The sequence below is a fragment of the Nocardia veterana NBRC 100344 genome (assembly GCF_000308855.1).
GTDB classification, from domain to species: Bacteria; Actinomycetota; Actinomycetes; order Mycobacteriales; family Mycobacteriaceae; genus Nocardia; species Nocardia veterana.
Map to the genome: position 1 here is coordinate 1 of NZ_BAGM01000092.1, position 56189 is coordinate 56189.

The 56189-nt window shown below is 69.0% G+C and carries 61 protein-coding genes and 2 pseudogenes (1 of these 63 running past the window's edge); 22 read left to right on the plus strand and 41 right to left on the minus strand.

Features of this window, described 5'->3' with window-relative positions; all coding sequences use genetic code 11:
* Positions 1-25: 25 nt before the first annotated feature.
* Positions 26-322 (minus strand): RsbRD N-terminal domain-containing protein, encoded by a 297-nt coding sequence (locus ON37_RS15770; RefSeq protein ID WP_040720322.1) that lies wholly within the window; start codon positions 320-322, stop codon positions 26-28.
* Between the two features lie 561 nt (positions 323-883).
* Here ON37_RS15770 and ON37_RS15780 point away from each other — a divergent pair.
* From ON37_RS15780 to ON37_RS15790, 3 genes are all read left to right on the plus strand, one after another.
* Positions 884-1864 carry a helix-turn-helix domain-containing protein gene (locus tag ON37_RS15780; RefSeq protein ID WP_245553217.1) on the plus strand — a complete coding sequence of 327 codons (981 nt, stop codon included), beginning with the start codon at positions 884-886 and terminating at the stop codon, positions 1862-1864.
* A gap of 44 nt (positions 1865-1908) precedes the next feature.
* Positions 1909-2733, plus strand: a complete 825-nt coding sequence (locus ON37_RS15785) for an SAM-dependent methyltransferase (protein WP_040720326.1) — start codon at positions 1909-1911, stop codon at positions 2731-2733.
* Between the two features lie 69 nt (positions 2734-2802).
* Positions 2803-3258, plus strand: coding sequence for a hypothetical protein (locus tag ON37_RS15790; RefSeq protein WP_040720328.1), 456 nt, complete (start codon positions 2803-2805; stop codon positions 3256-3258).
* Between the two features lie 55 nt (positions 3259-3313).
* Here the strand turns inward: ON37_RS15790 and ON37_RS15795 are convergent, their stop codons facing one another.
* Positions 3314-3679: a PNPOx family protein gene (locus ON37_RS15795; protein ID WP_040720329.1), complete on the minus strand. Its 366-nt coding sequence runs from the start codon at positions 3677-3679 to the stop codon at positions 3314-3316.
* A gap of 84 nt (positions 3680-3763) precedes the next feature.
* Positions 3764-4840: a phosphatase PAP2 family protein gene (locus ON37_RS15800; protein WP_210742247.1), complete on the minus strand. Its 1077-nt coding sequence runs from the start codon at positions 4838-4840 to the stop codon at positions 3764-3766.
* Between the two features lie 104 nt (positions 4841-4944).
* Here ON37_RS15800 and ON37_RS15805 point away from each other — a divergent pair, with 104 nt between their 5' ends.
* Positions 4945-5634, plus strand: coding sequence for a TetR/AcrR family transcriptional regulator (locus ON37_RS15805; protein ID WP_168441309.1), 690 nt, complete (start codon positions 4945-4947; stop codon positions 5632-5634).
* Between the two features lie 152 nt (positions 5635-5786).
* Positions 5787-7310 (plus strand): MFS transporter, encoded by a 1524-nt coding sequence (locus tag ON37_RS15810; RefSeq protein WP_051031644.1) that lies wholly within the window; start codon positions 5787-5789, stop codon positions 7308-7310.
* A 9-nt stretch (positions 7311-7319) separates the two neighbouring features.
* On the opposite strand, the gene ON37_RS15815 is transcribed toward ON37_RS15810, so the two are convergent.
* The 3 genes from ON37_RS15815 to ON37_RS15825 are packed head-to-tail and all read right to left on the minus strand — an operon-like array spanning position 7320 to position 9237.
* Positions 7320-7592 (minus strand): CDGSH iron-sulfur domain-containing protein, encoded by a 273-nt coding sequence (locus tag ON37_RS15815; protein WP_306306484.1) that lies wholly within the window; start codon positions 7590-7592, stop codon positions 7320-7322.
* On the minus strand, positions 7576-8226 hold the full coding sequence (locus ON37_RS15820) for a methyltransferase (RefSeq protein WP_040720332.1): 651 nt from the start codon (positions 8224-8226) through the stop codon (positions 7576-7578). The genes ON37_RS15815 and ON37_RS15820 overlap by 17 nt, the downstream gene beginning before the upstream one ends.
* Positions 8227-8253: 27 nt before the next feature.
* Positions 8254-9237, minus strand: coding sequence for an iron-containing redox enzyme family protein (locus ON37_RS15825; protein ID WP_040720389.1), 984 nt, complete (start codon positions 9235-9237; stop codon positions 8254-8256).
* A 241-nt stretch (positions 9238-9478) separates the two neighbouring features.
* On the opposite strand from ON37_RS15825, the gene ON37_RS15830 reads away from it, so the two are divergent.
* The 4 genes from ON37_RS15830 (at position 9479) to ON37_RS15850 (ending at position 12080) form a co-directional block, all read left to right on the plus strand.
* Positions 9479-10123: a flavodoxin family protein gene (locus ON37_RS15830; protein WP_245553219.1), complete on the plus strand. Its 645-nt coding sequence runs from the start codon at positions 9479-9481 to the stop codon at positions 10121-10123.
* 465 nt (positions 10124-10588) lie between these two features.
* Positions 10589-10849, plus strand: a complete 261-nt coding sequence (locus ON37_RS15840; protein WP_040720333.1) for a hypothetical protein — start codon at positions 10589-10591, stop codon at positions 10847-10849.
* Positions 10850-10877: 28 nt separating this feature from the next.
* On the plus strand, positions 10878-11435 hold the full coding sequence (locus ON37_RS15845; protein ID WP_040720334.1) for a type 1 glutamine amidotransferase domain-containing protein: 558 nt from the start codon (positions 10878-10880) through the stop codon (positions 11433-11435).
* A gap of 18 nt (positions 11436-11453) precedes the next feature.
* Positions 11454-12080, plus strand: coding sequence for a UdgX family uracil-DNA binding protein (locus ON37_RS15850; protein ID WP_040720336.1), 627 nt, complete (start codon positions 11454-11456; stop codon positions 12078-12080).
* Positions 12081-12167: 87 nt separating this feature from the next.
* Here the strand turns inward: ON37_RS15850 and ON37_RS15855 are convergent, their stop codons facing one another.
* The 7 genes from ON37_RS15855 to ON37_RS15885 form a co-directional block, all read right to left on the minus strand.
* Positions 12168-13313, minus strand: a complete 1146-nt coding sequence (locus ON37_RS15855) for an acyl-CoA dehydrogenase family protein (RefSeq protein ID WP_040720337.1) — start codon at positions 13311-13313, stop codon at positions 12168-12170.
* Between the two features lie 169 nt (positions 13314-13482).
* Positions 13483-14457 carry a lysophospholipid acyltransferase family protein gene (locus ON37_RS15860; protein ID WP_083893030.1) on the minus strand — a complete coding sequence of 325 codons (975 nt, stop codon included), beginning with the start codon at positions 14455-14457 and terminating at the stop codon, positions 13483-13485.
* Between the two features lie 75 nt (positions 14458-14532).
* Positions 14533-16140: a GTPase HflX gene (hflX, locus tag ON37_RS15865; protein ID WP_083893031.1), complete on the minus strand. Its 1608-nt coding sequence runs from the start codon at positions 16138-16140 to the stop codon at positions 14533-14535.
* Positions 16141-16214: 74 nt separating this feature from the next.
* The gene (gene dapF / locus ON37_RS15870) at positions 16215-17138 is read right to left on the minus strand and encodes a diaminopimelate epimerase (protein ID WP_210742249.1); all 924 of its coding nucleotides are present in this window, start codon (positions 17136-17138) and stop codon (positions 16215-16217) included.
* A complete protein-coding gene (locus ON37_RS15875; RefSeq protein WP_083893032.1) occupies positions 17135-17992 on the minus strand; it encodes a TrmH family RNA methyltransferase in 858 nt (285 codons plus the stop codon). The genes dapF and ON37_RS15875 overlap by 4 nt, the downstream gene beginning before the upstream one ends.
* 47 nt (positions 17993-18039) lie before the next feature.
* Entirely contained in the window at positions 18040-18951 is a 912-nt protein-coding gene (gene miaA, locus ON37_RS15880; protein ID WP_085997310.1) for a tRNA (adenosine(37)-N6)-dimethylallyltransferase MiaA, read from the minus strand.
* The gene (locus ON37_RS15885) at positions 18948-19721 is read right to left on the minus strand and encodes a class III extradiol ring-cleavage dioxygenase family protein (RefSeq protein WP_040720338.1); all 774 of its coding nucleotides are present in this window, start codon (positions 19719-19721) and stop codon (positions 18948-18950) included. The genes miaA and ON37_RS15885 overlap by 4 nt, the downstream gene beginning before the upstream one ends.
* Positions 19722-19929: 208 nt before the next feature.
* Between ON37_RS15885 and ON37_RS15890 the strand changes: the two genes are divergently transcribed.
* Together ON37_RS15890 and ON37_RS15895 are read left to right on the plus strand one after the other, a co-directional pair.
* On the plus strand, positions 19930-21402 hold the full coding sequence (locus ON37_RS15890) for a DUF349 domain-containing protein (RefSeq protein WP_040720339.1): 1473 nt from the start codon (positions 19930-19932) through the stop codon (positions 21400-21402).
* A 65-nt stretch (positions 21403-21467) separates the two neighbouring features.
* Positions 21468-21869, plus strand: coding sequence for a nitroreductase/quinone reductase family protein (locus ON37_RS15895; RefSeq protein ID WP_040720397.1), 402 nt, complete (start codon positions 21468-21470; stop codon positions 21867-21869).
* Positions 21870-21876: 7 nt separating this feature from the next.
* Here ON37_RS15895 and ON37_RS15900 read toward each other — a convergent pair whose 3' ends face one another.
* Both ON37_RS15900 and miaB read right to left on the minus strand, forming a co-directional pair.
* Positions 21877-22458, minus strand: a complete 582-nt coding sequence (locus tag ON37_RS15900; RefSeq protein ID WP_040720398.1) for an Rv2732c family membrane protein — start codon at positions 22456-22458, stop codon at positions 21877-21879.
* Between the two features lie 148 nt (positions 22459-22606).
* Positions 22607-24202: a tRNA (N6-isopentenyl adenosine(37)-C2)-methylthiotransferase MiaB gene (gene miaB / locus ON37_RS15905; protein WP_040720341.1), complete on the minus strand. Its 1596-nt coding sequence runs from the start codon at positions 24200-24202 to the stop codon at positions 22607-22609.
* A 306-nt stretch (positions 24203-24508) separates the two neighbouring features.
* Between miaB and ON37_RS15910 the strand changes: the two genes are divergently transcribed.
* The 4 genes from ON37_RS15910 to ON37_RS15925 all read left to right on the plus strand — a co-directional run bounded on the left by ON37_RS15910 (position 24509) and on the right by ON37_RS15925 (position 27760).
* A complete protein-coding gene (locus tag ON37_RS15910; protein ID WP_040720399.1) occupies positions 24509-25237 on the plus strand; it encodes an amino acid ABC transporter ATP-binding protein in 729 nt (242 codons plus the stop codon).
* Between the two features lie 85 nt (positions 25238-25322).
* On the plus strand, positions 25323-26153 hold the full coding sequence (locus ON37_RS15915) for a glutamate ABC transporter substrate-binding protein (RefSeq protein ID WP_040720342.1): 831 nt from the start codon (positions 25323-25325) through the stop codon (positions 26151-26153).
* A gap of 21 nt (positions 26154-26174) precedes the next feature.
* Entirely contained in the window at positions 26175-26861 is a 687-nt protein-coding gene (locus ON37_RS15920; RefSeq protein ID WP_040720343.1) for an amino acid ABC transporter permease, read from the plus strand.
* Positions 26858-27760, plus strand: coding sequence for an amino acid ABC transporter permease (locus tag ON37_RS15925; protein WP_040720344.1), 903 nt, complete (start codon positions 26858-26860; stop codon positions 27758-27760). The genes ON37_RS15920 and ON37_RS15925 overlap by 4 nt, the downstream gene beginning before the upstream one ends.
* A 249-nt stretch (positions 27761-28009) precedes the next feature.
* Here ON37_RS15925 and ON37_RS34690 read toward each other — a convergent pair whose 3' ends face one another.
* From ON37_RS34690 to ON37_RS15945, 4 genes and pseudogenes are all read right to left on the minus strand, one after another.
* A complete protein-coding gene (locus ON37_RS34690; RefSeq protein WP_245553222.1) occupies positions 28010-28558 on the minus strand; it encodes a RecX family transcriptional regulator in 549 nt (182 codons plus the stop codon).
* A gap of 36 nt (positions 28559-28594) precedes the next feature.
* Positions 28595-29176: pseudogene (gene recX / locus ON37_RS15935) on the minus strand (recombination regulator RecX); the annotation flags it as partial.
* A gap of 450 nt (positions 29177-29626) precedes the next feature.
* On the minus strand, positions 29627-30670 hold the full coding sequence (gene recA, locus ON37_RS15940; protein WP_040720345.1) for a recombinase RecA: 1044 nt from the start codon (positions 30668-30670) through the stop codon (positions 29627-29629).
* 125 nt (positions 30671-30795) lie between these two features.
* Positions 30796-31842 carry an Lrp/AsnC family transcriptional regulator gene (locus tag ON37_RS15945; RefSeq protein WP_051031645.1) on the minus strand — a complete coding sequence of 349 codons (1047 nt, stop codon included), beginning with the start codon at positions 31840-31842 and terminating at the stop codon, positions 30796-30798.
* A gap of 142 nt (positions 31843-31984) precedes the next feature.
* On the opposite strand from ON37_RS15945, the pseudogene ON37_RS34485 reads away from it, so the two are divergent.
* Positions 31985-32284, plus strand: a pseudogene (locus ON37_RS34485) (MFS transporter); the annotation flags it as partial.
* A gap of 106 nt (positions 32285-32390) precedes the next feature.
* A complete protein-coding gene (locus ON37_RS15950; RefSeq protein WP_281004685.1) occupies positions 32391-33347 on the plus strand; it encodes an MFS transporter in 957 nt (318 codons plus the stop codon).
* Between the two features lie 62 nt (positions 33348-33409).
* Here the strand turns inward: ON37_RS15950 and ON37_RS15955 are convergent, their stop codons facing one another.
* From ON37_RS15955 to pgsA, 10 genes are all read right to left on the minus strand, one after another.
* Positions 33410-33898, minus strand: a complete 489-nt coding sequence (locus tag ON37_RS15955; RefSeq protein WP_051031646.1) for a nuclear transport factor 2 family protein — start codon at positions 33896-33898, stop codon at positions 33410-33412.
* Between the two features lie 62 nt (positions 33899-33960).
* Positions 33961-34155 carry a DUF3046 domain-containing protein gene (locus tag ON37_RS15960; protein ID WP_040720404.1) on the minus strand — a complete coding sequence of 65 codons (195 nt, stop codon included), beginning with the start codon at positions 34153-34155 and terminating at the stop codon, positions 33961-33963.
* A 71-nt stretch (positions 34156-34226) separates the two neighbouring features.
* Positions 34227-35390, minus strand: a complete 1164-nt coding sequence (locus ON37_RS15965) for a glycosyltransferase (protein WP_040720346.1) — start codon at positions 35388-35390, stop codon at positions 34227-34229.
* Between the two features lie 104 nt (positions 35391-35494).
* Positions 35495-36205 carry a PIG-L deacetylase family protein gene (locus ON37_RS15970; protein WP_040720405.1) on the minus strand — a complete coding sequence of 237 codons (711 nt, stop codon included), beginning with the start codon at positions 36203-36205 and terminating at the stop codon, positions 35495-35497.
* Positions 36206-36275: 70 nt separating this feature from the next.
* Positions 36276-36449, minus strand: coding sequence for a hypothetical protein (locus ON37_RS33490; RefSeq protein WP_030513209.1), 174 nt, complete (start codon positions 36447-36449; stop codon positions 36276-36278).
* A 144-nt stretch (positions 36450-36593) separates the two neighbouring features.
* Complete coding sequence (pspM, locus tag ON37_RS15980) at positions 36594-37712, minus strand: phage shock envelope stress response protein PspM (RefSeq protein WP_245553220.1); 1119 nt, start codon at positions 37710-37712, stop codon at positions 36594-36596.
* Between the two features lie 31 nt (positions 37713-37743).
* Positions 37744-38553 carry a PspA/IM30 family protein gene (locus tag ON37_RS15985; protein ID WP_040720347.1) on the minus strand — a complete coding sequence of 270 codons (810 nt, stop codon included), beginning with the start codon at positions 38551-38553 and terminating at the stop codon, positions 37744-37746.
* 218 nt (positions 38554-38771) lie between these two features.
* Positions 38772-39161, minus strand: a complete 390-nt coding sequence (locus ON37_RS15990) for a helix-turn-helix domain-containing protein (RefSeq protein ID WP_040720348.1) — start codon at positions 39159-39161, stop codon at positions 38772-38774.
* A gap of 145 nt (positions 39162-39306) precedes the next feature.
* Positions 39307-39846 (minus strand): CinA family protein, encoded by a 540-nt coding sequence (locus ON37_RS15995; protein ID WP_051031647.1) that lies wholly within the window; start codon positions 39844-39846, stop codon positions 39307-39309.
* Between the two features lie 5 nt (positions 39847-39851).
* Positions 39852-40514 carry a CDP-diacylglycerol--glycerol-3-phosphate 3-phosphatidyltransferase gene (gene pgsA, locus ON37_RS16000; protein ID WP_040720408.1) on the minus strand — a complete coding sequence of 221 codons (663 nt, stop codon included), beginning with the start codon at positions 40512-40514 and terminating at the stop codon, positions 39852-39854.
* 119 nt (positions 40515-40633) lie between these two features.
* Between pgsA and ON37_RS16005 the strand changes: the two genes are divergently transcribed.
* From ON37_RS16005 to ON37_RS16020, 4 genes are all read left to right on the plus strand, one after another.
* A complete protein-coding gene (locus ON37_RS16005) occupies positions 40634-41176 on the plus strand; it encodes an amino-acid N-acetyltransferase (protein ID WP_051031648.1) in 543 nt (180 codons plus the stop codon).
* An 18-nt stretch (positions 41177-41194) separates the two neighbouring features.
* Positions 41195-41494 (plus strand): YciI family protein, encoded by a 300-nt coding sequence (locus ON37_RS16010; protein WP_040720349.1) that lies wholly within the window; start codon positions 41195-41197, stop codon positions 41492-41494.
* Positions 41495-41556: 62 nt separating this feature from the next.
* Positions 41557-41973 carry a nuclear transport factor 2 family protein gene (locus tag ON37_RS16015; RefSeq protein WP_040720410.1) on the plus strand — a complete coding sequence of 139 codons (417 nt, stop codon included), beginning with the start codon at positions 41557-41559 and terminating at the stop codon, positions 41971-41973.
* 4 nt (positions 41974-41977) lie between these two features.
* A complete protein-coding gene (locus tag ON37_RS16020; protein WP_040720350.1) occupies positions 41978-42406 on the plus strand; it encodes a TIGR03668 family PPOX class F420-dependent oxidoreductase in 429 nt (142 codons plus the stop codon).
* A 26-nt stretch (positions 42407-42432) separates the two neighbouring features.
* Here the strand turns inward: ON37_RS16020 and ON37_RS16025 are convergent, their stop codons facing one another.
* The 4 genes from ON37_RS16025 to dapA form a co-directional block, all read right to left on the minus strand.
* Positions 42433-45027, minus strand: a complete 2595-nt coding sequence (locus tag ON37_RS16025) for an FtsK/SpoIIIE family DNA translocase (protein WP_040720351.1) — start codon at positions 45025-45027, stop codon at positions 42433-42435.
* A gap of 140 nt (positions 45028-45167) precedes the next feature.
* The gene (locus ON37_RS16030) at positions 45168-45791 is read right to left on the minus strand and encodes a TIGR03085 family metal-binding protein (protein ID WP_040720352.1); all 624 of its coding nucleotides are present in this window, start codon (positions 45789-45791) and stop codon (positions 45168-45170) included.
* A 60-nt stretch (positions 45792-45851) separates the two neighbouring features.
* On the minus strand, positions 45852-47903 hold the full coding sequence (locus ON37_RS16035; RefSeq protein WP_373282038.1) for a ribonuclease J: 2052 nt from the start codon (positions 47901-47903) through the stop codon (positions 45852-45854).
* The gene (gene dapA / locus ON37_RS16040) at positions 47876-48784 is read right to left on the minus strand and encodes a 4-hydroxy-tetrahydrodipicolinate synthase (protein ID WP_040720354.1); all 909 of its coding nucleotides are present in this window, start codon (positions 48782-48784) and stop codon (positions 47876-47878) included. Before dapA ends, ON37_RS16035 begins: the two co-directional genes overlap by 28 nt.
* A gap of 147 nt (positions 48785-48931) precedes the next feature.
* Between dapA and ON37_RS16045 the strand changes: the two genes are divergently transcribed.
* Entirely contained in the window at positions 48932-49381 is a 450-nt protein-coding gene (locus tag ON37_RS16045; RefSeq protein WP_040720355.1) for a hypothetical protein, read from the plus strand.
* A 43-nt stretch (positions 49382-49424) separates the two neighbouring features.
* Here ON37_RS16045 and ON37_RS16050 read toward each other — a convergent pair whose 3' ends face one another.
* The 8 genes from ON37_RS16050 to ON37_RS16085 form a co-directional block, all read right to left on the minus strand.
* On the minus strand, positions 49425-50453 hold the full coding sequence (locus ON37_RS16050) for a DUF8320 family protein (RefSeq protein ID WP_085997314.1): 1029 nt from the start codon (positions 50451-50453) through the stop codon (positions 49425-49427).
* Complete coding sequence (locus ON37_RS16055; protein ID WP_210742251.1) at positions 50443-51726, minus strand: ATP-binding protein; 1284 nt, start codon at positions 51724-51726, stop codon at positions 50443-50445. The genes ON37_RS16050 and ON37_RS16055 overlap by 11 nt, the downstream gene beginning before the upstream one ends.
* Positions 51690-52346, minus strand: a complete 657-nt coding sequence (locus ON37_RS16060; RefSeq protein WP_040720358.1) for a response regulator transcription factor — start codon at positions 52344-52346, stop codon at positions 51690-51692. Before ON37_RS16060 ends, ON37_RS16055 begins: the two co-directional genes overlap by 37 nt.
* A gap of 123 nt (positions 52347-52469) precedes the next feature.
* On the minus strand, positions 52470-52922 hold the full coding sequence (locus tag ON37_RS16065; RefSeq protein ID WP_040720411.1) for a flavodoxin family protein: 453 nt from the start codon (positions 52920-52922) through the stop codon (positions 52470-52472).
* Between the two features lie 248 nt (positions 52923-53170).
* Positions 53171-54523 carry a TIGR01777 family oxidoreductase gene (locus ON37_RS16070; protein WP_040720359.1) on the minus strand — a complete coding sequence of 451 codons (1353 nt, stop codon included), beginning with the start codon at positions 54521-54523 and terminating at the stop codon, positions 53171-53173.
* Positions 54524-54597: 74 nt separating this feature from the next.
* Positions 54598-55092: a hypothetical protein gene (locus ON37_RS16075; RefSeq protein WP_051031649.1), complete on the minus strand. Its 495-nt coding sequence runs from the start codon at positions 55090-55092 to the stop codon at positions 54598-54600.
* The gene (dapB, locus tag ON37_RS16080) at positions 55089-55844 is read right to left on the minus strand and encodes a 4-hydroxy-tetrahydrodipicolinate reductase (RefSeq protein ID WP_373282036.1); all 756 of its coding nucleotides are present in this window, start codon (positions 55842-55844) and stop codon (positions 55089-55091) included. Before dapB ends, ON37_RS16075 begins: the two co-directional genes overlap by 4 nt.
* 144 nt (positions 55845-55988) lie before the next feature.
* Positions 55989-56189, minus strand: partial view of an alcohol dehydrogenase catalytic domain-containing protein gene (locus ON37_RS16085; protein ID WP_040720360.1) — the end only. It continues 915 nt past the right edge of the window; 201 of the gene's 1116 nt are visible here — the last part of the coding sequence; the start codon falls outside the window, past its right edge — the gene reads right to left on this strand; it ends in the stop codon at positions 55989-55991.

A 56189-nucleotide genomic window follows, 5' to 3' on the forward strand; every position in this document is an offset into this window, starting at 1 on the left:
GAACCCACCCGGAGAAGGTGGCGGATCAGGCCGGGCGGTGGCGAATGGCGTCGACGTAGGCCCGGGAAACGGTGCAGGTCAGCAGATCGAGCATGTCGACGAGAAAACTGCGGTCGGCCACCGGATCGGTGGTACCGGTTCCGCCCGCCGGATCGATCCGGTTCAAGGTGCGTTTCACCCCGTCGTGGATGGCGTGCTGCACCAGATCGATCGGAATTCCGTCCCGTGCCCAGTCGGCCGCGGCGTACTCGAGCCGCCGGAGGGCGAGCGCGGCGCCGGAGGGTGCGTCGCCCAGCAGGATGAGCGCCAGTTCGAATCCCATTCGCATCACTATGGCGGGATCGGAAGATAATGCGCTCCTGGACTTTTCGGAATCGTATCCATCGCCCTCCGCGGATTCCGCATCCCAGGAGTCGTAGGCCGGCATCGCGCTCCTTCCGTGCGCCCGATCCCCATCGCACACACGAAGGTAACGGTGGTGCGCGGTGATTACGAGAGCTCGGCGTGGGTTGGCCCAAACATCCGAATCACAGGCCCCCGATGCTGTGAGATCTCCCAAATATCGGCGAATTCAGCGCGCGCGACCGGAATCCGGGCGCAGTCGGCCGGCCTCGACCAGAGTCAGATACGCGACGCGTTTACGCGGACACTCCGCACGCCGGCAGCCCCGATGTCGCTGCATGACCGAATGCGCTTCGGCAACCGACATCGGATGGTCGGGGGCCTCGTGCGGCCATCCGACCGGCCAAACGGATCCGTCCACCATCGTGACTCCTGCTGTGCCCGGCTGTCGCCGAAACCGTGATAGCCTGAACGTGATACATGCTAGCGTGATTATCACGCGAATGAAAGCGATTGGGGCGGAAGAGATTTCGTCGGCGATATGACCAGCACCCAGCTACGCCCGGTTTCGGCCACCTCCCGGGCCACGCCTCGCGCCGATACGCTGACAGCCATGGGAGCCCGATTACGTACTGCGCGAAAATTACTGCTGGGCCGCGAAATCGAACATATGATCAGCGTGGCCGGAATCAATCAGGCGGAGGCCGCCCGGATCATCGACACCAGTCAGAGCCGGATCGCGATGCTGATCAACGGCGCCAGCTCGATTACCGTCGGTGATCTCGAACGACTCGCGGTCGCATTGGGTTTCACCGATCCCGGATATCTGGAGAGCCTCGAAGCCCTGCGCCGGGACAACCACAAACGCGGGTTCTGGAACACCGGTCACCGCCGCGCTTATCTCGAGGAATTGCGCCTCCTGGTCGATCTCGAGGCCCACGCCAGCCTGCTGCGGGTCGCCGAGGCCGAGATCGTGCCCGGCCTGATCCAGTGCGAGTCCTATATCCGCGCGCTGCACGAGCCACCGCCGGATGCGGTGGTCTCGGCCGACGACCCGCGGGTGACGCTCGAGGACTCGGTACGCGCGCGCCTGGCGCGGCAGGACATCCTGACCGGACCCGCGGCCCCGCGGTTCCACGCCGTCCTCTCGGAATCCTGTCTGCGCCGCGAATACGGCGGCCGGGCGGTGATGGCCGAGCAGTTGGAATACCTTCTCGCCCTGGCGGATCGGCCCAACATCACCCTGCAGGTGCTGCCGTTCACCGTCGCCCCCCGCGGCGCCGGGATGGAGGATCGATTCACTCTGGTGCGGGTGCCCTCCCCCGGCGCTGCCGGCGATCTGGACATGGCGATCGTGGAGAGCCAGGGCGATATCCGCTACATCGACGACAAACCCGCGGTGGCGGCCCGGGAGATCGTCTGGGACCGATTATCCGCGGCCGCGGCGGATCCCGATCACTCCCGCGAGTTCATCGCCGGAATCGCGCGGTCGTTCCGACACGGGAGCGTCACCGGGACGTGACGCACCGTCCGTAATCTGCAAAGCCTAAGGAGTGCCGGACAGCTATGAGCGACAACGACTTTCCCGCCCGCGACTTCGATGCCAGCCGCCCGTCGGCGGCGCGCATGTATCACTACTACCTGTCCGGACAGGCACTGTTCGACGTCGACAAGATATTCGGCGAGCAGGTGTTCGCGGCATTTCCGCACATCGGCGCCTGGGCGCGGCACAATCGTGGTTTCCTCGGCCGCGCAGTGGGTTTCATGGCCTCGCGCGGCATCCGCCAGTTTCTCGACATCGGCGCCGGCTTACCCGCGACCGGTAGCACGCATGAGGTCGCGCGGGCGGTCGCGCCGCGCGCGCGGGTCGTCTACGTCGACAACAACACCGAGGCCGTGGCCCGCGGCCTGCGACTGTTCCGGGAGACCGACGCACTCGCCACCACCGCGTTCGTCGATGCCGATGTGCGTTGTCCGGACGACATTTTCGACCATCCCGAGACCCGGCGGCTGATCGATCTCGACCAACCACTGGGCCTGCTCATCGTCAGTGTGTGGCCCTTCGTACCCGACAGTGACCGCCCGTATCGGTTGATGACCCAACTACGGGACCGGCTGCCCCGCGGCAGTTACGTGGCAATGAGCCATGCCGCATCGGACGAGGCGTCCGACGAGGTCGCACGCGGCCTGGCCGCGGTCGCGGAGCTCTATAAACGGACCTCCGATCCGGTAACCCTGCGTCGCCGTGACGATTTCGCCGCCTTCTACGACGGCCTCGAACTCCTGGCCCCGGGGATCGTGCACGCACCCGAGTGGCGACCCGTCTCACCGGTGGACATGGAGGATCCGGCTCGGCCGTGTAATTTCGCGGCCGTCGGCTACAAGCCGTAGCCGGCACGGTCGGCGCGGCGATCCGCGCATCGGTGCGCCGGCGGCTTTACTCCGTAGAAAGGGCATCCGATGACGCGGCCACCGACCTTCACCGCAGGCGAATTCCGCAAGGCCTCAGCCAGTTCCCCCCATCAGAACTGCGTGCGGATCGCACGCAAACACGGATGGACCGCCGTCTGGGACGATAAACGCGCCACCACCGCGACCACCGGCAGCACCGCGCTGCCGACCGCGGAACTGCTACTCCTTCGCGACGAGCAGTTCGACCACTACCAGGATGGCGTCCGTGCCGGACGCACGCACCGATTACCGATCACGCAGAGCCGGCGCTCCGACGGACGCTACGTTCTGCGTGCCCAAACCGACACGCCCACAACAGGTGTCGAGCTGATCTTCGATCGCGCCGAACTGGATGCGTTCCATCACGGCATCCGAACCCACGAATTCGATCTTCACCGCTTCACGCCCGCCGACGGCGAGCACAGCGACCCCGCGACCGCCCTGACCGATCGAATACCGGCCTAGCGGTTCGCTTTTCGATTCCGGTGCCCGCCCTCGCGGGCACCGTCACCGCTGCGGCTCAGTTGCGCTCCGGATCCCCGGGCGCCGCGGCGTCCAGCTGTACCCGAACGGTGACGCGCCCGCGCTCATCACGCTGCGCGACGGCGTGCCCGGTGCGGTCGCCGCCCGGCAGATGCAGGGTGATCGGCCCACCGTCCCCGGTGAAGTTGCGCCACCAGCTCTTGCGATCCGGCATCGCCACGCCGATCAGAATCGAATCGCCCGAGCGCCGGTAGTTCACCGGCGTGCTGAAGCTCTTGCCCGAGCGGCGGCCCACATAGGTGATCTCCACGAACCCCTTGCGCATCAGCGGGCCGATGACCGGCGCCTCCGTCAGCGCGAGAACCACCGAATTGAAGCCGCGCACGGCCGATTTCACATCCACCGATGCCTCCTACCAGAGCCGGAAGTGCCGAGGACCTTCACTCTACCGACGAGTGGCGACACCGCACGACGAGCGGGTCGCCGCTCAGACGGGCCGGACGTCGCGGGCCGTCGCAGGCGCTCGCGGCGTGGTCCGGCCGCAGCGTCCCGGCCCGCGATATCCGGCTGCGCCGCGGCCGTGCGCCGGACCGTCGGCGGCGTGGTCCGGTGCTCGCACCGACGTTCCCGTGATCCTGTCGATCGTCGTCTCCGCCCGCGCATCGATGACGGCCAGTCCGGCGCCGATGCCCACGGCCGGTCCGGCGACCGCGCCCGGCGCGAAGGCCGCGACCGCCGCATTCCGCCACGCCGACGGGCCGGAGATATCGCGCAGCATCGAGCGCCACACCCGGAGCCCGTCGGCGGCCGCATCACAGATCCGCAGGTAGGGCGCGGCGGCGGCACCGGCGGCGAGAATCACGGCGGCACCGGCGAGGCAGTCGAGCAGGTAGTGGTTGGCGGTTCCGATGACCACCAGGGTGATCAGGACGGGGTAGGCCACGCCGACGACCCGCGTGATGCGGTTGCGCCCGAACCGGTACAACATCACTCCGCACCACAGCGCCCACCCGACGTGCAGGCTGGGCATCGCGGCGAAATCGTTGGTCAGCGAATCCAGGCCGCGCGGTGTGCTCGCATCGCCCTGCCACCAGCCGGCCGAGGCGTGCAGTGCCATCACGTCGACGAACCCGTAGGACGATTCCAGCAGCCGCGGCGGGGCGGTGGGCAGCAGGACGAATCCGATCAGGCCGGCGACGGTGGCTATCCCGAGTTGGGTCCGGGCCGGCCGATAGTGCTCTCGATGCGACCACCACAGCCAGATCAGCACCGTCGGAGTGACCAGATAGTGCAATGTCGCGTACGCGAAATCCGCGGGCACCGCGATCCAGGCGTGGTCGACGAAGACCCGGTTCAGCCACAATTCCGGATCCAGCCGTAGGCGGTGTTCCAGGCCCAGCACCGCGTGGGCGTCGTGCCGGGCGTGCTCGAGTCCGCTGCCGACGAGCAGGCGCGCCCCGTCGTAGGCGAAGTACACCACGACGACCAGCACCACTTCGCGCCACCAGCCCCGCGCTCGGGCCGGAACCTGCGCGAGCGGGCTCGAGATGGTTGTTGCTGCCACGACCCGACCTCCACGACGAGGGCTGACGTACAACGTACGGTACATCGTACGTGCATATTACAATGACGGCGAGACCGGATTTCATCCCGACCGGAGAAGCTGCCGTGACATCACAGCCCGCCCGACCTTCCCAGTCCGGGGGCGGACGACGCCGAGTACCGCGCCATACGCTCAGCGCCGAAGCCATCGTCGACGCCGCCCTGCGGATGCTCGACGACACCGAGTGCGACGACATCTCCATGCGGGCCCTCGCCGGCGAGCTCGGCGTCGGCACGATGACGCTGTACACCTATTTCCGCAGCAAGGACGAGCTACTCCAGGCCGCCCGCGACCGGGTGCTGGACAGCTTCCACCCACCGGCGGTCGCCGGGGACTGGGCCGACCAGGTGCGCGCCTGCTGTGTGGCGCTGTACCGGCTGCTGGTCGAGCGGCCCGCCGTCCTGCGGGTGCTCGCGGTGAAGCCCGACGGCGACGGTGATTTCGCCGATACGGCCACGGCCGCACTCGAACTGGTGCTGTCCCAGCTGCGCGCGGCGGGCCTGGGCCGGCTGGAAACCGCCCGGGGCTACGTGACGTTGTTGCAGTACACGTTCGGGGCGGCTCTGCGTCAGGTATTCGCCCCCGTCCGCGGCGAGAACATGCCCAGCCGGCTACAGCAGCTGGATCCCGGCGCGCACCCCACCATCGCCGACCTGACCCCCGAACTTCTCGATGTCCATCGCAGCGGTGAGGACCAATATCTGTTCGGTCTGGATCTGATCCTCACCGGGCTGCGCGCGGCGGCGGACCGATAGCCGCGGCGCGACAACGACGATCATCACCTCGTACGGAGACGACCGGGCCATGGCGCGCGCCGGGCGCGCCGAGGCCGGATGCCACCCGCCGCAGTTCCCCGGTTTGTAGGATTGCCGGAAATTCGCACGAGCCGTCGAACTCGGGAGGCCCGATGACCGGTCGAGAGCGGACGGCGGCCCCCGTCCGGGGACGATGGGCGATGCTGGCGGTGCTGTGCGCGAGTCTGCTCCTGGTCGCGATGGACGCCACGGTGCTCAACGTCGCACTGCCCTCCCTGATCGACGATCTGCGACCCGGTGCGGTGGCCCAGCTCTGGATCGTCGACATCTACGGCCTGGTCCTGGGCGGTCTGCTGATCACCTTCGGCGCGATCGGTGATCGGATCGGCCGCAAGCGACTGTTTCTGTCCGGATTCGCCCTCTTCGGCATCGCCTCGGTGGTCGCGGCGACCGCACAACTGACCGGGCAGCTCATCGGCGGGCGGGTGCTGCTGGCGATCGGCGGCGCGATGGTGATGCCCTCGACACTGTCGTTGATCCGCAACATCTTCCACGATCCGCACGAGCGCACCCGAGCCATCGCGATCTGGGCGGCGATCGCCGGGGTGGGCGCGGCCGTCGGGCCGATCGTCGGCGGCGTGCTCGTCGAACATTTCGGCTGGGCCGCGGCGTTCTGGATCAATGTGCCCGTGGTGATTCTCGCGCTCGGCGCGGGACTGTGGCTGCTACCGGAATACCGGGCGCCGTCGAGCACCCGATTCGACTGGACGAGTGTGCCGCTGTCGGTCTTCGGGATCATCGGATTCGTCTGGGGCGTCAAACATCTCGCGCGCGGCGAGGAGGTCGCGGTGAACGTCGGGGTGCTGGTGCTCGGGATGGCGATGCTGGTCTGGTTCGCGCGGCGGCAGTTGCGGCTCGCCGACCCGCTGCTCGACATCCGGCTCTTCCGGCGCCCGGTGTTTCTCGCCGCGGCGCTGGCCACCCTGATGGCGATGATCGCGATCGGCGCCGCGTTGTTCCTGATCTCGTTGTGGCTGCAGTACATTCACGGCTACTCCCCGGCGGAGGCGGGCATACGAACGGCTCCGGCGGCGGTGGCGACGCTGGTCGGATCGCTGACCACACCGGCGCTGCTGCGCCGGATCGGGGTCCGTACCGTCATGGTCGCCAGCCTGCTCGTACTCGCGGCCGGCTTCGCGGTGCTGGCCGTCTCCCCCGAACCGACCGCCTATCCGGTGGTCGCGCTGGTGTTGGTCTGCCTGGGTATCGGAGACGGGATCGCGGTGACCACGGCGGCGGCGGTGCTGGTCTCCTCGGTGCCGCCCGAACGCGCCGGGCAGGGCGGCGCGGTCGAGGAGACGAGCTACGAGCTGGGCAACGGGCTGGGGGTAGCACTGCTCGGCAGCGTCCACGGTGCACTGTTCACCCACGCCATGACCGATCTGCCGATCTCGGGAGCGGCGGCGGCGACCGCCCGGGAATCGGCCGGCGGGGCGGTTGCCGTGGCCGACGACATCGGCGGCGCGGTCGGCGCGCGGGTGCACGAGATCGCCTCGGCCGCCTTCGATTCCGCGCTCACCGTTACGTCGTACGCGGCGGCGATCGTGGTGGCCGCGGTCGCGGTGGTGACCGCGGTACTCGTGCCGCGCGACATCACCGCGTCCGCGCGGCACTGAACCCGGCGCTCAGCTCGCCTTCTTCCGGCGATGGCGCCGGTGCGTGGTGTCGCACAGCGGGTAGATACCCGAGCGGCGGCAGGTGCACACCGCGACCACGAACCGATCGCAGTGCACGGTTCGCCCGTCGTCGGTCACCAGATCGACCGGACCCTCGATCAGCGCCGGGCCGTCCTTGGTCAGGGTCACCCGAGTGCGGCGCGGCCTCGCGGAGGCGGCATCGGTCGCGGAAGCGACGGTGGCATCGGTCGCGGAGGCGACGGTGTCATTCTCGATCGGCACGGATCACCACCAACTCCTCCTGCCGGGTGCCCGGTTCGATGAGCCGCTGGGCCTCCAGCCACTCGGCGCGCCTGTTCAGCACCGGGCCGAATTCACAGGTCTCGCGCACCACCACCGCCGCCTTCAGGCCACCGTCGCGCAGCTGGCGCACCGTCAGCTCCGGATCGCACAGCGACGAATGCACGATGAGCGCCATTCCCTTGGCGCGCAACAGCTCCGGCATCAACCGGCACAGCGGATCCAGCAACGCGCGGCCGTGCGGGCCGGCCTCCCATGCCCGTGCCCGGCCGCGAGGCGTGGTCGTCGCCGGGCCCGGCACGTAGGGCGGATTCGCCAGTACCGCATCGAAGGTACGCCGACGCAGCACCCGCCCGAAGTCGCCGTGCAGCAGCTCCAACGGCACACCCTGCAACCTGCTGTTCAACCACGCCGAGGCGAGTGCCCGCCGGGAGATATCCACGGCCGTGACGGCAGCGGCACCGGCTCGGCCCGCCTCGATCGCGACGGCGCCGGTGCCGGTGCAGACGTCGACCACCTTGGCCCCGTGGGGGATGGCCGCGGCGCTCAGCGCTCGGATCAGTAATCCGGTATCGGCTCGAGGGGCGTACACACCCGGTGCCCGAAACAGTCTCATGATCGGCGAATACCCGTCCTTCGGAGATCAATCCGCGGAAACGGCGGTGATCGCGTCCGGATCGAGCAGCGAACTGCGCCCGGCCGACCAGTTGTCGAGCATCTGCCGGTCCACGGCGCCCTCCAGCAAGGTGGTGGCCTGGATTCCGAAGACCAGCGGCGCAATCAGTTCGGGCTCGCGCTCGACCAGGTCGCCGATGACGTCGCGGCGCATGACCTGCTCGTGCACCGCGTCGGCCTCGACATGTTCGGCGTAGAAGCGGACACAGGCCGGATGGGCGTTCAGCCGGCGCAGAACGTCGACCATCCGCCGGGACGCGGGCGGCGAGCTGATCTCCACACTGGCGAAATGCCCCACCAGCTCGCCCCGGAACTGCCGGTGGAGGCCGAACAGCGACATCATGTTCACCAAGGCCAGCATCGGCGCGGGGACGACGTCGAGATAGTGCAGATACCCGTTGTCGAGCCCGGCCCCCGCCAGGAGGTCCGCGAAGAGCTGAGCGTGCACGTTCTCGCCGCGACCGGCGCCGAACTCGTCGTATTCGACCGCGACGAGCGCGGCCTTGGCCTGACCACGCAACCGTGGGATCACCCACGCGTACGGATCGGCTTCCTTGTGGTGGTAGATCGACCGGTGCACGAAGTATTCGCACACCTGCCACCACTGCCCCTGCTCGGCGAGGAACCGGCCGACCCCGGCGGCCTCGACCGGCTCGGTCACCAGCTCGTCGAGTTCGCCCGCGAGATCGTCGCCGCCGGGCACGTCGCGGCGCAGCGCGGACAGGAAGCGATCCTCCAGATGCGCGCGCAGGCGCAGCAATCCCGGATCCCATTCCCACCGCGGATCGACGGAATCGAAACCGCGGTAATGCAATTCGTAACACAGATGCAGGGCCAGGTGCAGATCCTCGCCGTAGGGATCGGTGTACTCGGTATCGAAGTCCACGTGGCAGGCCGTACCGCTCAGCAGGGCGCACAGGCCGCGCGAGAGTTCGCCACGAGGCTGCGGCAGCGGCGGCGCCCCGGAATCCGGCGGTGCCGAGGGTGTGGACGGCCGGCATCGCGATGCCGTCGCAGGCCGGTGTCCCGAGCTCCGGCGCACTTCGGGGTGCGGAATCTCCATAGCCGGCACATACCCGGCATCCGGCGGCTTCAATCGGCGGCCACACCACGGCCGGGCGCGGTTCGAGCGCTCCGCGACGGGTATGCGCGAAACAGACCATCCCCACAGCACCGGCCGAAAGGAGCAGATCGTGAACGACCCGAGCGGATCCCGAGCTCCCGGGGAGGATCTGACCGCGATCGCCGTCAGCTGCACCCTGAAGAAATCGCCGGACCGATCCAGCAGCGAACTGATCGCCGAGCAGGTACTGCGTGAGCTCTCGAACCACGGTGTCGCGGGCAAATCCGTCCGCGCGGTGGACCTCGATCTCCATCCCGGTGTGACCGGCGACGAGGGCGACGGCGACCAGTGGCCGCAGTTGCGGGAACAGATCGCCGCCGCCGACATCCTGCTGATCGCGACGCCGACCTGGCTGGGGCACATGTCCTCGGTAGCTCAGCGCGTGCTGGAGCGCCTCGACGCCGAACTGTCGGTGACCGACGACGACAACCGTCCCGCCATGGTGGGCAAGGTCGGTATCGCGGCGATCGTGGGCAACGAGGACGGTGCGCACAAGATCTGCGCGGACCTGTTCCAGGCCCTGAACGACATCGGCTTCACCGTTCCCGCCCAGGGCTGCACCTATTGGAACGGCGAGGCGATGAGCGGCGTCGACTACCTGGACCTCGACGAGCCACCGGAGGCCGTCGCGACGACCACCGCGGGCGTGGCCCGCAACGCCGCGCATCTGGCGCGGGCGCTGAAGGCCGCACCGTATCCGCCCTACCCGTCGTAAGTTCGGCGAGCCGCGCCGAACGGGCGACACCGAGGAGTCGAGATGGACACCGCCGATACCGAGCGCCCGATCCGGGCGGGCGAACCCCCGATTCCGGAACCCGTTCCGCCACATCCGGTTCCGGACCCCACCCCGGAGCATCCGATCCCCACCCCGGATCCGGATCCGCGCCCGCCCGTCCCGGAACCGGATCCCGTTCCCGGCCATCCGCCCGAGCCGGGGCGACCGATCCCGGGCCCCTCACCGGACCCGATTCCCGGGCATCCCCCGCCGGACCCCGGCCGTCCGATTCCCCCGGAGCCCGTACCCGATCCGCCCCCTGACCCCGGGCGTCCGATTCCGGGGCCGACACCGGATCCCGGGCCGGATCCGGCGGTGCCGGGCCGCGATCCGCGGCCCCCGGTGCCGCAGGCACAGGGTTGAGCCGGGGTGTTTCACCGGCCGGACGTCGGGCATCCGCCGGACATGACAGCCGATGAGCACAACCGTGGAATCCATCCGCAGGTCACCGCCGAGGATCTGCGGATGCTGCTGGATGCGGGCGGTCCCGGCACCCGTCTGGTGCTGTCGGAGGGCCGGATCCGGCTCGCGACCGATGACGGGGACGGGCTGGAACTGATCCGCCGGCCCGAACTGGCCGATCGCATCGGCGACCATCCCGACCAGCACGAATTGGCGGAACAGGCCGAACTACTCAACACGCTGATCCGCCTGCAAGGCGCCTGAGCGCCCCGTGACACGAGGAGGACACGAGATGAGCCGACCCGACCGCGAGCCCACCGTCCTGGTGGTCACCTCGCAGACCGGCGTGGAGCGCGACGAGCTGCTGGAACCGTTGAAGCAATTGCGCGACTGCGGAATTCGCGTCACCCACGCCGCCCCGTCCACCGACGCGGTGCAGACGTTCGTGCACGACACCGAAGCCGATACGACCGTCGATCCGGACACCGACCTGGCGTCGGTGTCGGTGAGTGATTTCGACGCCCTGGTCGTACCGGGCGGCACCGTGAACGCCGACAAATTGCGCACCGAAAAGGGAGCGGTCGATCTGGCGCGCGGCTTCGCCGACGCCGGCAAGACGATCGCCGCGATCTGCCACGGACCCTGGCTGCTGGTCGAGGCCGATCTGGTGCGCGGCAAGACGATGACCTCGTATCCGTCCCTGCAGACCGATGTGCGCAATGCCGGCGGGCAGTGGGTCGACGAGCAGGTGGCCCGGACGCAGGACGGCTGGACGCTGATCACCTCCCGCAATCCGCGGGACCTGGACGCCTTCTGCGCCGCGATCGAGACCGAACTCGGCGTGAAGTGACGTGGTGAGGGCACGATCATGGTGAAGGCCCCGGGCGCGGCGGAATTCGTTCCGGACACCACCGATCTCGACCGGCTGCGCGCGGCAGCGTGCGGATGTCACGGGTGCGATCTGTACCGGCACGCCAATCAGACCGTGTTCGGGGAAGGACCGCCGCACGCTCCGATGGTGATGATCGGTGAGCAACCCGGCGATCGCGAGGATCTGGCCGGTCACCCGTTCGTCGGCCCGGCCGGGGCGCTGTTGGACCGGGCCCTCGCCGACGCCGGAATCGACCGCGAGGCCGTCTACCTCACGAATGCGGTGAAGCATTTCAAGTACACCGAACGGGGGAAGCGGCGGATTCATCAGAAGCCCGGGCGCACCGAGATCGTCGCGTGCAGCCCCTGGTTGACCGCCGAACTCGACGCCATCCGCCCGCGCTTGGTGGTGTGCCTGGGCGCGGTGGCCGCCCAAGCCGTCTTCGGCCCCGATTTCCGGATCACCCGGGATCGCGGGCGGTTGATCGCCCACGGCGATCATCGCGCGCTGGCGACCATCCACCCCGCCGCGGCCCTGCGCGCCCCCGACCGTGCCGAGGCCTACGACGGGTTGGTCGCCGATCTCACCGAGGCCGCCACCGCGCTGTCGGGAACCGCCTCGTAGACCCGCTGTGCGAGGATCGCCGCCGCAGTACCGGCGGCGATCGCTGCTGTCGGGTGTGTGAGCGCGCGCGGGACCTGTCCCGACGCGTCAGCTGAGCTTCAGCGAGCGGCCGATGATCTCCTTCATGATCTCCGTGGTGCCGCCGTAGATGGTCTGCACCCGCGCATCCATGTACGCCTTGGCGATCGGATATTCGCGCATGTAGCCGTAGCCGCCGTGCAGCTGTAGGCATTTGGTGATCAGGTCGAGCTGTTCCTCGGTGCTCCACCACTTGGCCATCGCGGCATCCTCGGCCGAGAGCGTACCGGCGTTCAGCGCCTCGATGAAGCGGTCGACCAGCACCCGCACCGCGGTGGTCTTGGTGGCCAGCTCGGCCAGGACGAATCGGGTGTTCTGCTGGGCGCCGATCGGCTTGCCGAACGCCTTGCGGTCGCGCACGTACTGGATGGTGGTCTCGAGGCAGCCCTCCATCGCCGCCGCCGCCATCACCGCGATCGACATCCGCTCCTGCGGCAGGTTGTTCATCAGATGGATGAACCCCATCCCCTCGGTACCCAGCAGGTTCTCGGCCGGCACCCGCACATCGGTGAAGCTGAGCTCCGCGGTGTCCTGCGCCTTGAGGCCGATCTTGTCGAGGTTGCGGCCCCGCTCGAAACCGGGCATCCCCCGCTCGACGACGAGCAGCGAGAAGCCCATCGCCCCCTTCTCCGGATCGGTCTGCGCGACGACGATCACGATGTCGGAGTTGATGCCGTTGGTGATGAAGGTCTTGGCGCCGTTGAGAATCCAGTGGTCACCGTCCTTCACCGCGCGGGTCTTGATGCCCTGCAGATCCGATCCGGTTCCGGGTTCGGTCATGGCGATCGCGGTGATGATCTCACCGGAGCAGAATCCGGGCAGCCAGCGCTGCTTCTGCTCGTCGTTGGTCAACTCCAGCAGGTAGGGCGCGATCACGTCGTTGTGCAGCGGGAAGCCCAGGCCCGAGTACTGCCCCTTGGTGGTCTCCTCGGTGATGATCGCGTTGTAGCGGAAGTCCCGCACCCCGCCGCCGCCGAATTCCTCGGGGACGGCCATGCCCAGGAAGCCCTGTTTACCGGCCTCCAGCCACACCTCCCGGTCGACGACCCCGGCTTCCTCCCACCGGGCATGGTTCGGCGCCACATGCTGATCGAGAAACTTGCGGTAGGACTCCCGGAACAGATCGTGTTCGGGCTCGAAAAGGGTGCGCTCCACGCCAACCTCCTAGTGACCACGTCGGCAACTCGCCTGTCACATACGGTACCCGGAACGGGAATCGTGGTTCACTTCAGACCCGAAAAAAGTCGGCTACCTGTGCGAAAAGCGCTGGAGCGGCGGATGGGCCCACCCTGAACGCGGGTAAACCTCCAGAACCCGTGCGGGGCTAGAGCCCAACCGCATCGCGGACCCGGCCCCACAGCGTCCGGCCGCGATCGCGGTCGCGCTCGGCGAGCAGGTGGGTGATCTCCTCCTCCAGCGCCTTGCGCACCACCTGCTGCAGCTCTGCGGCGGCGGCGTCCAGATCTGACGCGTCCTGCCAGGCGGTGGTCTCGATCGGGGCACCGATCGAGTAGTAGAACCGCTCCGGCCGCGGCAGGAAGGTCGGTCCGATCCCGCGCATCAGCGGCGGAGTCAGATTGCCGCGGATACCCAACGCCTCGACCGTCCAGCGTAACGGGCTCATCACCGGGTGGTCGCCGTCGAAAACCACATCGAAGACGTCGTCGGCGCCGATCATCGCGGTCGGCAGAATCGGCGCACCGGCCTCGATCGCCATCCGGGCGAACCCGGTGCGACCCTCCCATTTCAGGTGGTACTTCTCCCCCTTGCGGCGCATCGCCTCGCGTCCGCCGCCCGGGAAGACGATCACGGCCTCACCATTGTCGAGCAAGGTGCGGCAATTGTCGCGGGAGCCGCGAACGCTGCCGATGCGATGCACCAGCTCACGCACCGGCGGCACCCGCATCAGCACGTTCTCGGCCAGGCCGCGGACCACCCGGCCGGTGCGGTGGTAGATCTCGTGCACGAGCAGGGGCGCATCGACACCGCCGAGCAGCGTGTGGTTGCCGACCAGCATCACGGGACCGGATTCGGGAATGTTGTCCAGACCGTGGAAAACCGGGCTGTTCCACAGCCGCACCGGCGTGGCCAACGCGTCGAAGATCCGAAGATCGGTGGCGGGCACCGTCATTCGCAGCGGAGCGCCGTCGCTGAGCGACTTCGGCACGGCGCTGCGGTCGCCCCGCGCGACAGCGCTGTGGTCCGCCGCCGCTGCGTCGTGCAATTCCGGCGCGGCGTCACCCTCCGCCGCGGTCCGATCGGTGGCGAATTCGACCGACGTGGAATCGTTTCCGGACATTGGCACCCTCCCTGCAACCGCTCACGACGACGCGACGCTGTCGAAAACGGCTGTGGCACATGAACTATGCAAGCTTCAGTGCGAAGGCCCCGCTGCATCCGCACTACCGACGGTGCTCGCGTGCGCGTACTGCGACAGAGTCGGTGCGAGAGCTCGGGGAACCCGGGCTCGCACCCGCGTACCACCCTCCTCGTGCGAGGAGCTGATGATGCGGCCATCGGAGTGGATGCGCGCGAGCAGGTCACCCCGAGTGTACGGGAGCAGCACACTCACCTCGACATCGAGCCCGCCCAGGATCTCGGCCAACCGCTCGCGCAACCGGTCGATGCCGCGGCCCGTGCGGGCGGAAACGAAGACCGCACCGGGCAGCTGAGCACGCAGATGCGCCAGCTGCGTCGCGTCCAGCGCGTCGATCTTGTTCACCACCAGCAGCTCCGGCGGCCCCGATCCCTCGCCCTGTTCGCGCAGGACCTCGGTGATCACCTCGCGGACCGCTTTGATCTGCTGCTCCGGCAGCGCGTCGGAACCGTCCACCACGTGCAGGAGCAGGTCGGCGCCGGTGACCTCTTCCAGCGTGGACCGGAAGGCCTCGACCAGCTGGGTCGGAAGATGCCGCACGAATCCGACGGTATCGGTGAACACCACCTCGCGGCCGTCGTCGAGGGCCGCGCGCCGGGTCGTCGGATCCAAGGTGGCGAACAGCGCGTCCTGCACCAGGATCCCGGCGCCGGTCAGCGCGTTCATCAGGCTCGACTTACCGGCATTGGTGTATCCGACGATGGCGATCGCCGGAATACCGCTGGAACTGCGCCGCGACCGCTTGGTATCGCGGGCCGTCTTCATCTCGCGGATCTCACGGCGCAGCTTGGCCATGCGCTCGCGAATCCGCCGGCGGTCGGTTTCGATCTTGGTTTCACCAGGTCCGCGCAGACCCACGCCGCCGTTGCTACCCGCCCGGCCACCGGCCTGCCGGGACATCGACTCGCCCCAGCCGCGCAGGCGCGGCAGCATGTACTCCATCTGGGCCAGCGACACCTGCGCCTTACCCTCGCGGGAGGTCGCGTGCTGGGCGAAGATGTCCAGAATCAGTGCGGTGCGGTCGATGACCTTCACCTTCACGACCTTCTCCAGCGCGGTCAGCTGGGCCGGAGTCAGTTCACCATCGCAGATCACCGTGTCGGCGCCGGTGTCGAGAACCACCGCCCGCAGCTCGTCGGCCTTGCCCGAACCGATGTAGGTCGCCGGATCGGGCTTGTCGCGTCGCTGGATCAGAGCATCGAGCACCTGGGATCCGGCTGTTTCGGCGAGCGCGGCCAACTCGGCCATGCTGGCTTCGGCCTGGGCGGCGCTGCCCTCGGTCCACACCCCGACCAGCACGACCCGTTCCAGTCGCAGCTGTCGGTATTCGACCTCGGTGATATCGGTGAGCTCGGTGGACAGCCCCGCCACGCGCCGCAGCGCGCTGCGCTCGTCCAGCTGTAGTTCACCGACCGTCGGCTCGACCGACCAGCCGCCACGCCGCCCTTCGGCATAGTCGTCGGAACTGCCGAAACCGTCGTCGTAATCGGTCACGCCGTTGTCGGCCTCGTCGTCACCGATGCTGTAGTCCTGATCCGCGTAGCCGTCCGCATCCGATTCGAGCTGCTCGATCGGGGTGAACTCGTACGTCCGTGATTTCCTCATACACCTCCATGGTCCCACGCCACAACCACCGGGCGCACTCGGATATTTCCGGCACGACGCGGCGCATGCCGAGATCAGGCCGTTGCCCACCAGGTGCCGGCGAGGTGTCCGGAGCCCACCAGCACCGACGGACCCCGCAGCCACGCCCGGCCGCGCTCGAAACCGACGGTGACGGCGCCCCCGGGCACCCGGACGGACACCTGGGCGGACTCGTCGGCCGGCGCGAAGCCCGCCCGGGTCAGCGCCGCGGCGGCGGCGGCCACCGTGCCGGTGCCGCACGATCGGGTTTCGCCGACACCGCGCTCGTAGACCCGCATGTCGACCGCGCCGTCCGCGCCCAGTGCGGTCAGGATCTCCACGTTCACCCCGTGCGGGAACAACTCCGGATCGAAGCCGGGTGGCACGCTCAGATCCAGGGCGGCCAAGCCGTCGGCGGTCAATGCCGGATCGACACAGGCCAGATGTGGATTACCGACGTCGACACCCACCCCGGCCAGGGCACTGCCGGCGACGGTCGCGGTGGACTCGCCGAGCAGGCGGACCGGGCCCATATCCACGGTCACCTCGCCGTGGACCTCGTCGAAGGAGTGCACGACCACCGACCGCGCGCCCGCACGCGTGCCCACGACGAATTCGGTGTCCCGCTGCAGTCCGGTGGCCAGCAGATAGTGCGCGAAGACCCGCACGCCGTTACCGCACATCTCGGCGATCGAGCCGTCGGCATTGCGGTAGTCCATGAACCAGTCGGTCGCGGCCACATCCGGCGGCAGCGCGGGTAACTCACCGGAATCCACCAGCGTTCCGGTGCGCGCGACCCGCAGCACCCCGTCGGCGCCGATACCCTGGCGGCGATCGCACAGTACCGCGACCACATCGGGGGTCAGCCGGAGCCGGGCATCCGGATCGGGCAGGACCACGAAGTCGTTCTGGGTGCCGTGCCCCTTGCTGAATTCGATATCGGCCGGTCCACTGCCCGAATGAGCGGCCAGTTCAGTCATCGATGTCGATCCTCCACCCGTTCCGCAGTGTTCGCCGATCGCGTCGCGACCGCATCCGATCCCAACACCCGGCGCTGCCGGGAGATTTCGTACAGCACGACCGACACCGTGCACGGCGTGGCCGGCCGCGCGCCCGCCGCAATCCGTACCGTCTCGTCGCAGGCGTCGCGCCAGCGCGCATCCAGTGCACCGTCGTCGGCCACCACCATGATCGTCGCATCCGTGAAGCGATGCGCATCCACCGCCCGGTCGCCCTCGCCCGCGCCGACACCGATCAGGCGGGTCGGGACGCCGGCCGCGCAGCGCCGGCTCCGGAATTCGGTCACCGCCGCCGGACCCGGTACGCGCAGCACCGGCAGCGCGAACAGCGCACCGGCCGAGGCCCGAACGCAGTGCGGATCGTATTCGTCGGCGCCGGAACCGCTGATCACGACCGCGGCCGCATCGAAGGCGGCGGCGGTGCGGATGATGCTGCCCAGCCGCAGCGCCGACGCGGGCCGATCGACGACGACCACCGGATGGTCGGTGTCACAGTGGATATCGGTCCAGTTCCGGGTGCGGCACCGGGCCAGCGCCACCACCTCCGGCGTCCCGGTGTCCGGGGCGGCGAGTTCGTCGAGCGTCGCACCGACCAATCCGATTCTCGGGACCTCCCCGCGGTCGAGCAGTGCGGCGGCCCAGGGCGACAGCGGTGTGCCCAGCCGGTAGAGCACGGCCTCCACCGGCCAGCCCGCGGCGAGCGCGGCCTCGATCGGTTCCCGGCCGTGTACGAGAAAGCGTCCGTCGCGGTGGCGCCGGGCCCGGTTGCCCAGATACGCGTGCCAGTCGCCGACCGAGGCGTTGCGGGTGGTCACTGCCGGATCGTTTCCTGTTCGTCGTCGCCGGACCGCCCGCAGCGGGGTCAGTCGGCGTGCGATATCACCTGGGCCAGTACCGAATCCACCAGCTGTGGTTCGGCGCCGTCGACCCAGTGCACGCGCGGGTCACGGCGGAACCACGACCGCTGCCGGCGCACGTAGCGGCGGGTGCCGATCACCGTGCGCTCGCGAGCGTGGTCCAGGTCGTATTCGTTGTCGAGGTAGGCCAGGACTTGTGCGTACCCGATGGCCCGGCGCGCCGTCTGCCCCGCGCGCAGCCCGCGGTCGATCAGGGCGCGCACCTCGTCGACGAGTCCGCCGGCGAACATGCTCTCGGTGCGTGCCTCGATCCGGGCGTCCAGTTCCGCCGTCTCCCGGTCGACGCCGATGATCGTCGTATTCCAGCGTGGGACGCCGCGCTGGGGTTGCGATGCCGCGAAGGGCCGCCCGGTCAACTCCACCACCTCGAGCGCGCGGACGATCCGCCGCCCGTCCGTGGGCAGGATCGTCTGCGCCGCAACCGGATCCGCGATCCGCAGGGCGGCGTGCACCGCCGCCACCCCTTCCCGTTCGAGAACGGCCTCCCATTTCTCGCGAACCCGGGTATCGGTGGCCGGGAACTCCCAGTCGTCGAGCAGCGCCTGCACGTACATCATCGAGCCGCCCACGATGATCGGCACCCGCCCTCGGCCGAGAATCGCCTCCACGTCGGCGGCGGCGGCGCTCTGATACGCGGCGACGGTGGCGGTTTCGGTCACCTCGAGCACATCGAGCTGATGATGCAGGATTCCGCGCCGGCGGTCGGGAGGCAGTTTGGCGGTCCCGATATCCATGCCGCGATAGAGCTGCATGGCGTCGATGTTGACGATCTCGCCATCGAGCCGCAGCGCCAATTCCAGTGCCAGATCGGACTTTCCGGTCGCGGTCGGACCGATCACCGCGATCGGCGCGCTCACCGCGCACCCGCCGGATACCAGACCGAGACGTGATAGCCGACCCCGAACGGCGCCCCGCGATACAGCGTTTCGACCTTCGGGTCGGCGGTGTCGGCGCCGAACAATCCGGCCAGCACCTGATACCCGGCCCGGCCCGCCACCTCCAGTTCGGCACACAGACCGGGATCCAGCTCGCCCAGACCCGCGCGGTCCCCCGCGTCCAGCGCGGTGTCGATCCGCCCCTGTTCGGCCTCCGCGCGCGGATCGAGATAGCCGGGTGAGGTGGTGGAGAGGGTGGCCGCGCCGTCGGCCACCACCAGCACGGCGTGCGATCGGGAATCGTCGTCGAGACGGGCGCGCAGCGTGGCACCGTATTCCGCGCACCGCGGGGGATCGGTGTCGGGATCGACCGGCAGCGCGACGGCCTCGATGTCGCCCGCCTCGTCGGACTCCGCGGCGGTCCGGCCGCGCAGCCATGCCCCGACCAGCAGCGGCGTCGGCCAGTGCGGATCCGCCGGCGCGTCGCCGTCCTCGGATCCGGACAGGCTCACCCGCACATCGGCTCCGAAACCGCGGAAGCTACCGACGCCGGTCGGCGCCGGGCCGGAGCCCGCACCGACGATCGTCCAGTGCCGGGCCTGGCGTCCCAGCATCCGCCCGGCGTCCAGCACGGCCGCCCGCAACTGCGGCACCAGTGCGGCCGGATGATCGGAATCGGTCAGCGGTGTCCCACCACCCAATTCGGGGATCAGGACGAGCGGCGACGGAATCAACGCGGCGACACGGAACACTCGTCAACGGTAGCGGCCCCGGCTCGGCGGCCGCCGAGGCCGTCGCCCGAGCAGGTCGTGCCGCCACCAAGGCCTTCCCACCGCCCTCACCCGTCACTCGCTGCACGCCACCGCCGTCAAGAGAGGGCAATTCTGTCTCCTGGCTGGTTGAATGGGATCTGCTAGGGCGTAACCAGGCAGCCGTGACGCGCGGCAGGGACGAGGAGCGATGACCGACAACAGCGGAACCGAGAAGGCAGTGCATCCGGAAACCGGCGCGGCGCAGCGGTCCAGCAATCCCGCCGCGAAGCGTCCGAGCCCGGCCGATGCCGCACCGAAGCCCGGCGCACACCCACGCGCAGCCGGAGTACCCAAGCCGGGCGCGCCCAAACCCGGCACGCCGACCCAGCATGTCAAACCCGCTCCCGTTCCCGGTCCGGCCCACGAACATCCGCATCCGGTGGTGGTTCCCACGGTCAGCGATCCGAGCAAATGGGGCCGGGTGGACGACGACGGCACCGCCTGGGTGAAAACCGCCGACGGCGAGCGCGTGATCGGCTCCTGGCAGGCCGGTGACGCGGCCGAGGGACTGGCCCACTTCGGGCGCCGATTCGACGACCTGGCCACCGAGGTCGCCCTGCTGGAGGCGCGGCTGGCCGCCGGCACCGACGCGCGCAAGACCAAGGCCGCGGCCCTCGCGCTGGCCGAATCGCTGCCCACGGCCGCGGTCATCGGGGATATCGACGGCTTGGCCCAGCGGTTGCAGGCGATCATCGAACACTCCGACGAGGCGGCCGCCCACGCCAAGGAGGAGAAGGAACGCGCCCGCCACGAGCACACCGAGCGCAAGGAAGCGCTGTGCGCGGAGGCCGAGCAGATCGCCGCCGAATCCACCCAGTGGAAGGCCGCGGGTGATCGGCTGCGCGAAATCCTCGACGAGTGGAAGTCCATCCGTGGCGTCGATCGCAAGGTCGACGACGCGCTGTGGCGGCGTTTCTCCAAGGCACGCGAGGCGTTCAACCGGCGGCGCGGCGCCCACTTCGCCGAACTGGATCGCGAACGCGCGGCGGCGAAGGCACGCAAGGAGGAGTTGTGCTTGCGCGCCGAGGAGCTCTCCGATTCCACCGACTGGGTGGGCACGGCAGCCGTCTTCCGCGACCTGCTCACCGAGTGGAAGGCCGCAGGGCGCGCCCCCCGCGAGGCCGATGAGCAACTGTGGCGGCGGTTCAAAGCCGCGCAGGACGTGTTCTTCGCGGCGCGCAATGCCGCCGCCTCCGAGCGCGATGCCGAGTTCGAGCAGAACGCGGCCGCCAAGGAAGAGTTGCTGCGCACCTACGAGGACCGGATCCCGGAGCGGATCGACCCCGATACCGTGGATTCCGCCCGTGCCGCCCTGCGCGACCTGCAGGAACGCTGGGACGAGATCGGGAAGGTGCCGCGCGAGCGCATGCACGAACTCGAGGGCCGGCTGCGCGCGATGGAGAAGCGGGTCCGCGAGGCGGTCGACGCCCAGTGGCGCCGGACCGATCCGGAGGCGATGGCGCGTGCGGCCCAGTTCCGTGAGCGGGTGGCCCAATTCGAGGAGCAGGCCGCCAAGGCCGAGGCCGCGGGCCGCAAACGCGACGCCGAGAAGGCACTCGAACAGGCGAAGCAGTGGCGGGAATGGGCCGACGCGGCGGAGGGTGCGGTCAGCCGCCGCTGATCGGACGAGCGGACCGATACACACCGGACAACGCTGTGTCGAATGCTGCCGACGAGGAGTGGGCCGTGGATGTGCGGGCAACCAACCGCCGGGTGATCGAGCAATTCCGGGCCGGCGGCCCGGTCGAGGGCATGCACCGGGATCGGCTGGTGCTGCTCACCACGACCGGCCGCCGCACCGGAAACCCACACACCACGCCGATGATGTTCCACCGCGACGGCGACCGATTGCTCGTCGTCGCCTCGAATGTGGGCGCGCCGAATCATCCGGACTGGTACTTGAATCTGGTCGCCGATCCGGCGGTGACGGTGGAGTTGGCCGACGACACGTGGTCCGCGACCGCCACCCCACTGCGCGACGGCCACTACGAACGCGCGTGGGCCGAGCTGACCCGGCTGTATCCGTTCTTCGCCGAGCACGCCCGCAAGACCGTGCGCACCATCCCGGTCGTGGCCCTGACCCGCTGATCTGCCGTCAGGCGTCGTCCCCGAACAGCCGGCGCCGGTCGCGCTCCTCCTGTTCGGCGGCGGCGATGCGGCGGCGCTCCTCGGCCTCGAGCTGCAATGCGGTCCGGCTCCACACCACGCGAATCCAGTGGAAGGTCAGCACGATGATCGCGACCGTCGCCAGGATCAGGCCGATGCCGGGGCCCGCGCCGTGGTAGTTCCCCAGTCCCGGGGTCTGCCGGTGCCAGATCGACAGCACGCCGAAAACGCTGCCCACCGCTGATCCGGCCACCGCCACCCAGGCCAGCGCCCACCGCCGGGTCACCAGGGCCAGGGAGGAGAAGCCGATTCCGAAGATCACCACGAACCATTCGAACACCCGCGACGGCAATCCGATGTGCTCGAACTGCGCGTTGTGATCGAAGGCCAGCACGTCCAGACCGCGGGCGCCACCGGCATGCGGGAGAATCAGCGACAGCAGGAGCGCGAAGACCGCGATCGCCACCACCATCGCCCGCGTACCGGGGTCGATCTCGCCGGCGATCTTGCGCTCGACGGCCTCGAGGTCGCCGCGGAACTGTTCGAAAACCTTCGATTCGGCGGGGTTCATATTCTCCTCGTTCGGCTTCCCGGCAGGCTGGGGTTCGGTCGGCGGCTGCGGGGACGGATCGGCCGGCGATCCGCCCGCCGACTCGTCGCCGGCCCGCGGTCGCTCCGGGCGCTGGCCGTTCTCGTCACCACGGTCGGTCATCGGGCGTTCACGCCCCACATCCGGCATCGCAGGACGATGCGGCGGGCAGCGGCTCGGGCGCGCCGATGCGCGGCAGGCCCAGACCGACCCCGATCGGCGCGGTCTTCGGCAGCACTCCCCGTTCGAAGGCATCCCCCGCGCGGGTCCGGCGGTGGCTGTGCACCGGGCCGTCCGCGATCAGGTGGTGGGGTGCGGCGCCGGTGATGTCGACGGTGACGATATCGCCGGGCCGAATGGCCGCGTCGGCTGCGGGCCGGAAATGCACCAGCCGGCCGTCGCGCGCACGGCCACTCATCCGGGCGGTCGCGGCGTTCTTCTTGCCGGCGCCGTCGGCGACCAGCAGTTCCACCTCGGTGCCGATGAGCGCGCGGTTGGCGTCCAGCGAAATCTGTTCCTGCAGTTCGATCAGCCGGTCGTAGCGTTCCTGCACCACGGCCTTGGGCACCTGGTCGGGCATGGTCGCCGCGGGGGTGCCGGGGCGGATCGAGTACTGGAAGGTGAACGCGCTGGTGAATCGCGCCTGCCGCACGACGTCGAGGGTTTCGAGGAAATCCTCCTCGGTCTCGCCCGGGAAACCGACGATGATGTCGGTGGTGATGGCGGCGTGCGGCATCGCGGCCCGCACCTTCTCGATGATGCCGAGGTAGCGATCCTTGCGGTAGGAGCGCCGCATCGCCTTGAGCACCCGATCGGACCCCGATTGCAGCGGCATGTGCAGCTGCGGGCAGACATTCGGCGTCTGCGCCATCGCCTCGATCACATCGTCGGTGAATTCGGCCGGATGCGGCGAGGTGAAGCGCACGCGCTCGAGTCCCTCGATGCCACCGCAGGCGCGCAGCAGTTTCGCGAAGGCGCCGCGATCGCGCTGTTCGGTTGCGAATTCGGCCGGATGTCCTTGCGGCAGTGCGGGTTCGGCGAAATTCACGCCGTAGGAGTTCACGTTCTGCCCGAGCAGGGTCACCTCGAGCACCCCCTGATCGACCAGGGCCTGTACCTCGGCCAGCACATCACCGGGGCGCCGGTCGACCTCCTTGCCGCGCAGCGACGGGACGATGCAGAAGGTGCAGGTGTTGTTGCAGCCGACCGAGATCGACACCCAGCCGGCATAGGCGGATTCGCGCCGGGCCGGCAGTGTCGAGGGGAACGCCTCCAGCGATTCCAGGATCTCGACCTGTGCCTGCTCGTTGTGGCGGGCGCGTTCGAGCAGTACCGGCAGCGATCCGATGTTGTGGGTGCCGAATACGACATCCACCCACGGCGCCTTGCGCACCACGGTGTCGCGATCCTTCTGCGCCAGACAACCGCCCACCGCGATCTGCATGCCGGGCCGCTCGGCCTTGATCGGCGCCAGATGGCCGAGCGTGCCGTAGAGCTTGTTGTCGGCGTTCTCGCGCACAGCGCAGGTGTTGAACACCACCAGGTCCGCCGTCTCACCGCCGGTGACCTTGGTGTATCCGGCGTCCTCGAGCAGGCCCGACAGCCGTTCGGAGTCGTGCACGTTCATCTGGCAGCCGTAGGTGCGAACCTCGTAGGTCCGCCGGGGCTGCGGATCGGAGGCCGATTCGGGGGCGCGTCCCGCAGCCGAATGCGCTGCAACCTGCATGGACGAATTCACGGGTCCAGGGTAGACGCTGCGGGATATCGCCCGCCCACCCCGGTGGCCGGACAGCCGCGCGCGGTGACCACGGTCACGCGAAGGGCGGCCCAAGTCACCGCCGGGTTAAGGGCAGGCGGCGACGGCGCGACGCACGTGCTAAAAGTGCGCATTTCGCGCAGGACCGCTCTAGGGTCGACTGTCATGACCGATGCTGCCGACGCAACTCCCGGCACCGCCGGCACTGGGAACACCCCCGATCCCGGTGCGCCCACCGCGGCCGGCGCCCACCCGCGCACCGACGCGGTACCTCCGATGATCTCGATGCGCAACGTGGACAAGCATTTCGGCGATCTGCACGTGCTCCGGGCGGTGAACCTGGAAGTGCCGCGCGGACAGGTGGTGATCGTGCTGGGCCCCTCCGGCTCCGGCAAGTCGACGCTGTGCCGGACCATCAACCGCCTCGAGCCGATCGATTCGGGCACCATCGCGGTCGACGGCGTGGAACTACCGGCCGAGGGCCGTGCGCTGGCGAAGTTGCGCGCGGACGTCGGCATGGTCTTCCAGTCGTTCAATCTGTTCGCGCACAAAACCATTCTGGACAATGTCGTCCTTGCGCCGGTGAAGGTGCGCCGCATCGACAAGAAGCAGGCCCGCGCGCGGGCGATGGAATTGCTCGAGCGGGTCGGTATCGCCGATCAGGCCGACAAATATCCCGCGCAACTGTCGGGCGGCCAGCAGCAACGGGTGGCGATCGCCCGGGCCCTGGCCATGAATCCGAAGGTGATGCTGTTCGACGAACCCACATCCGCACTGGATCCGGAAATGGTGAACGAGGTCTTGGAGGTGATGGTGTCACTGGCCAAGGAGGGAATGACAATGCTGGTCGTCACCCACGAAATGGGCTTCGCCCGCCGGGCGGGCGACCGGGTGCTGTTCATGGCCGACGGGCAGATCGTCGAGGATGCGCCGCCCGAAACCTTCTTCACCGCACCCGCTTCCGAGCGCGCCAAGGATTTCTTGGGCAAAATCTTGAGCCATTGATCGCTGTTCCCGGCCGCGGTGGCACCGACTGCTGAAATTCGCACCGCGCGCGACCCTTCACACGTCACGAGAGAGAAGGCATTCGATGAGGATCACCCGAGCGCTGCGGTTCGGCATCGGCGCGCTGGCCATCGCGGTCGTCGCGACCGGATGCGGTGGCGGCAGCAACAAGACCGCCACCGAACACGCCTCCGAAGGCAAACTCACCATCGGCATCAAATTCGATCAGCCGGGTCTGGGACTGCGTAACCGGGACGGTTCGTTCTCCGGATTCGACGTGGATGTCGCGACCTATGTCGCCGGCAAGCTCGGGGTGAGCCCGGACAAGATCACCTTCAAGGAAGCTCCCTCCGCACAGCGTGAGACGTTGATCCAGAACGGGCAGGTCGACTATGTGGTCGGCACCTACTCGATCACCGATCAGCGCAAGCAGAAGGTCGACTTCGCCGGGCCGTATTACGTTGCGGGACAATCGTTGCTGGTTCGCGCCGACAACACCGACATCACCGGCCCGGAGTCGCTGAAGGGCGGAAAGAAGCTCTGCTCGGTGAAGGGCTCCACTCCCGCGCAGAACATCCAGAAGAATTTCGCCAATGATGTGCAGTTGCAGGAATACGACACTTATTCGCTGTGTGTGGAGGCGTTGAAGTCGGGCGCTGTGGACGCCGTGACCACCGACAACATCATCCTCGCCGGATATGCCGCACAGTCGCCGGGACAGTTGAAGGTCGTCGGTCAGCCGTTCACCACGGAGAACTATGGCATCGGCCTGAAGAAGGGCGACAAGGAATCTCGCGACAAGATCAACGATGCGATCGAATCGATGATCAACGACGGCTCCTGGAAGGCGTCGCTGGCGAAGAATCTCGGTCCCACCTTCCAGATCCCGAACCCGCCGCAGGTCGACCGCTACTGATCGCGAAGGGACACCGGCACCGTGTTCGATCTGATCTCCCGCTACGACCGTCAGCTGCTGGACGCCTTCTGGGTGACCATCAAACTGACCGTGTTGTCCGCGATCGGGGCGCTGATCATCGGCACCCTGGTGGCGGCGATGCGCGTATCGCCGATTCCGGTGGCGCGCTGGATCGGCACGGCGTACGTGACGATTTTCCGCAATACCCCGCTCACGCTGATTCTGGTGTTCTGTTCGCTCGGCCTCTACACCACCCTCGGCATCAAACTCGCGAGTGCGAGTTCGGGCCTGGATTTCCTGCCCACCAACAACTTTCGGTTCGCGGTGCTGGGACTGAGCGTCTACACCGCCTCGTTCGTCTGCGAATCGCTGCGCGCCGGAATCAATACGGTGCCGCTCGGCCAGTCCGAGGCGGGGCGATCACTCGGCCTGACCTTCGGGCAGAACCTGCGGCATGTGGTGTTGCCGCAGGCGTTTCGGTCCGTGATCGCACCGCTGGGCAGCGTGCTGATCGCGCTGACGAAGAATTCCACGATCGCCTCGGCCATCGGCGTGGCCGAGGCGGCGGCATTGATGGCGTCGATGAACGAGACCGAGGCCGATATTCTCGCCATCGGCGCGATCTTCGCCCTCGGTTTCGTCATCCTCACGCTGCCGACCGGATTGCTGTTCGGCTGGCTCGCCCGGCGATTCGAGGTGAAGCGATGAGCGCGAACGCCTCGGTCCTCTACGACGTTCCGGGCCCGAAGGCCCGCCGGCGGCACGCGGTCTATTCGGTCCTGGTCCTGGCGGCCGTGGTGGCCGTGGGCTGGCTGGTATGGCGCGCTTTCGACCAGAAGGGACAGCTCACCGCCGAGAAGTGGAAGCCGTTCGTCGAGGCGGAGATCTGGCAGACCTACATCCTGCCCGGTCTGCGCGGGACGCTCGAGGCCGCCGCCCTGTCCATCGTCTTCGCGCTGGTGATCGGTACCGTGTTCGGCCTGCTGCGATTGTCCGATCATCGGGTGGTGCGCTGGGTGGCCGGCGCGATCGTCGAGGTGGCGCGCGCGATTCCGGTGCTGATCCTGATGATCTTCCTCTACAACTGGTTCGCCAAGGACAATCTGTTCGCCTCGGACCAGCTCGCGCTGGCGGCGGTGGTGATCGCGCTGACCGTCTACAACGGGTCGGTGATCGCCGAGATCGTGCGGTCGGGAATCCGCTCGTTGCCGCGCGGCCAGAGCGAAGCGGCGCAAGCGCTGGGGCTGCGCAAGGGGCAGATGATGCGGCTGATCCTGTTGCCGCAGGCGGTGACGGCGATGTTGCCGGCACTGATCTCGCAAATGGTGGTCGCGCTCAAGGACACCGCGCTGGGCTATCAGATCACGTATCAGGAGATCGTGCGGCAGGGTCAGCAGCTGGGTGCGGCCGAGCAGAACACGGTGCCCGCGCTGATCGTGGTCGCCGTCATCATGATCGCGCTGAACTGGGCGCTGACCTTCCTGGCCACCCGCCTGGAGCGCCGGCTGCGAGCGCGCCGGCGCGGCCGGACCGTCCTCGGGGTCGATTCGGTACTGACCGACGCCGCCCCTGGGGTGGACGTGTCCCGGGCGGGCGGCACACGCTGATCCCGCGCGGTCACGTCGCGCCGAGGTTGCGCTCGCATCGAGCGCAACCCTCGCCATCGAGTCCACGATCGCCGATCCTGAACACGCACCACCCCGGTCGCCGGGCCACGCCACTCGCGGCGACCGGGGATGGGTGTCCAACCGTTCGCATCGCCGCTGGTCGCCGCCGAGCCACGCCGGTCGTGAGGTGCCCGGGCAGGTCCCGGATGTGCGACGGTGCTGATCGCCGCACAGGGGTGCGCCGGCGGATCAGTCCGATGGGAACCCGTGCGCGAGTTCGGCGCGCACGACGGAATAGGCGAGCGACTGCCCGTATCCGCGACGGGCGAGCATTCCGACCAGGCGGTTGACGATCTTGTCCTCGGGAAGGTTGCGCGGCAGTGTCCGAATCTTGCGTCGAACCAGGTCCGCGGCCTGTTCCGCCTCGTCGTGCGCCGATTCGACCGCCAGAGGCGGGGTTTCGGCATCGACGCCGCCCGGCTCGGGCGCGATCGGATCCGCCGAAACCCTGTCGGCTACCGCGTTGTGCTCGGCGGCGGCCAATTCCTGTTTCACCACGGTGTAGGCGAGGGCTGGGCGATATCCGCGCCGGGCGAGCATCCCCACCAGCCGGGCGGTCGCCTTGTCCGCGGGGAGATCGCGGGGCAGCGTGCGGAGCTTCTTGCGGACCAGTTCCGCGGCCCGTTCGGAGTCGTCGGGGTCTCCGGTTCGCGGTCGACGGGAGGTGGTCGGTTGGGCTCCGGCGATCCCGTCTCCGGATGGCCCGTCGACGTCGAGTCGGTCGGCTCGATTCACCATTGCCCGGTTCGGTGCGGTGTCGTCCGAATCATGCTCTACCGCAGTGGATTCCGCGACGGTGCGCAGTTCTTCCGCAACTACCGCATAAGCCATGGACTGGTTGTATCCGCGCCGCGCGAGCATACCCACCAGGCGGTTGGTCGTTGTGTCGATCGGTAGGTCCTGCGGCAGAGCGGCGAGCTTACGGCGGACCAGGTCGGCGGCGCGGGCGCTTTCGTCTGCCGGTGTGATGGCGGCGAGAGCGGACTCGGCATCGGAATCGGAGACCCCTTTGCGCCGAAGTTCTTGTGCGAGAACCTTTTTCCCTTTGCCGGAGAAGGTGTGGCGCGAGTGCACCCACTGCTCCGCGAAGGCGGCATCGTCGATCAGCCCGACCTCGGCGAGTCGGTTCAGGGCGCGCTCGGCGACCTCGGGCGCGAAACCCTTGGCTGCGAGCTTGTCCGCGAGTTCGGCCCGGCTGCGGGCTCGGTCGGTCAGCAGACGCAGGCATATATCCTTCGCTTGAGCTTCGGTGCCCGCCTTCGGCGTGGATTGCGCTGCGTCGGAAGGTGATTCGCGCTCCTCGCCACGCGGCCGCCTGCGACGGCCACCGCCCCGGTCCGGGTCGACCCCGCGCATGTGGACGGATGCACCATCGGGGTCATACACGCCGTCGGAGCTCGCAGCGGCATCCCTGCCGGTCGGCTCATGCGCGTCGTTGCCGATCGGCGACCGCGAGCCACCGTCGGCAACGTCGACGTCGGTCTTCGACCGGCGGTTCGGACGACCGCTCGGGTTGTCCGAGAGTCCGTCCGCACTCCCCTGTCGCCGCGCGGCGGGAACCGCGCCGCCATCGGAGCGCCACAGTCCGGTAGGCGAATCCGCCGCATCTCCCGCGGATCGCCGGCGACGAGGCGAACCCCCGGGTCGGCGCCCGGGTTTCGACCGCTCACCTCCGGCATCGTCGGTGGACCGCGTGCGGGATTCGATATCCGCCAGCTGTCGCCGGAGTCGCTCGACGGCGTCGAGCCGAGAAGCGCCAGGGTCCGGGAAGGGCGTGGACCCCGGCGCGTCCCGGTCCGGCATCGGTTAGAAGTCGACGGGCGCCTCGGCACCCGCGTCTGCGGTGACATCGGCACCGATGCCGAGCTTCTCCTTGATCTTCTTCTCGATCTCGTCCCGCACGTCGGTGTTCTCCAGCAGGAACTTACGAGCGTTCTCCTTGCCCTGGCCGAGCTGATCGCCCTCGTAGGTGTACCAGGAGCCGGACTTGCGGATAAAGCCCTGATCGACGCCCATATCGATGATCGAGCCCTCCTTGGAGATGCCCGCACCGTAGAGGATGTCGAATTCGGCCTGCTTGAACGGCGGCGACACCTTGTTCTTGACGACCTTCACGCGGGTGCGGTTACCCACCGCATCGCTGCCGTCCTTCAGCGTCTCGATGCGGCGCACATCCAGACGCACCGAGGCGTAGAACTTCAATGCCTTACCGCCGGTGGTGGTTTCGGGCGAACCGAACATCACGCCGATCTTCTCGCGCAGCTGGTTGATGAAGATCGCGGTGGTGCCGGAGTTGTTGAGCGCACTGGTCATCTTGCGCAGCGCCTGGCTCATCAGGCGGGCCTGCAGACCGACATGGCTGTCGCCCATCTCGCCCTCGATTTCCGCGCGCGGCACCAGCGCCGCGACGGAGTCGATGACGATGATGTCCAGCGCGCCCGAGCGCACCAGCATGTCGGCGATCTCCAGCGCCTGCTCACCGGTATCCGGCTGGGAGACCAGCAGCGCGTCGGTATCGACCCCGAGTTTGCGGGCGTATTCCGGATCCAGCGCGTGTTCGGCGTCGATGAAGGCCGCGACGCCGCCGTTGGCCTGGGCGTTGGCGATGGCGTGCAGGGCGACCGTGGTCTTACCGGAGGATTCCGGACCGTAGATCTCCACGACGCGGCCCCGCGGCAGACCGCCGATGCCCAGCGCGACATCCAGGGCGATCGAGCCCGTCGGAATCACCGAGATGGGCTGGCGCGCCTCTTCACCCAGGCGCATGACCGCGCCCTTACCGAAGCTCTTCTCGACCTGCGCCAGAGCGAGCTCGAGCGCCTTGTCACGGTCGTAGGCCTGTGGTGCCATCGTCTGATCCCCTTCTGACGGGTAAGTCTCGTTGTGTGGTTGGCGCCCACGGTAGAGGGCGGCACCGACAAGTTCTGATGGCAAGCTTAGACGAACAGGTGTTCGAGGCAAGCGACGCGCCGTGCTCACCGGGTCCGGCCTCCGGTCGCGGTCGGTACCACCGCGATCCGATCGGTGTGCATCAACGCCTGCGCCTGTTTGAACATCCGCAGTGTCGGAGTGACCTCCACATCGACGATGCCGTCCAACGCGCCCAGCCGTTCGGTGATGTACCGGTACAGATGCGCGCTGTCCCGGCAGACGATCGAGGCGGCCAGGTTGGTCGGCCCGGTGGTCGCCCCGACGTACGCCGTCTCCGGATGGGCCGCGATCGCCCGTCCCACCGCGTCCAGGTCGGCCGGACGGGTCCGCACCCACAGCGAGGCCCGGACCGCATACCCCATCCGCTCGATGGCGAAGTCGAGATCGAAGTAGAGCACCCCGGCCGCCGTCAGTTCGGCCATGCGGCGCGCCACCCGGGAGGCGCTCCATCCGGTTTCGGCCGCCAGCCGGGCGTAGGAGGCGCGACCGTCGCGCGCGAGGACCGCGAGCATCGCCTCGTCGCCCGGGGACAGATCCACCGGCGCCTCGGGTCCGCGCACATCGTTCACCGCGGGCCGGCGCCCCAGCTGCCGCAACTGATCGGCGCTCAGCAATCGGCCGTAGCGCGGCCATTCCTCGGGCAGCGGAAATCGGTGGATCATCTCGTAGGCCGTCAACCCGGTGACCTGACTCGCCCGCGGAAGCACGTTGAGCAGCAAGGCATCTCGCTGTTCGAGCGATCGGGGACGACTGACGCAGGTCACCTCCGACCCGGTCGACAGCAGCGCCACCCAGCTGACGTCGGGCAGCCGGGCCAGCGATTCGGCCAACTGCAGCGCCTTGGCCGGGGTGGACTGCAGCCGCAGCATCCACCGGGTGTTACCCAGCGGCATGGTGTTGACCAGACCCGAGACGTGCAGCATGCCGCGTTGTCGCAGCGACCGATAGCGCCGGGCCACGGTCTGTTCGGAGACACCGAGGATCGCACCCAGTTTGGCGAACGGGATCCGGGCGTCGGTGACCAATCCGTGCACGATCTGCTTGTCGAGCGGATCGAGAACGGAGGATTCGATCTCATCTTCCGGGTTCATAGGCGGAAATCCCACGTCGATAGCCGGATGGCTGGATGGATAGCGCGACCTTTCGCACGCTTGGCGTCGATATCGTTCATACTCCCCGGAGGTCGCCATGCGGAAATGGCTCCCCTTGTTCGCGGCGTGCCTCGGCACGCTCATGCTGCTCATCGACGTCACCATCGTCAATGTCGCACTGCCCGACATCGCCGACGGCCTGGGCGCCGGTCTGTCCGGACTGCAATGGGTCGTCGACGGATACGCCCTGGCCCTCGCGGCATTGCTGTTGGTACTCGGCTCCTTCGCCGACCGGTTCGGCGCCGAGCGGACCTATCTGGCGGGCCTGGTGGTCTTCGCCGTCGCCTCGCTCGCCTGTGGACTCGCGGGCTCCACCGAGCTGCTGGTGGTCGCGCGGGCGGTACAGGGCATCGGCGGCGCGGCCGTCTTCGCGACCACGCTGTCGCTGCTGCACGCCACCTACACCGGCCGCGATCGCGGTATCGCCTTCGGCGCCTGGGGGGGCGATCGCGGGGGCGGCGGCCGGCATCGGCGTCGTCCTCGGCGGCGTGCTGACCGATCTGCTCTCGTGGCGGTGGATCTTCCTGGTGAATCTGCCGATCGCCGCGGTCGCGATCGTCTTGTCGCTGTCGGCGTTCGGCCCGGCGCAGCGGCGGCCCGACCGGAGCGTGGACGTCGCCGGGATGGTGGCCTTCGCCGGCGCGGCGACCGCCATCACCTACGGCATCGTCCGTGGCGGCGAATACGGCTGGGGCGACGGCGCGACGCTGGCGTCCCTGGCGGTCGGCGCACTGGCCGCGGTTGGCTTCGTGGTGATCGAAACCCGCAGCACCGCACCGATGTTCCCGCTCGCCCTGCTGCGCAACCGAGAATTCGGCGCCACGCTGATCGCCGCCGCAGGCTTCAATTTCGCCGCCTTCGCCACCAGCCCGCTGATCTCGCTGTGGCTACAGCAGCAGCTGCACCTGAGCCCGCTGCAGGCAGGCCTGTCGATGCTGCCGATGGCGCTCACCGCCTTCCTGGTCTCGGCCGTCTTCGGGCGTCGGCTGCACGATGCCGCGCCGCGCTGGACGATCGGCGGCGGGCTGCTGATCATCGGCGCCGGCGCCGGTCTGCTGGGCCTGATCGACACTGGATCATCGTGGAGCGCACTACTTTTCGGTTATGTGGTGCTCGGCATCGGGATCGGCGTGCTGGCGCCCCCGCTCGTGGCGGTCGCGATGGCCGCGGTCTCCCCGCAGCAGAGCGGCACCGCCGCGGGCGCGGTGAACACCGCCCGTCAGCTCGGTCTCGCCCTCGGGGTCGCGGTGCTGGGCACGGTGTTCCGCGGCACGGCCGGCGAGGGCCGGATCACGGTGGCGCAGTTCGTTTCCGGACTGGACGCCGCGGTCGCGGTCGCGGCCGGCGTCGGCATTCTCGGCGGCGTCGTCGCCTTCGCGCTCCTACGCGGTCGCAGCGAGGCGGCGCCGGTGGAACCCGTCACCGCAGAGGTCACGGTCGGCTGAGCGACTCGCCCCGCCGAGACGGATTCCCCACAGCGCCACCGCGTTCCACGCGAGCGGTCGTTTCACGCGGCCGGACCCAGCCCCGCCGGCAGGCTCGGCGGGGTGCCCTGGGTCCAGGTGATCCGCAGCGCCGAAGCGGAGATCCGCCAGCCGTCCGCGGTCCGGACCAGGTCGGTATCGGTATGTCCGGCGGAGATGAAGATCGATTCGGAACCGTCGGCCAGCACGTGGGTGCTCAGTTGCGCGCCGCGAACCCTGGCCCGATCGCCGTCGAGTTCGATCACCGGATTCGTTCCCAGATGGACGGTCCGGTCGAACAACGCCATGCCGCGCCGGATATGCGCGAGGACGGCATCGCGCCCGTGGACGGTGCCGATCGGCATTTCGGCCGTGACGTCCTCGGTGAAGTAGGTGCGCGCCCACTGCTCGTCGAAGACGCCGTCGTCCAGGGAGCGCAGGTAGCGATCCAGCAGGTCGGTGATGTCGGCCCGGTCCAGCAACTCCTGGATCCGGCGCGTGGTGATCTCGGTGTTCGTATCCTCAGCGGTCATGACCCAAGCCTGCAACCTCGACTTAAGTTGAGGTCAACGGGGCTGTGACCCAGCCGACAAGGTCACCATCGATGCTTGGGCACATCGAATTCGGCGCACAGCGCCCGCCAGACCTCGCGAGGGTCGACACCATCCTCGATCGCCTGGGCGCCGGTGCGGCCGTTCATCGCGGGCAGGACATGATCGGCCAGCAGCAGGTCGCCGCGGGCGACGCCGAATTCGGTATGCAAGAGTTCCTGGAATTCAGTCAACCGCACCGTGCCGAGGGTACCGGGCACCGGCGCGCCGCGGCCATCGCCTCCGCACCGGGTGCGCCCGCAGCGGATCGTCAGTTCGCCCGCACCCGGTCCAGGACGCGATGGCAGACCTCGACCGGATCCTCGACCTCGGCGGCGGACGCCGCGGCCGCCGCGGCGCGTTGCCGATAGGAATCATCGCTCAGCACGGTGCGCACCGCGGCCCGCAGCGCTTCGATGGTGAACGGCCGGACCAATATCGAACTCCCCTGCCGCACAGCGCGATTCGCGAGCTCCCACTGATCGCCGCCACCGGGTACGGTCACGATCGGGACCCCCGCCAGCAGGGTTTTGGCCAGCAGTCCGTGCCCACCCCCGCCGACGACCACCGCGGCATGGCGGAGCAGGTCGTCCTGGCGACCCAGCCCCGCGGTCGCCCACGGCGGCAGATCCGACGGTGGGGTGTCGAGCATGGAGATCGCCACGCGCACGTCGCTGTCGGCGAGGGCCGCGAGCGCGCCGGAGGCGAGATCGCCGACCCCCGTCTGCGCCGTCGAGGGGGCGACCATCACCAGCGGGCGATCGCCCGGCGGCAGCGGCAATGTGCGCGTCGTCGGCTCCCACAGCAACGGCCCGACGATATGCGCGTGGTCGGGCCAGTCGGGCCGATCCACCTCCAGGGCGGGCAAGGTGGCGATCAGCCGGGCGTCCGGTCCCGGATCGGCCTCGGGCAGCCCCACACTCGCCCGCGCCACCGCGCGCTGCCGTTCCCCGCGAGTGATCGCTCGGGCGGTCAGGCCGCGCAGCACGGTGTCGCGCATCCGGCCCCGCAGCCCTTCCCCCGGAGCCAGCCCACTTCCGATGGGCGGCAACGCCTTCGACGGCAGATACAGCGGATGCGGCGACAACTCGACCCACGGCACTCCCAGCCGCTCGGCCGCCATCCCACCGCCGGCGGTCAGCACATCCGACACCACCAGCTCCGGCAGCATCGCGCTGAGGTCGGGCAGAATTTCGGACGAAATATGGGCGGCCCGTTCGTGAATGCGCGCACCCGCGTCCCGGTCGTCGTCCTGCGGCCGGGGCGCCAGGCCCTTCAACCGCCGCACCGCGATACCCGCCGCGCGGGCGGCCTCGAACCAGCGTGGACTGGTGAACAACACCGGATCATCGCCCGCCCGGAGGAACCGCAGGCACAACGCGATCGCCGGAAACGCATGACCCGGATCCGGCCCCGCGACGACAGCCACTCGCATGCGCCCCACCATGCCATACCCGGTACCGAGCGGATGCCGGGCGGGCGGAGCTACCCGAGCGTCATGAATCCGGCAGTCGGCGTTCGTGTCCGCGCACAGCTTCGTCAGTCCGCGAAGTGATACAGCTCGAACCCCACCGCGCGCTCGGCGGGGAACCCGGCATGCGGGCCGGTCGCGCGGTCGACGATGGCCCGGGCCTGTTCCGGTACCGGGACGTCGCTCAACGCGCTCAGATAGCGATGGTGCTGGACCAGGGAATCCACCGCGGCCCGCACGGTATCGGTCACGTCGACCGCATGCGTGACCACGGGGCCCACCACCGCCGCCCAGCGCGGAGTCCAGACCGGTAGCTCGGCCAGCTCGGGAAAGATCCACTCGTTACCGGCGTCGGAGATCGCATCCAGCGCACAGCGGCCGACCGCGCGGTGGTCGGCGCTGTTGGCATACCCCGGAGCCCAGGTGTCACCGAAATTGAACAGCACCACCATCTCGGGCCGGTGCCGGCGAATCGCGGCCGCGAGATCGCGGCGCAAACCCAGGCCGCCCTCGATCCGACCGTCCGGATAGCCGAGAAACTCCACCTGTTCGACACCGACGGCCCGGGCCGACGCGATCTCCTCCTGTTCCCGCAGCGGCCCGCATTCGGCCGGTGGCAGCCCGGCGATCCCGGCCTCGCCTCGCGTGGCCAGCAGGTACCGAATGTCCTTGCCCTGCCCGGTCCATCGGGCCACCGCGGCCGCGGCGCCGTACTCGATATCGTCGGGATGCGCGACGATCACCAGTCCGCGCTGCCAATTCTCGGGAACATGATCCATGGCGATCATTGTCGCCGAATGCGAACGGGCCGCCCGGCATCCACCGAGCGGCCCGTTCCGGAAATCCGCACTACAGTTTGGTGACCGTCGATTTGTTCGAACCCGAGACGGCCTTGTACAGCAGGTACAGGCCGAAGACCACGACGCTGATCATCAGGATCGGGAACAACGCCTTGACCAGCGCGCCGATGACGATCAGCGCCAGCCACACGAGCGCGACGACGCCCAGAATCTTCCAGAACATGTCCATTCCTCCCGAAGGTTTCCGAACCGCCGTCATCGCGATCCGACTCCTCCATACTGTCAACTCGGCATCGGAAAATCACCAGGTCACAGCCGATATCCGGGAAATATCAGGGTGAACCCCGAGAGGGCTCGTCCGTGGGTGCTACCGCCGGTCGGCCAGTTCGGTGAGTGCCTGCGCCCAGCCGTCGAGGCGGTCGGCGGCCTCCCGGAGGGTGACCATCGCCCAGCCAAACGCATCCGCCGGACCGTCACCCGGCCCCACGGCGAGAACCTGTCCGGCCGCGGCGAGCAGCTGCTCGTATTCGGCCACGCCCGCGTCCAGGCGAGCGACCATCGCCCGCACCTGCTCCGCCAGGCCCGCCCCCGCACCGGAGGTCGCGACCACCTCGAGCGTCTTCTCCATCGCCGCGATATCGCCGGCGAGGGCGTGCAACGCCGCCGCGCCGGATTCCGCGGTCGCCACCGTATCGGCGAGGTCGTCGACGGGTACCCGGCCGCCGGCCGCGATCCGCCGGCCGAGTTCGTGAAATGCCCGCTCCGCGCGGACCAGCCGCGCGATCGGCGCGCGGGCCGCCGATTGCACCGAAGGCAACCGGCGGGGAACGAATGCGGCGGGCGGCAGGGGATGCCGGCGCAGTTCCAGATATCGGCGGGTGCTCAACGCCGCGCCGGTCACCAGCGCCGCGGCACCACCGCCGACCACGACCACCGCCCACACGGGGGCCGAAATCGCCACCAGCCCAGCCGTTCCCAGGGCTGTGACACCGGACGCGGCGCTCCAGCGAAGGCTCCGGCGCCGGACCCGGCGTCGACGGCGTAGCTCCCGCTCCCGCGGATCGGCCCACTTCCGCACCGCGTGCAACGCGTATTCGCCGGCGTCGCGCAGCGTCCCCGGCACCCGCCGGGCGCGCTCGAGGCGCTCCTGCTCGCGCACGTCAGCATGCTTGCGGCGCTGCGAGAACCGGCTGACCTCGGCTCGCGCCGATGTTCTCGCGGTCGCCGATCGGGAGATGTCCGGAGCGGAATCCGCGGCAGCGGAATCACCCTGCGGCGCAAGGGTTTCGGCGATCGACCGCCGGGCTGTGGCCTGATCGGCGAACCCGGCCCGGTCGATGTACGAGGAATTCGACAGTGGCGTCCGCGCCGCATCGGCCGAGGGTACGGCGGAGGCGGGCGGCGCGGACGCATCGATCCGGGTCGACCGGGACCACGGCCGGGCGCGGGAGGTCGCGGGCTCGTTCCGCGCCCGCGTTCGCCCCATCAGCTCAGCCTTCCGATCGACCAGTGCGCAGTTACTGCTGCGCGGCCTGGCCCTTGTTCACCTGCGGCTGAGCCGGGTTCGCGATGGCCTGGCCGGAGTCACCGGACGGCAGGGCATCGCCACGCATAGAGGCGCGAATCTGCTCCAGACGGTTGTGGCCGGCCATCTGCACGCTGGCCTGCTGCACCTCCATCATGCGTCCCTGCACGGTGTTCTGAGCGAGTTCGGCGGCGCCCAGCGCGTTGGCATAGCGACGCTCGATCTTCTCGCGCACCGCGTCCAGGCTGGGGGTGCTGCCGGGAGCGGACAGGGTGGAGTCCATCTGCTGCAGCGAGGCCGACACCTGCTCCTGCATCTTGGCCTGTTCGAGCTGGCTGAGCAGCTTGGTGCGTTCGGCCACCTTCTGCTGCAGCAGCATGGCGTTCTGCTCGACCGCCTTCTTGGCCTGGGCGGCGGCCTGCAGCGACTGATCGTGCAGCACCTTCAGGTCCTCGACCGACTGTTCGGCGGTCACCAGCTGCGCCGCGAACGCCTCGGCCGCGTTGGTGTACTGGATCGCCTTCTCGGTGTCGCCCGCGGCGGTGGCCTGGTCGGCCAGCTGAACCGCCTGGCGCGCGTTGGCGTTGAGCTTCTCGACCTCGTCGAGCTGCCGGTTGAGCTTCATCTCGAGCTGGCGCTGGTTACCGATCACCGACGCCGCCTGCTGCGACAGGGCCTGGTGTTGACGCTGGGCTTCCTCGATAGCCTGCTGAATCTGTACCTTCGGATCCGCATGCTCCTCGATCTTGGAATCGAAGAGGGCCATCAGGTACTTCCAGGCCTTCACGAACGGATTAGCCATCGATTGATCCCGCCTCCATCTGACTGCGCCGCGCCGCAGCGCGGCGGTGGTGCGCGACCGTCACGCACCCCGTGTCCCTATCCTCCATCGCGCGGTGTCGGACTGCCGAACCACCCGTAACCGACGCTTACAGAGAATCTATCCGTTTCCGCTCCGTCGTACAGCCTTGCCGGCACCGTTGCGGTGCGGGTAACTCACGAGCGCCGACGCGCGGGGATTCACTTCGCCTGTACCAACACCAGTTTCTCGGCTTTCGGGGCCGGAATCACGATCCGGGTGTCCCCGGCGATACCGGCACGGGCCGCCACACCGGTGGCCGCCGCCTCCGCCCCGGTCTCGACCGGAGCCGGTTCGCTCACGCGGGGCGCGGGAGCGTCGGCATCCGCCATGGTGGCGCTCACATCGACCAGAACCTGCGACAAGGGCACATCCAGTGCCTGGCAGATGGCGGCCAGGAGCTCACTCGAGGCTTCCTTGCGTCCGCGTTCGACCTCGGACAGATAGCCGAGGCTCACGCGTGCCGACGTCGACACCTCACGTAGGGTCCGGCTCTGGGCGATCCGAGCGCGCCGCAGACTCTCGCCGATGGCCTCTCGAAGCAGCGTCATCTCGTTCTCCTCACGTTTCGCCTCACCGGGCCGAGCGCGACCGCCGTCGAGCGTGACGCACCCTCCGTCTACTGTGCCAACGTCGCATGCCACCCCGTTGGTTCCCGCCCACGGGAACCGATCGGCGCCGGGCGCGCAGTCTCCGTCAGCCCGTTGCGGTCCGCTCGCCGTCGTCGACTCGGCGCAGCAGTTCGATGATCGCCGTGCGGACCGCGCTCATCCTGATCGTCCATCGGTCTCCGGCCAGGTGCAAGCGCATCACTTCGGTGCCGCCGGGTCCGCTCAGCCCGAGAAAAACCGTCCCGACCGGGCATTCTCCCTGCGGATCCGGACCCGCGACCCCGGTCAGCCCGATTCCCCAGTCGGCGGCACAGGTCGTGCGCGCGCCGACGGCGAGCTGTTCGGCGGTGCCGGCGGCGACCGGGCCGTCGGCGGCGAGGGTGTCTTCGCTCACCCCGGCGAGCCGATGTTTGAGATCGGTGGCGTAGACCACCAGGCCACCGCGCAGTACCAGACTGGCGCCCGGCACCCCCGCGAGGGTGGCCGCGAGCAGGCCGGCGGTCAGCGATTCGGCGGTCGCCACGGTCTGACCCCGGCGAGTCAGCATGCCCACGAGGTCCACTGCTTCGGGCGCGCTCGACAGCGGGTCTGCGGTCGCCGCGGCGCCGGTCCGGTCCGGGGGCATGCGGCTCACCGTCGCTCGACCGGGCGGGCCCACAACCGGGCCGCTTGCACCACGTAGTCCAAGCCCGTGACCACGGTCAGCGCGACGGCGACGTACATCAGCGCCATTCCCACGCTCGCCCACGCACCGGCCAGCGGTAACAGCAATACCCCGATCGCCACCGACTGCACCAGCGTCTTCGCCTTGCCACCCCGTCCGGCGGGGATCACCCCGCGCCGCACCACGGCCAGTCGCAGCAGGGTCACACCGATCTCCCGGGCACAGATCACGACGGTGATCCACCACGGCAGATCGCCGAGGGCCGACAGCCCGATCAGCGCGGCGCCGATCAACGCCTTGTCGGCGATCGGATCGGCCAACTTGCCGAAGTCGGTGACGAGACCGTACTTGCGCGCCACCTGACCGTCGATCCGGTCGGTGATGGCGGCGAGGCCGAACAACGCGGCCGCCGCGATCCGCCATCCGGTGTCGTGCCCGCCGCCGGCGAACAGCGCCAGCAGAAAGATCGGCACGATCACGATGCGCAGGACCGTCAGGATGTTGGCGATGTTCATCAGCGGCACCGCCGACGGCTCGACCGTCCGCTTCGCTTGCGGCGGAACGAGATTCGCCCGAGCTCTGCCCGCCTCGGCCCAGGACCGATCCATATCGTCGCTCTGCACGCTCACCGGCACCCCCGGCCGGAATGCGCGCAACCGCAGCCCCCGGCAGGTCGGGGCGGGCGGGCAGACGAGATGTGCGGCACTCCACCAGACTATCGGTTGGGGAGCCGACTACTGTGCACCCCATGACGACGCGGGCATCCCAGAGTGATTCGATCGGCGGCACCGGCCCCGGCACCGTGCTCGTCCGCCGCGCCCGCACGTCCGACGTGCCCGCCATCAAAAGCCTCGTCGACGTCTACGCCGGCCGCATTCTGCTGGAGAAGAACCTGGTCACGCTCTACGAGTCGGTCCAGGAGTTCTGGGTGGCCGAACTCGACGGCCGCCTGGTCGGATGTGGCGCACTCCACGTGCTGTGGGCCGACCTCGGCGAGGTGCGCACGGTAGCCGTCCACCCCGATGTCAAGGGCCGCGGGGTCGGCCGGATGATCGTGGACAAACTGATCGCCACCGCCCGCGAGTTGCAGCTGCAACGGCTGTTCGTTCTCACCTTCGAGGTGGAGTTCTTCTCCCGGCACGGCTTCACCGAAATCGACGGCACTCCGGTCACCGCCGAGGTGTTCGCGGAGATGTGCCGCTCCTACGACACCGGCGTGGCCGAATTCCTCGACCTCAGCTACGTCAAGCCGAACACCCTCGGCAATACTCGAATGCTGTTGACCCTCTGAACGTCTTCGGGAGTCCCCGTGCCGATCTTCGCCGTCCACTACACCTACTCCGAGGCCACCGCCGCCAAGCGCGACGAGCATCGGCCGCGCCACCGGGCATGGCTGTCGGATCTGGTGGATCAGGGTGTGGTACTCACGACCGGTCCCTACGCCGACGGCTCCGGCGCGCTGCTGCTGTTCCGGGCCGAGGACGCTGCGGCGATGGAGCGGTTGCTCGCCGACGATCCGTTCGCGCGGGAGAAGTTGATCGATGCCGTGCGGTTCGTGGAGTGGACACCGGTGATGGGGGCGTTCACGGATCAGGCGGCGACGGCCTGACGGTGGCGCCGGGCGCGGTACGATGCACCGCATAGTCAACCAGTTGCATATGCGAGGTGGCGATGCAGGCATTCCGACAGGCCGTGGAAGCACGCGATATGGCGGCGATCGAGGCGCTGCTCGCCGAGAACGTGGTGTTCACCAGTCCGGTGGCGTTCAAGCCCTATCCCGGCCGGGCGATCACCGCGGCCATTCTGCGCGGCGTGATGCGGGTGTTCGAGGATTTCCGCTATGTCCGGGAGATCACCGACGCCGGCGGCCGGGATTCGGCGCTGCTGTTCGAGGCGACGGTCGACGGTAAGCAGGTCAACGGGTGCGACTTCCTGCACGTCGACGAGAACGGCCTGATCGACGATCTGAAGGTGATGGTCCGACCCCTTTCGGCGGCGACGGCACTGGCCACCGCGATGGGTGCCCAGTTCGACCGGATCCAGCGCGAGGCCGCCGAGCAGATCGGCCGCGAGCGCGCGGCCGGTTAGCCCGATGCCGCGCTGGGATTCCGGCACCGCGCTCGCGCGGCTGCGCGCGGCCCGGGTGGCCCACCTGGCCACGGCCGACGCCACCGGCCAGCCGCATCTGGTGCCGGTGACCTTCGCCCTGTCACCGGACGATCGGATCCTCGTCGTCGCGATCGACCAGAAGCCGAAATCCGGTACCGATCTGCGCCGCCTGCGCAATATCGCCGCCAATCCGCGCGTCTCGGTGCTCGCCGACCATTACGACGAGGACTGGACGCGGCTGTGGTGGGTCCGCGTCGACGGCACCGCCACCGTCCACACCGAGGCTGCCGAGCGGGCGCCCGCACTGACCTGGCTGCTCGCGAAATACCCTCAGTACGAACATGATTCACCGCAGGGACCGATCATCGCGATCGCGGTGCGAACCGTCACCGGCTGGGCCTATACAGCCTGAGAGCGGGGCTCGCCCCGGCTCGGGCCCTACGGCTCGCCGGCGCTCGGCTCGGCGGCCTCTTCCGGTTCCCCGCCGCCACCGCGAATCGAGTACAGCAATCCCTCCAGCTCGTCCGGCTTCACCAGCACATCGCGGGCCTTGGAGCCCTCGCTCGGACCGACCACCCCGCGGGTTTCCATCAGATCCATCAGCCGGCCCGCCTTCGCGAAACCGACCCGCAGTTTGCGCTGCAGCATCGAGGTGGAACCGAACTGCGAGGTGACGACCAACTCCACCGCCTGCAGGAAGACGTCGAGATCGTCGCCGATATCGGGATCGACATCCTTCTTCTCCCCCGCCTTGGCGGTGGTGACACCCTCCTGATATTCGGGTTCGGCCTGATTCTTGGTGAATTCGACGACCGCCTGAATTTCCTCGTCCGAGATGAACGCGCCCTGCAGCCGGGTCGGCTTGGAGGCGCCCATCGGAAGAAACAGGCCGTCGCCCATGCCGATCAGTTTCTCCGCGCCGGGCTGATCGAGGATGACCCGGGAATCGGTCAACGAGGAGGTGGCGAAGGCGAGCCGGGACGGCACATTGGTCTTGATCAGACCGGTCACCACGTCCACCGACGGTCGCTGGGTCGCCAGCACCAGATGGATACCGGCCGCCCGGGCCTTCTGGGTGATGCGCACGATCGCATCCTCCACATCCCGCGGCGCGGTCATCATCAGATCCGCGAGCTCGTCGACGATGGCCAGAATGTAGGGATACGGCCGGTACACCCGCTCACTGCCCAGGGGCGTGGTGATCTGCCCCGACTTCACCTTCTTGTTGAAATCGTCGATGTGGCGGACCTTGCTGGCCTGCATGTCCTGATACCGCTGTTCCATCTCCTCGACCAGCCAGGCCAGTGCGGCGGCGGCCTTCTTCGGCTGAGTGATGATGGGCGTGATCAGATGCGGAATGCCTTCGTAGGGCGTGAGTTCCACCATCTTGGGGTCGATGAGGATCATCCGTACCTCATCCGGCGTGGCCCGGCCCAGCAGCGACACCAGCATCGAATTGACGAAGCTCGACTTACCCGATCCGGTCGAACCCGCCACCAGCAGATGCGGCATCTTCGCCAGATTGGCCGAGACGAATTCCCCCTCGATGTTCTTGCCGAGACCGATCACCAACGGGTGGTGGTCGTTTCGCGTCGAGGGCGCTTTGAGCACATCGGCCAGCCGCACCAGTTCGCGGTCGGCGTTCGGTACCTCGATGCCGACCGCCGACTTGCCCGGGATCGGTGCGAGCAACCGCACATTCTCGGTGGCCACCGCATAGGCGATATTGCGGGCCAGTGCGGTGATCTTCTCGACCTTCACGCCCGGCCCGAGTTCGACCTCGTAGCGGGTGACCGTCGGGCCGCGCACGAAACCGGTGACGGCGGCGTCGATCTTGAACTGCACCAGCACCTCGGTGATCGCCTCGATCATCGACTCGTTGGCGGCACTGCGCTTCTTCGGCGGGTCACCGTCGGTGAGCAGGGTCAGCGGCGGCAGTTGGTAGTCGCCGTCGACCTCTCTGTCGGTGACGAATTCCAGTTGCTGCGGCGGTTGCGGCTCGGGGGTCTGATCGACCACCTTCGGCGCCTTGCGGGTCTTGGGTTTGGTTGCCGGAGCGGGGGTTTCGGGCGGTTCCGCGGCAATGTCCTTGGCCTCGCGCAGCGGCGGCTCACCGAGCACCTCGGTGACCGCGTCGGCGCCACCGAATTCGTCGGCCGGGTAATTCTCTTCGGGGGTGCGGCCGCGCCGTGACGAGCGGCTCTTGTGCACCGGAAAACCGTCGGCGTCATAGTTTTCCGGATCGTAGAGGCCGTATTGGCCGTCGTAGTCGTCGTATCCGGCGTCGGTGAGCCCGAACACTTCCCGCAGCCGGTGCGGAACCTCGCGGACCGTGGTTCCGGTGACCAGCAAGACGCCGAACAGCATCGCCAGCAACAACAGCGGCACCGCCAGCCAGGCCGTGAGACCGTCGCCGAGCGGTCCACCCAGCACATAGCCGACGAATCCGGCGGCGTGCGCGCGCCCGCGGGCGTCGGTCGGCGCGCCGGCCAGGATATGCCAGATGCCCAGGGCGGGCAGTCCCACCAGGAGACTGCCGAGCACCAGCCGGGGTCGGATCTCGGGCTTGGGTTCGGTGCGCATCAGCACCACCGCGATGCCGGAAGCCACGAACGGCAGGACCGCGGCGGCGGATCCGGCGATCGCACGCACCACGGCATCGACCCAGCGGCCCACCGGACCGCCGGCCGACATCCACACCGCGGCGGCGATGACCACACTGAATGCCACCAGCGCCAACGCGATTCCGTCCCGGCGATGTCCGTGTTCGATCTCGCCCGCCCTGCTGATGGTCCGGGTGGTGGCGCCGAAGCCGCGGGCCAGCATCGACCAGCCGTTACCGATACCACGGCCGATCACGGCCAGCGGCGCGGTCTGCGGCGATCGGCGCACCGGCTTGCGGGTGGCGGTCGTCCGTCCCCGCGGCGCCGATCGGGCGCGCGAGCCGGCCGAGCGAGTCCGCGCCGGAGCCCGCCCCCGGGTGGATCCCGCCCGCGAACTCGTGGTCGTAGTGCCGCGGGACTTACCTGCCATGACCTCAGGCTAGCCGCAACAGCCCCATCGGGACCATCCGCAACACCCATCCCACCGACATCATTGCCGACCTCACAGCGCCGTCAACGGCCGGATCCGCCCGGCGCCGGGCGCCGTCGACAGCGGAAACGAAGGCGGAATCAGACGCTGCGATCGGAGGCGAACACCGCGGCGACATCATCGACGCCACCCGCGGCGTCGATGCGAACCTCGTTGCGTCCGAACGCATGCAGCAGCAGCTCGGCCGGATCGCCGGTGAGTACCACGGCGTCACCACCGACGTTGTGCGCGGTCACCCGCTCACCCTGCGGCGTCGCCAGCACCACGGTCACCGGCGACTTGCGGTATGCCATCCGGGCCATTCGCCGCGTCACCGACCACAGCTTCGCCTGATCGTCGGCGGTGAGTGTGCGCGGCTGCCAGCCTTCCTCCGCGCGGCGCACGTCCTCGTGATGAACGAACATCTCGGTCAGATTCACCAGCGCGTCCACCGGCTTGAGCGGCGACCACCACGGCGGCCCCGTGCGGATCTGCTCCAGCAGATCGGTGAACGGCTGCCCGGAAACCTTGGCCTGAACCGAATCCAGATATCCCGCAAGGGGTTTCAACAGGATCCCGGGTGCGGCCGCAGGATGACGCTCCCGCACCACCAGATGTGCGGCCAGCTCCCGCACCGTCCAGGTGCCGCACAGGGTCGGCGCGTCGGGCCCGGCCGCCGTCATGGTCGCGACCAGGGCCCGGCGTTCCCGTTGAGCCATACTCATGGTCGACGAGCCTAGCCCAGGCGCCCGGCGTAGCTCTGTGGCCGCGGCCACAGACCCCGCTCAGACGCCGATGACGGTCGGCACGATCATCGGACGGCGACGATAGGTGTCGGCGACCCAGCGACCCACCACCCGGCGCACGCCCTGCGCGATGCGGTGAGTGTCGGTGACACCCTCACCGGCCAAACGCAGCAGTTCCGCCTCGACCAGTTCCTGGGCGCCCAGCAGTGCCTCCGGATCGTCGGAGAAACCGCGGCCGCTCACCTCGGGTGCGCTCACCGCCTTGCCGGTGGTCTCGTCGACCGCCACCGTGATCGCGATGAAACCGCCTTCGCCGAGGATCAGCCGATCCGACAGGGTCGATTCGCCGACGTCGCCGACCGACAGGCCGTCGACGTACACCTGGCCGACCGGATAGCGGCCGACGATCGAGGCGATACCGTCGACCAGGTCGACCACCACCCCGTCCTCGGCGAGCACCACCCGATCCTCGGGCACGCCGGTCGCGACCGCGAGTGCGGCGTTGGCCCGCAGATGCCGCCATTCGCCGTGCACCGGCATGGCGTTGGTCGGCCGCACCGCGTTGTACAGATACAGGAGTTCACCGGCCGAGGCGTGGCCGGAGACGTGCACCTTCGCGCTCTGCTGGGTCACCACCGTCGCGCCGAGCCGAGCCAGGCCGTTGACCACGGCGAAGACCGCGTTCTCGTTACCCGGGATCAGTGACGACGCCAGGACGACGAGATCGTCGGCCCGAATGTTGATCTGGCGATGGTCGCCGCGGGCCATCCGCGACAGCGCCGACAGCGGTTCGCCCTGCGAGCCGGTGGAGATGAGGACGAGCTTGTGCACCGGCAGATTCGCGGCCTGATCCAGATCGACCACGATGCCCTCGGGAATGTTCAGATAACCCAGGTCCTGGGCGATCTGCATATTCCGCACCATCGAGCGGCCGACGAAACAGACCCGCCGGTTGTACCGCTGCGCCACATCGACGACCTGCTGGATGCGGTGCACGTGGCTGGCGAACGAGGCGACGATGACGCGGCCCTTGGCCTTGCCGATCACGCTGTCGAGCACCGGGCCGATCTCCCGCTCCGGGGTGACGAATCCCGGCACCTCGGCATTGGTCGAGTCGACCAGGAACAGGTCGACCCCCTCGTCGCCGAGGCGGGAGAAACCGGCGAGGTCGGTGAGCCGGCCGTCGAGCGGCAACTGGTCGAGCTTGATGTCGCCGGTGTGCAGGGCCAGCCCGGCGGGGGTCCGCACCGCGACCGCGATGGCATCCGGAATCGAGTGGTTGACCGCGAAGTATTCACACTCGAACGGGCCGTGGCTGGTCTTCTGCCCCTCGGTGACCTCGATCAGCCGCGGCTGCAGGCGGTGTTCGCGGCACTTCGCCGCGACGAGCGCGAGCGTGAACTTCGAACCCACGACCGGAATGTCGGGACGCAACCGCAGCAGGAACGGCACCGCACCGATGTGGTCCTCGTGGCCGTGGGTCAGCACCACCGCGGCCACTTCGTCGATCCGATCCTCGATGGGCCGGAAGTCGGGCAGGATCAGATCGACGCCCGGTTGCTGATCCTCCGGGAACAGCACGCCACAGTCGATGATCAGCATCGAGCCGTCGTATTCGAAGACCGTCATATTGCGGCCGATCTCGCCGATACCACCGAGCGCGAACACCCGCAGCCCGTGTTTCGGCAGCTTGGGCGGCAGCCCGGACGGCAGTTCCGGCGCAACCGGTTGCGGCACAGCCTGTTCCGCGCGACCCCGGGAAGACTGGCGGCCCCGGCCGGAGCGGCGGGAACGGCCACGATCGCCGGTTTGCTCGCCGCGCTGGGCCGCGGGGGATTCGGCGCGCTTGTCGGCCGGCGCGGTCTCCCGGGCAACGGCAGCCGGTGCGTCCCGACGCGCCGTCGAACGCTCGGCGCGCGGTTCGGCTGCTCGTGGCGGCTCGGGCGAAACCTGTTCGGGCGCAGGCGCAGCCGGCTGTTCCCGTGGGGCGGGCGGCGGCGCGGGAGCCGGCGCCCCTGCCGCACGGCTCGCGGACCGGCGCGGACGACGATTCACCGGATCACTCATGCAAGCACCCCTGCCAGCCGCAATTCGGCGACGATGGATTCCAGATTCACTCCGACGGGCATCAGCTGCGGCAACCGTGGCTCACCGACATCCATGCCGAGCATCCGCAGCGAGGATTTGATCAGCGCGACGCCACCGACCCGGGCCATCGCACGATTGATCGGCAACATGCTGGCATTGATGTCGCGGGCCAAGGCCACCTCGCCGGCGGCGTAGGCATCCCGCAACTGCACCAGCCGCTCCGGCACCAGATGTCCGATCACACTGATGAATCCGACCGCGCCGACCGACAGCCAGGGCAGGTTGAGCACATCGTCGCCGGAGTAGTAGGCCAGGCCGGTGTCGGCGATCAACTCCGCGCCCGCACCCAGGTCACCCTTGGCGTCCTTGACCGCGACGATATTCGGATGTTCGGCCAGCCGCCGCAACGTGTCCGGGGCGATCGGCACGATCGATCGCGGAGGAATGTCGTAGAGCGTGACCGGCAGGTCGGTGGCGTCGGCGACGGCGGTGAAATGCGCCAGCAAACCCTCCTGCGAGGGGCGCGAGTAGTACGGAGTGACGACCAGCAAACCGTGCGCACCCGCCCGCTCGGCATTGCGCGCCAGCTCGATGCTGTGGGCGGTGTCGTAGGTGCCGGCGCCCGCGATCACGGTCGCGCGATCGCCGACCGCGTCGACGACGGCGTGCAGCAGATCGAACTTCTCCGATTCGGTGGTGGTCGGCGACTCCCCGGTGGTTCCGGAGACGGCGAGCAGGTCGACGCCGCGATCGACCAGGCGAGCGGCGAGGGCGACGCCGGAATCGACATCGAGCTTGCCCTCCGCGGTAAAGGGGGTCACCATCGCGACACCGACCGTTCCGGACGCGCGCAGCTCTGTTCGCGTCGATTCACCGTTCGTCATGGTCAGAAAGGCTACCCGGTCGCCGAGACGACACCGAACCGTCGCCCGGCATATCTGCCGACATTCCGGTCACATTCCAGCAATGACATCATTGATGATGTCGTCTTGCCACTATCGCGACATCATATTTGGCGTCATACTGATGTCATGGATTTGAACAAGTACACCGCGCGGCTACACGACGATCTGGTCGCGGCGGCCGCGCTCGGTGACGAGAAGACCCAAGCCACCGCGGCCGCGCTCGCCGCCGCCACCGAGAACTCGCTGCGGCTGGTCCTGCTGGCGGCCCTCTCCGAATTGGCGGACGAGGTCAACGCCACCCTCGACGATCGGACCGTGCACGTGTCGCTGGCCGGAACGGACGCCCGCGTCGAAGTGCGCCGAACGCCGGCCGAGGAGCAGCCCCACCCCACCTTCGAGGAGATGACCGGCGACATCAGCCGCGTCACCCTGCGCATGGTCGAGAACCTGAAGGCTCGCGCCGAAGAGGCCGCCACCCAGAGTGGTCAATCGTTGAACGCCTGGCTGTCGAGCGCGGTCCAAGGTGCGCTGCGCGATCAGATGCGCAAGGGCGGCCCCGGACACTGCGACAGCTGAGCGCCTCCGGCACGGTGCGAGCCGCACACCGACAACCGGCGCTTTAGTCCATGACGGTGACAGCGCCGACCGCGTCGATCTCGGTGCGGCGATCGTGCTCGGGCGTCTGGGCGAGCACGGTGGCGAGCACGCGCCGGCCCGGCGGCAGGACGCGCACGGTCACCGATCCGGCATTGGCCGCATCCAATTCGCGCACGGCCACACCGACGACGCGTTCGCGCAACCAGTGCGGCGCATCGTCGAATCCGCCGTCGTCGAGCAGCAGAACCTCCACACCGCGCGCCCGCGCACCCCGCGCGGCGCCGCTGAGTTCGTCGGTGGCCAACTGGGGAGCGCGCAATCCGTCCCGCAGCTCCGCCTCCAACAGCCGGCACTGTTCGCGCTCGGCGGGGGTGAGCGCCGCGCCGTCGGCGATCCGTTCCAGAATCGGTCGTGCCACGCGGTCCAGGCGGGCGAGCTGCCGCGTCCGTTCGCCGTCCGCGGCGACCATCGTCGCCTCGGCGGCGGCCTGTTCGGCCGCCTCGTCGCGCAACAGTCGCAGCGAACGCTGCGTCGGCCGCATGATCCGGGCGAAAACCGAGATCGCGATCACCGTGCCGATCGGCACGATGGCGGCGACGATCGCACCGGGCGTCAGCCAGGCTCGCGCGCCGTCGACGACGATCACCGCCGCGACGCCTCCCACACCCAGCCACGCCGCGCCCGCGCGGCCACGCAGCACGAGCACCGCCAGCACATAGGACGTGGCGAAGGTGGTCCACACCATGTGGTGTTCCTGGGAACCGCTGAGATCCACCGAGGTCAACGCCGTGGCGACCGGACCGGCCGCGGCGACGAAAACGGTCACGGTCCAGGGCAGCGGATCCACCGGCACGACCAGGACCAGCGCCCCGGCCACGATCATCACCGTCAACGCGGTCACCGCCGACAGCGCATTCGTGGTGTCGAGGTTGCGGACCATGTAGAGGGTGATGGTCACCTCCAGGATCACCAGGAACAGCCATGCGGTGCCACCGCGCAGGCCGAGCAGCTCACGCAAGCCGAATTCGCCGTCCCGGGATTCAGTGCGCACCGTCACCTCCCCACACCAGCGTCACCGTCGTTCCTTCTCCCGGTTGCGATTCCACGAACCCGGCGCCGCCGGCCAAGCGGCGCATGCGGCCCAGAATGCTCACCGAGATACCGAGCCGATCCGCCGAGATCGTGTCGACGTCGAATCCGGCACCGTCGTCGGCGAAGACGACCCGGATACCGCCCGCGCTGATCGTGCACGTCACCGTTCGCGTCACCGGACGATCCGGCACCGAGGCGTGCCGCAGGCTGTTGCGGGCCGCCTCGGCCAGTGCGGCGGCGAGGGTGTGCGCGGCGGCGGCCGGCATTCGCAGATCGTCGAAGCCCGGCCAGGTCCGGGTCGCGAAGCGGATACCGGCGTTGACCTCGTGTACCGACGCCCGCAGGAAGGTCACCGCGGCCCGTGCGTCGAGAACGTCGGGGGCGGCGGATTCGACCCGGATCTCGTCGAGCCGGCGCAGGGTCCGTTCCGCTTGGCGGCGCAACACATCCGACGGCTGGGCCCGCGAGGCGTCCAGCAGCGTGCTCAGCACCGCGTCGTGGATCAAGGCGGCGAACCTCGATCGCTCGGCATCACGCGCCGCCGCCGCGGCCGCCTCGGCGGCCTGCCGTCCCGCCTCCGCCGATTCCCGGTCCACGCGCGCCGCGGCCGACCGGGCCGAGACCACACACCAGAGAAACAGCGCCGACAACCCCATCGACCGCGCGAAGGCACTCGACACCGATAGCGCGGTGAACTCCTCGGTCAGATAGATGTTGGTCAGCGCGACCGCCGCCGATCCGATCACGAGGTATCCGACCGAGACCACGATCGGCCAGGCCAGGGCAGCGGCGAGCACCCCGAGCGGCAGCATCCGGTACAGCCACACCGAACCGGCGCCGACGCTGTGGGTATCCAGCCCGACCGGCATCGCGACCACCGCGGCGAGGTAGGCCACCGCGGCACCGCTCGACACTCGACGAATCATGCTCGGGCGCAAGCGGATCGAGGCAATGGCCAGTACGGGGAACAATCCGAAGGCGAGCACAGCGGTGACGGGGCTCCACCAGGCCGGGGCGAAGCGGGCCTGTTCGGCGATCTCGGGCACGTCGGCCAGACCCATGATCACCCCGCCCGCCCCGATCGACAGTCCGAGACGGCGCATCACACGGTCGACGGCCGGAGCCTGGTCGTGCGCGTCGGCGCGGCCGAGAAGGCCGGCGGCGCGCGCGCCGACCCTCGGGGCGGCGACCGCGATCACGGCTGGTGATTGCGCTCGGGCACGGGAAGCCACCCGTCTTCGACCGCGCGCTTGTACAGATCGGTTTTGGTCGGCGCCGGCCGGCCCGCATCGGCGTACTTCTGCCGGATCCGGCCCAGATAGTCGTTCACGGTCTGTTCCGACAGGCCGGTCAGGCGCGCCACCCGCGACGCTTTCTCCCCGGAGGCGTAGAGGGTCAGCACCTCCTGCTGCCGCGGGCTCAATCCCACGTCCGGCAGCTGCGGGTCACCGTCGATGGCGGCAGCCCAGTCGGTGGTCACGACCTGCTCGCCACCGGCGGCCGCCCGCACCGCCGCAACCACCGTCCGCACATCCTCCGATTTGCGCACCACACCCAGTACCCCGGCGCGCGCCGCCGAACGAACCAGAAACGGGTTGTCGGCACCGGTGAAGACCAGCACCTCGAGCCCGCGAGCACGCAACGCCTGCACATTGTCCTGCGGAGTCGAACCGTCCGACAACCGGAGATCGAGGATCACCAGGTCCAATTGCGGTGCGCGCGCGAGCAATTCCGATACCGTCCCGGCGGTGACGGTCAACTCCAGATCCGGTTCCCCGGCCAGCATGCTGGCCAGGCCGAGCGCGACCGACTCGTGGTCCTCGACCAGACCGATCCGCCGCGGTGGCGTCATATCGCCCTCCCCTTCCCGAAGCCGCAACACCTCGCCGCGCCCGTGCGACGGAGCGCAACGTCCTGGGTCGAGTATGACGGCAGCGGTGATGCCGCGGTGAGACACCAGAAATCGGGTCCCGGCTCAATCGGTCAGCCGGGCCGCGACGGTCGCGCCCAGCTCCCAGCACCGTTCGCGGTCGTCCTTACCCGGTTGCCCGCTCACGATCACGGGTGCGGCGACCTGCTCCCACCCCAATCCCGTGGTGACCGTGGCGATGGCGCGTTCGGCTCCTTCGGTGCCCTGATTGCCGTGGATGTAGAACCCGAACGGCCGCCCGCCGGTGCTGTCCAGACAGGGATAGTAGAAGGTGTCGAAGGCGTGCTTGAGCGCTCCCGACATGTACCCCAGATTCGCCGATGTCCCCAGCAGATACCCGTCCGCCTCGAGCACATCGCTCGCCGTGACCGCCAGCGCCGCCCGCCGCACCACCTCCACGCCCTCGATCTCCGGATCACTCGCCCCGGACAGCACGGCCTCGAACATGTCCTGCATGAACGGCGACGGGGTGTGGTGGATGATCAGCAACCGAGCCATACCAGTGAGGGTAACGAGGTCAGCACCGCCGGCGCCGGTCAGCTTCGCGACCGTCCCGATGGTGTGCTCGATGGTGTCCGTGAGGCCACTGTGCGGCCTCACGTGACGGGAGGGTCGAGCGGGAACGGCGACGAGAACCTCATGATCGAGGCGCAACGGTTCCCGGCCGAACGCGCGGTCGCGGACCGGCGTCGACCCGGAAGCTCTGATCCGGGTGCGGATCCGAACGAGCGGTCCGGACGGGCGGTTCAGGTGGGGGTTTTGCCGAGTAGGTGGCGCAGATTCGATTCGAGATCGGGGTCGCGGAAGGGGTGGTCGGCGGCGGTGAGGCGGGCAGGGAGCACGCGTTGGCTCGCGGTGGCGAGTTCGGTCGCGCCCTCGCCGCCGAGGATCAGCGCGGGGCCGAATTCGGGGACCGGCAGCAGGGCGGGGCGACGCAGAACTCGGGCGAGGATGCGGGTGTAGTCGAGATTGCGAACCGGTTGCGGGGCAGTCGCATTCACGGGGCCGGACAATTCGGTGTCCCAGAGCGCGCGGTGGTAGACGTCGACGAGGTCGTCGATGCCGATCCAGGGCAGCCATTGCCGGCCGTCACCGATGCGGCCGCCGAGCCCGACCTCGAACAGGGGCCGCAACAGTCGCAGGGTGCCGCCGCTGGGCGACTGCACGATGCCGGTCCGCACCCGCACCACGCGGACCCCGGCCGCGTCGGCCGGTTCGGTCGCGGCCTCCCAGGCGGTTACGAGGTCGGCGAGGAAACCCGTTCCGGGAGCGGCGTTCTCGTCGAGGGGTTCGTCGCCGCGATCGGCCCCGTAGTAGCCGACCGCCGAGGCGCTGACGAACGTCTCCACCCCTGCGGCGGCGGCCAGTTCCGCCAGCGCGCGGGTGGGGCCGATGCGGCTCTCGGCCACGGCGCGTTTGTGGTCCGGGGTGAACCGGCCCGCGATGGACGCACCCGCCAGATGTACGACCGCGTCCACACCGTCGAGCAGGTCACCGGCCGGGGCGTCCGGATTCCATTGCCGCTCATCGGGTCCGGCCGGGTTTCGGCGGACCAGGCGGATCACGGTGTGGCCGCCGGTGGTGAGGAAGGCGGTCAGCGCGGTGCCGACCAGGCCGGAGGCGCCGGTGACCGCTATCGTCCTGGGCCGCAAGCCCCGTTCGGCGGCGCGCCGGTGAGCCGCCAGGTCGTCGGCGAGCTGCCGGTATCGATAGGTGAACATCGAGCGCAGCGCGGCCGCCGGGATCGGGGTCTCGACCCGATCGATCACTCGGGTGCTCTGCTCGTCGATCGCCTCGAATTCGTGAATGTGCCGCCAGGGCAGCAGCTTTCCCAGCGGTAGGGACGCCGGCCCCGCCACCGCGATCTCGTCGACGAATCGCCGCGGCGGGTCGTAGTCGCCGGGTTGATGCCGAGCTACCCACCGCAACCCGCCGGGCAGCCGCAGCACGGCCTGCCCGTCGGCCAGCGACGTCGCCTCATCCGCGACGACGACCGGCTGCCAGGGCGGTGCGAGCCGCCGGAAGGCTCCGGGCCGGCGGAACCACTCGAACACCTCGGCCCGAGGTGCCGCGACGACGCTCGAACATGCGATGCTCACTTCTCGACAGTATCCCGGGCCCCCGGGACGAAACGTCTGTACATCGTTCGCCACTCGGAGTGTTTTCCGGCCGATCAGTCTTCGCGGTTGCGCTCCGCACGCTCCAGCGCGACAGCGCGCCGCATGGTCTCCCGGGCCCGGGTCCGGTCACCGGCGTAGTCGTAGGCCCGGGCGGCGCGATAGTTCGTGCGCCAATTGTCGGGATCGGCTTCCCATTCCTTCTTGACCTGCTCGAACAATTCGTCGGCGGCCGCCTTCTCCAAGCGACCGGACGGTCGGCGCGGCAGCTGCGAGGTATCCAGTTCCAGGCCCTCGTCGTGAATGCGGCGGGCCAGATGTTGATGGGCGAGGGCGGCCCGGATGCTGGTCGCCACCACCCAGACTCCCAGGATCGGCAGGATCAGGACGCCGACGCCCATGGCGATCGCGGCGGGCTTGCCGGAGCCCATCAAATCGATCGCGATCCGGCCCAGCAGCAGGAAATAGAAGATCAGCGCGACGACCAGGAAGACGAGGAAACCGACGATGCGGACGACCTGCCGTCCGCTGTCGCCGTCGGCACCGCTCACAGGTCCAGCAGCGGGTCGAGACCGACGGTCAGGCCGGGACGCGAACCGATCTGCCGCACCCCGAGCAGGACGCCGGGGGCGAAGGAGGTCCGGTCGAGCGAATCGTGCCGGATGGTCAGGGTCTCGCCCTGGGTTCCGAACAGCACCTCCTGGTGGGCGACCAGGCCCGCCAGCCGGACCGAATGCACCCGCACGCCGTCGACGCTCGCGCCGCGCGCCCCGTCGAGTTCGGTGGTGGTCGCGTCCGGGCTCGGGCCCACGCCCGCCTGTTTGCGCGCCTCGGCGATGATGCCGGCGGTCCGGTAGGCGGTGCCCGACGGCGCGTCGGCCTTGTTCGGATGATGCAGCTCGATCACCTCGACCGAATCGAACCAGCGGGCCGCCTGCTCGGCGAACCGCATCGACAGCACCGCGCCGATCGCGAAGTTGGGTGCGATCAGCACGCCGACCTGCGGCGCAGCGGCCAGCCAGCCGCGCACCCGATCCAGGCGGGACTCGTCGAATCCGGTGGTACCGACGACGGCGTGAATGCCGTGCTCCACCAGCCACTCGAGATTCGGCATCACGACATCGGGGTGGGTGAAGTCGACGACCACCTGCGTGTCGGCGGCGGTGAACGCATCGAGCGCGTCGCCCTTGTCGACGCGGGCGACGAGGTCCAGATCGTCGGCCGCCTCGACCGCCGCGCAGATCGCCTGCCCGACCTTGCCCTGCGCGCCGAGTACGCCCACCCGGATCCGGTTCGTCGTCACCGTGAACTCCTCACATATCGTTCGATGCCGTTGCGTGCTGAGCCTATCGGCCCGCTCCGCCCGACCGGCCACACCGGTACGCCCGAAGTCACCTGGGTCACCTCGACCACGGCGGCCCGGCCGTGCCGGCGGGCGCTCGCGGAATCAGCCGAAGACGATCACCTGCCGCAAGCCGTGCCCGGCGGCCAGCTCGTCCATCGCCCGGTTGATGTCGTCGAGCCGGATCCGCGCGGAGATCAGCCGCTCCACCGGGAGCCGGCCGGCGCGCCACATCCGCACGTATTCCGGGATGTCGCGGGCGGGTACGGCCGAACCGAGATAGCTCCCGACGATGGAACGTCCCTG

Excerpts from the sequence above, each read along its gene's own strand:
- ON37_RS34690 (WP_245553222.1), bottom strand. The coding sequence starts at position 28,558 with ATGGTGAATCGAGCCGACCGACTCGACGTCGACGGGCCATCCGGAGAC.
- ON37_RS16060 (WP_040720358.1), bottom strand. The coding sequence starts at position 52,346 with ATGACGCCACCGCGGCGGATCGGTCTGGTCGAGGACCACGAGTCGGTC.
- ON37_RS15915 (WP_040720342.1), top strand. The coding sequence starts at position 25,323 with ATGAGGATCACCCGAGCGCTGCGGTTCGGCATCGGCGCGCTGGCCATC.
- dapF (WP_210742249.1), bottom strand. The coding sequence starts at position 17,138 with ATGACTGAACTGGCCGCTCATTCGGGCAGTGGACCGGCCGATATCGAA.
- ON37_RS16025 (WP_040720351.1), bottom strand. The coding sequence starts at position 45,027 with ATGGCAGGTAAGTCCCGCGGCACTACGACCACGAGTTCGCGGGCGGGA.
- ON37_RS33490 (WP_030513209.1), bottom strand. The coding sequence starts at position 36,449 with ATGTTCTGGAAGATTCTGGGCGTCGTCGCGCTCGTGTGGCTGGCGCTG.
- ON37_RS16015 (WP_040720410.1), top strand. The coding sequence starts at position 41,557 with ATGCAGGCATTCCGACAGGCCGTGGAAGCACGCGATATGGCGGCGATC.
- ON37_RS15780 (WP_245553217.1), top strand. The coding sequence starts at position 884 with ATGACCAGCACCCAGCTACGCCCGGTTTCGGCCACCTCCCGGGCCACG.
- ON37_RS15900 (WP_040720398.1), bottom strand. The coding sequence starts at position 22,458 with ATGAACCCCGCCGAATCGAAGGTTTTCGAACAGTTCCGCGGCGACCTC.
- pspM (WP_245553220.1), bottom strand. The coding sequence starts at position 37,712 with ATGGGGCGAACGCGGGCGCGGAACGAGCCCGCGACCTCCCGCGCCCGG.
- ON37_RS15845 (WP_040720334.1), top strand. The coding sequence starts at position 10,878 with ATGAGCCGACCCGACCGCGAGCCCACCGTCCTGGTGGTCACCTCGCAG.
- ON37_RS15985 (WP_040720347.1), bottom strand. The coding sequence starts at position 38,553 with ATGGCTAATCCGTTCGTGAAGGCCTGGAAGTACCTGATGGCCCTCTTC.
- dapA (WP_040720354.1), bottom strand. The coding sequence starts at position 48,784 with ATGACGAACGGTGAATCGACGCGAACAGAGCTGCGCGCGTCCGGAACG.
- ON37_RS15925 (WP_040720344.1), top strand. The coding sequence starts at position 26,858 with ATGAGCGCGAACGCCTCGGTCCTCTACGACGTTCCGGGCCCGAAGGCC.
- ON37_RS16005 (WP_051031648.1), top strand. The coding sequence starts at position 40,634 with ATGACGACGCGGGCATCCCAGAGTGATTCGATCGGCGGCACCGGCCCC.
- ON37_RS15820 (WP_040720332.1), bottom strand. The coding sequence starts at position 8,226 with ATGAGACTGTTTCGGGCACCGGGTGTGTACGCCCCTCGAGCCGATACC.
- ON37_RS16030 (WP_040720352.1), bottom strand. The coding sequence starts at position 45,791 with ATGAGTATGGCTCAACGGGAACGCCGGGCCCTGGTCGCGACCATGACG.
- ON37_RS15770 (WP_040720322.1), bottom strand. The coding sequence starts at position 322 with ATGGGATTCGAACTGGCGCTCATCCTGCTGGGCGACGCACCCTCCGGC.
- ON37_RS16065 (WP_040720411.1), bottom strand. The coding sequence starts at position 52,922 with ATGGCTCGGTTGCTGATCATCCACCACACCCCGTCGCCGTTCATGCAG.
- ON37_RS16020 (WP_040720350.1), top strand. The coding sequence starts at position 41,978 with ATGCCGCGCTGGGATTCCGGCACCGCGCTCGCGCGGCTGCGCGCGGCC.
- ON37_RS15810 (WP_051031644.1), top strand. The coding sequence starts at position 5,787 with ATGACCGGTCGAGAGCGGACGGCGGCCCCCGTCCGGGGACGATGGGCG.
- ON37_RS15965 (WP_040720346.1), bottom strand. The coding sequence starts at position 35,390 with ATGCGAGTGGCTGTCGTCGCGGGGCCGGATCCGGGTCATGCGTTTCCG.
- ON37_RS15945 (WP_051031645.1), bottom strand. The coding sequence starts at position 31,842 with ATGAACCCGGAAGATGAGATCGAATCCTCCGTTCTCGATCCGCTCGAC.
- hflX (WP_083893031.1), bottom strand. The coding sequence starts at position 16,140 with ATGAGGAAATCACGGACGTACGAGTTCACCCCGATCGAGCAGCTCGAA.
- ON37_RS16045 (WP_040720355.1), top strand. The coding sequence starts at position 48,932 with ATGGATTTGAACAAGTACACCGCGCGGCTACACGACGATCTGGTCGCG.
- ON37_RS15790 (WP_040720328.1), top strand. The coding sequence starts at position 2,803 with ATGACGCGGCCACCGACCTTCACCGCAGGCGAATTCCGCAAGGCCTCA.
- ON37_RS15910 (WP_040720399.1), top strand. The coding sequence starts at position 24,509 with ATGATCTCGATGCGCAACGTGGACAAGCATTTCGGCGATCTGCACGTG.
- ON37_RS15995 (WP_051031647.1), bottom strand. The coding sequence starts at position 39,846 with ATGCCCCCGGACCGGACCGGCGCCGCGGCGACCGCAGACCCGCTGTCG.
- ON37_RS15785 (WP_040720326.1), top strand. The coding sequence starts at position 1,909 with ATGAGCGACAACGACTTTCCCGCCCGCGACTTCGATGCCAGCCGCCCG.
- ON37_RS15850 (WP_040720336.1), top strand. The coding sequence starts at position 11,454 with ATGGTGAAGGCCCCGGGCGCGGCGGAATTCGTTCCGGACACCACCGAT.
- ON37_RS15860 (WP_083893030.1), bottom strand. The coding sequence starts at position 14,457 with ATGTCCGGAAACGATTCCACGTCGGTCGAATTCGCCACCGATCGGACC.
- ON37_RS15990 (WP_040720348.1), bottom strand. The coding sequence starts at position 39,161 with ATGACGCTGCTTCGAGAGGCCATCGGCGAGAGTCTGCGGCGCGCTCGG.
- ON37_RS15970 (WP_040720405.1), bottom strand. The coding sequence starts at position 36,205 with ATGGATCATGTTCCCGAGAATTGGCAGCGCGGACTGGTGATCGTCGCG.
- ON37_RS15890 (WP_040720339.1), top strand. The coding sequence starts at position 19,930 with ATGACCGACAACAGCGGAACCGAGAAGGCAGTGCATCCGGAAACCGGC.
- recA (WP_040720345.1), bottom strand. The coding sequence starts at position 30,670 with ATGGCACCACAGGCCTACGACCGTGACAAGGCGCTCGAGCTCGCTCTG.
- ON37_RS15840 (WP_040720333.1), top strand. The coding sequence starts at position 10,589 with ATGACAGCCGATGAGCACAACCGTGGAATCCATCCGCAGGTCACCGCC.
- ON37_RS15955 (WP_051031646.1), bottom strand. The coding sequence starts at position 33,898 with ATGACCGCTGAGGATACGAACACCGAGATCACCACGCGCCGGATCCAG.
- miaB (WP_040720341.1), bottom strand. The coding sequence starts at position 24,202 with ATGCAGGTTGCAGCGCATTCGGCTGCGGGACGCGCCCCCGAATCGGCC.